This is a genomic window from Marinobacter sp. (assembly GCF_041984545.1).
Classification (GTDB): domain Bacteria; phylum Pseudomonadota; class Gammaproteobacteria; order Pseudomonadales; family Oleiphilaceae; genus Marinobacter.
The window spans coordinates 1-49,824 of sequence record NZ_JBHIXV010000031.1; the positions used below are offsets into that span (position 1 = coordinate 1).

Here is a 49,824-nt window from a genome sequence, read left to right on the forward strand (position 1 = left end):
CAGGATACGCCACCCCTTCAACCTGCTTCCATACACCAGAAATCACCATAACTCCGCTGACGCCGAACAACGCAATCCGGTGGATTTCAGTGGCGTTGAAGCGCATTTCTCCCTGCCCAGAGGTACTCTGAGCGACGGTCAGGCCCTGCTGGAGGGTGAAGACATTGCCCTGGAATTCACCATTGGCATGCTGTGGCAGGCGACCCCCGACACATCCTTTGGATTCTCGGCCCGTACGGGTACCGAGTTCAATCTGGAAGGAACCGGCACCATCACCAACTTTCCGACTCTGTCAGCCAGCGGCCTGACACAGACGACGGTCACAGAGCGGATCGAAGTTCCCATCACGATTCCTCAAAGCCTGAGTTTTGGCCTTGCCCATCAGTTGAGCGACGCGCTAAAGCTGCTTGCAGGAGCCACCTGGGCGAAGTGGAGCGATGCCTCGGCGTTGACCGTTGTATCCCGCGAAAATACACCCTTGGCTTTTCCTGCCGAGCAGCCCCCTGAAGAGCAGATACAGAGTTGGAAAGACACCTGGCAGTGGCGTGTTGGCGCAATCTGGCAAGTGGCACCGAGTTGGTCACTGAAGGCCGGCTATCTGTTTGATGAATCTCCTGTCACCATCAAGACGCGTTCGCCGCTGACACCCTTCGATGATTATCATCAGGTTTCTCTGGGTGCACAGGTGCGGGATGTCGCGGGAGACTGGACGGTGGATATGTTTGTCGCGCGGGTTTTCTATGAAGGCGATATTTCCATCGACTATCGGCCGACAGATCCTGTGCAGGGCCAGACTGCATTCAGAAGCGAGTATGACGTGGTGCCTTGGACAGCAGGTTTGCAGTTCAGCCGGCAGTTTTAGAACAGGAGGAGATCAAAGCGGGAAAGTGGTCGGCGTGGCAGGATTCGAACCTGCGACCCCTTCGTCCCGAACGAAGTGCGCTACCAAGCTGCGCCACACGCCGAACAACGGGCGGTATTATACGGATTCGCTTTGCTTTTACCAGCCCTCGGCGGATAAAAGGGCATCCGTAAATTCGCTGAGATTGTTGTAGATCGCCACCCGGGCCCCGGGGATGGGCCGCGCGTCAAGATGGCGCTCGGTGTCCAGGCCGTTGCCGGTTCGTACCAGGATTGGCTGGCACTTGCCCGAGTATGCGGCTTCCAGGTCCTTGCGGCTGTCGCCCACCATAATGGCGCCTTCGAGGGAGTCCAGGTGGAAATGCCGGCGGATCTGGTCAAGCAGGCCGGTGAGGGGTTTGCGGCATTGGCAATGGTCGTCCGGGTGGTGGGGGCAGTAGGCAATGAAATCGATGCAGCCGCCTTCGGCTTCCACCAGTCGTTCCAGCTTTTCGTGCATGTCGTCCAGGGCATCGGTGTCGTAGTAACCCCGGGCAATGCCGGACTGGTTGGTTGCAATGGCGATGCGGTGACCGGCGTTGCAGAGCCGGGCCACCGCTTCCACGCTGCCTGGGATGGGCTGCCACTCATCCGCCGAGCAGATGTAGTTGCCATCGTACTGGTTGATGACCCCATCCCGGTCGAGGATGATCAGCATGGCCGTTCCCGCGCTCCCGGAGTCGATATCAGCCGGCTGTTGGCAGCAGGCTGATATCGGCCACCCGCAGGAACAGGTTGCGCAGCCGGTTCAGCAGCGCCAGGCGGTTGTTGCGGATGGCTTCATCGTCGGCCATGACCATCACTTCGTCAAAGAAGTTGTCCACCGGCTCCCGCAGGCCGGCCAGGGAGCTCAGGGCACTGGCGTAATCACCGGCCTCGAACAGTGGTACAACCTTGTCTGCCTGGGCTTCAACCTGCTCGGCCAGGGCTTTTTCTGCGCTGTCCTGCAGCAGGCCCGCGTCAACGGTTTCGCCAACACTGTCCCCACCCTGCTTGGTAAGGATGTTCGACACCCGCTTGTTGGCACCGGCCAGGGCCTGGGCCTCGGGCAGCTGGCGGAAGGCTTCCACCGCCTTCACCCGGCGGTCGAAATCCAGCGGACGCGTGGGTCGGCGGGCGTGCACGGCCAGGTAGACTTCGGCGCCAATGCCCTGCTCTTCGTAATGGGCCCGGAAGCGTTCCAGCATGTAATCCACCACGGTGCTGGCGGTGTTCTGCTCGGTCAGCACGGTGAAGTTTTCCTCCGCCCACTGGCAGCAAGTCTGCAGGTCCAGCGGCAGTGCCCGTTCAATAATGATGCGCAGCACCCCGAGGGCGGCGCGACGCAGGGCGAACGGGTCCCGGGTGCCGGACGGCGGCTGGTTGATGCCGAACAGGCCCACCAGGGAATCCAGGCGATCGGCGATGGCAATGGCGCAGCCGGTCAGGGTGGTCGGCAGATCGTCGCCGGCAAAGCGCGGCATGTACTGCTCGTTCAGCGCCTTGGCCACATCCTCCGGTTCGCCGTCGTTGGCGGCGTAATACTGACCCATGATGCCCTGCAGATCGGTAAATTCCAGCACCATCTCGGTGACCAGGTCGGTCTTGGCCAGCATGGCCGCGCGCTCGGCCAGGGCCGGATCGCTGCCGATGGCGTCGGCTATTTTCTTCGCCAGGGCCGCAACCCGCACCGATTTGTCGTGGATGCTGCCCAGCTTTTCCTGGAACACGATCGGCTTGAGGGCGTCGATGCGATCCTCGAGCCGTGTCTTGCGGTCAGTTTCATAGAAGAACGCCGCGTCCGACAGCCGGGGCCGGATTACTTTCTCGTTGCCGGCGATGACCTGGGCCGGATCCTTGCTTTCGATGTTCGCCACCGTGATGAACAGCGGCAGCATTTCGCCATCGGCAGCCACCACGTGGAAGTATTTCTGGTGCTCCTTCATGGAGGAGATCAGCGCCTCTGCCGGTACCTCCAGGAAGCGGTCTTCAAAACGGCCCATCAGCGGCACCGGCCATTCGTTCAGGGCGGTGACTTCGTCCAGCAGGTCTTCGTCAATCACGGCCTTGCCGCCGGATTCCTTTTCGGCCAGGGCGGCGACGCCGGCGCGGATCTGCTCACGGCGCTCGGCGAAGTCGGCAATCACATAGCCTTCCTGCTTGAGCACCACTTCGTAGTCGCTGGGGGTGGGCACAATCAGCTTTTTCGGGCAGTGGAAGCGATGGCCACGGGTCTTGTTGCCCGGAGACAGGCCCATGATCGGCGTTTCAATGACCTTGTTGCCGAACAGCAGGACCACCCAGTGTACCGGGCGGACAAATTCGGTGCGGTGGGCACCCCAGCGCATGCGTTTGGGGATCGGCAGGGCAGCTAGGGATTGCTCCACCAGTTCCGGCATCAACTCCACGGTGGGCTTGCCCTGCTCCACGGTGCGGTAAACCACCCAGGCGCCCTTGTCGGTCTCCAGGGTGTCGAGCTGGTCCGGGGTCACGCCCAGGGACGTGGCGAAGCCGGTGAGGGCGCGGGTCGGGTTACCGGCGTCATCAAAAGCGGCCTTCACGGCCGGGCCACGTTTTTCCACCGGCTTGTCCGGCTGGGCATCGGCCAGGTCGCGCACGCGCACGGCCAGGCGTCGGGGCGCGGCAAAGGCTTCCACCTTGCCAAAGGCAATACCGGCTTCTTCCAGACCGCGGGCAATGCCCTGGGTGAAGGCATCAGACAGCGGCTTGAGGGCCTTGGGAGGCAGCTCTTCGGTGCCCAGTTCGACCAGAAAATCCTGTGTTGCCATGATTATGCGTTCCCCTGTTCCTGCTGTGCCTTCTTCGCTTTCTTGCCTTTCTTGCCGTTGGCCTTGTCGTCGGCGGCCTCAGCGGCTGCCAGCACTTCCTTGCGCAGCGCCTCGGGCGCCAGCGGGAAGCCGAGCGAGCGACGGCTGTCGAAATAGGCCTGGGCGACGGAACGGGCCAGGGTGCGAACCCGCAGGATAAAGCGCTGGCGCTCGGTCACGGAGATGGCGTGTCGGGCGTCCAGAAGGTTGAAGGTGTGGGAGGCCTTGAGAACCTGCTCGTAGGCCGGCAACGCCAGGCCGGCGTCGATCAGCCGGGCGCTTTCACGCTCGTGAACATCGAAGCTGTGGAACAGGAATTCAGTGTCGGCGTGTTCGAAGTTGTAGGTGGACATCTCCACCTCCTGCTGGTGGAACACGTCGCCGTAAGTCACCACGCCGTCCGGGCCCTTTGTCCACACCAGGTCGTACACGCTGTCGACGCCTTGCAGGTACATGGCGATGCGCTCAAGCCCGTAGGTCAGCTCACCGGTGACCGGGTAGCATTCCAGGCCGCCCACCTGCTGGAAGTAGGTGAACTGGGTCACTTCCATGCCGTTCAGCCAGATTTCCCAGCCCAGGCCCCAGGCGCCGAGTGTCGGCGATTCCCAGTTGTCTTCCACGAAGCGGATGTCGTGCACCAGCGGATCCAGGCCCAGGGCCCGGAGGGAATCCAGGTACAGCTCCTGGATGTTGTCGGGCGAGGGCTTGAGCACCACCTGGAACTGGTAGTAGTGCTGCAGGCGGTTCGGGTTCTCGCCGTAGCGGCCGTCGGTGGGACGACGGCTGGGCTGAACGTAGGCGGCGTTCCAGGTTTCCGGGCCAATGGCGCGCAGGAAGGTGGCCGGGTGGAAGGTACCGGCGCCCACTTCCATGTCCAGGGGTTGGAGAACCACGCAGCCGTGCTGCGCCCAGAAATTCTGCAGTGCCAGAATCAGACCCTGAAAGGTCTTGATGTCCGGCGCGGAGGTGTTGGTTGCCTTGTCTGTCACGACGCTTGCCTGCTGGTCAGTCTGTGTGTCGTGCCCCGTTACCGGGACACTCCGGAATTTTTGAAACGCGCATTATACGCTTGCTGGCGCTGCATTTCTAAGTACCCGCCAGGCTGTTGATTTGTCATGGTTAGAATCAGAAGAACGCCAGTCCCACCTGGAACAGTTTTTCCACGTCGCGGATCCGGGTCTTGTCTACCAGGAACAGGATGACGTGGTCGTCGGGCTGGATCCGCAGGTGGTCGTGGGCAATCAGTACTTCGTTACGCCGGACGATGGCGCCGATGGTGGTGCCCTCCGGCAGGTTGATCTCATCCAGCCGTTTTCCGACCACCTTCGAGGAGCGGTGGTCGCCATGGGCGATGGCCTCAATGGCCTCGGCAGCGCCCCGGCGCAGCGAGTGAACGTTTACCACGTCGCCGCGGCGTACGTGGGTCAGCAGGCTGCCGATGGTGGTCTGCTGGGGGGAGATGGCCACGTCGATGTCGCCACCCTGGATCAGGTCCACGTAGTCGGGGTTGTTGATCAGGGTCAGTACCTTGCGGGCGCCCAGGCGTTTGGCCAGCAGCGAGGCCATGATGTTGGCTTCGTCGTCGTTGGTTACCGCACAGAAGACATCTGTGTTCTCGATGTTCTCTTCCAGCAGGATGTCCTTGTTGGCGGCATTGCCTTCCAGGACCACGGTCTTGCGCAGATGTTCGGAGAGCATCACGCAGCGCTCGTGGTCGCGTTCCAGCAGCTTGACCTGATACCGGTTTTCCAGGGTGTTGGCCAGGCGCTGGCCGATGTTGCCACCGCCACAGATAAAGATGCGCTTGTAGGGCTTGATCAGCGGCTGCAGCTCACTCATCACCGATTTGATGTGGTCGGCCGCGGCAATGAAGAACACCTCGTCTCCGTCTTCGATCACCGTGTTGCCTTCCGGCATGATCGCCCGGCCCTTGCGGAAAATCGCCGCCACCCGGGTATCGATCTTGGGCATGTGGGTGCGCAGGTAGGAGAGCTCGTGACCCACCAGCGGGCCACCCTTGGCGGCCCGGATGGCCACCAGCCGGGTAAGGCCGCGGGAAAACTCGAGCACCTGGAGCGCGCCGGGGTTCTCGATCAGCCGGGTGATGTGCTTGGTGACCAGATGCTCCGGGCTGATCAGTACATCGATGGGAAAGCCCCGCAGGCTGTCCAGGTCCTTGGTCTTGTCCCGCTGATAGAACAGCTCGGATTTGGCCAGGTAGGCGTTGGCCCGCACCCGGCAGATGGTGGTGGGGGTCTTGTACAGCAGCTTGGCCACCTGGCAGGCCACCATGTTGGTCTCGTCACTGTTGGTGACGGCGATCACCATGTCGGCATCTTCGGCACCCGCCTGGCGCAAGGCCGTGGGGTAGGACGCCTTGCCCTGCACGGTCCTGATATCCAGCCGGTCCTGCAGTTCCCGCAGCCGGGCCCCATCGCTGTCGATGAGGGTGATGTCGTTGGCTTCGTTGGCGAGGTTTTCGGCCAGTGTGCCGCCCACCTGGCCGGCGCCGAGAATCAGGATTTTCATGGTTCGGGTTTCTCCAGTACGGCGTAGAAAAAGCCGTCATGGCTATCCGGATCGGGCAGCAGTTGCCGCCCGGCCCCCATATCGCGCCCCCACAGCGCCTGCGGCTCAACGAGGATGGCGTCTGTCTGCCCCTTGCGGAACCGCTGGATTATACGGTGGTTTTCCTGCGGAAACACCGAGCAGGTCGCATACACCAGCCGGCCCCCGGGTTTCAGGATAGCCCAGAGGGCGTCCAGCAGCCCAAGCTGCACTGCCGCCAGCGGGGTTACATCCGATTCCCGGCGCAGCATCTTGATGTCCGGGTGGCGGCGAATCACGCCACTGGCGCTGCAGGGTACATCCAGCAGGATGCGATCGAACGGGTCGCCGTCCCACCAGGTGTCAGTGGCGGCGGCATCGGCCTGCTTCAGGGTGGCGTTCAGATCCAGGCGCTCCAGGTTTTCCTGCACCCGGGGCAGCCGGTCTGCCGATTCGTCAATGGCCACCACTTCCGCCAGGCCGGCGCAGGCTTCAAGAATGGCGCAGGTCTTGCCGCCAGGGGCCGCGCAGGCATCCAGCACGCGCTGGCCCGGAGCAAGGTCCATCAGGGTGGTGCACAGCTGCGCGGCTTCGTCCTGAACACTGACAGCCCCATCTGCGAACCAGGGCAGCCGGTCCACCGGAACCGGCCGGGCCAGCTGGATGCCGTAAGGTGCAAAGCGGGTGGGGCTCGCGTCGATACCGGCCTCCGCCAGCAGTGCCAGATATTCTTCCCGGGCAAAGCGCAGGGCGTTGACTCGCAGCGTCATGGGGGCCTGGTTGTTGTTGGCCTCGAGAATCTGCCGCCAGTCTTCCGGCCAGTTGTGGCGCAGCTTTTCCACCATCCAGTGGGGGTGGCTGAAGCGTGCGGCATCGTCCCCGGGCTCCGGTGCGCCTTCCCTTTCGGCAGCCCGCAGCACACCATTGACCAGCCCGGTGAGATGAGGTTTGGCGAGGGCCCGGCAGGCTTCCACGGTTTCATTGAGCACGGCGTAGGTGGCCTGCTGGCTGAAACGCAGCTGGAACAGGGCCACCAGCATCAGATGGTGGACGATGCGGTCCGGTTTGCGCAGGGGTTTGTTCAGGCGTCCCAACAGTTCCGCGTCGAGGCGATGGAACCAGCGGCAGGTACCGAAGCACAGCGCCTGCAATTCGGCCCGATCGTTCACGGCGAGGCAGTTCAGGGCAGGTGGCAGACACTGGGACAGGGACTGACCGTTCTCAACGGCGAGTATCACGCCGGCGGCAATGGCACGCATGGGCTGCGGTTGGTCGCCCATGTCAGCGCAGCTCCTGGCCGGGCATCAGCAGCTCTTTGCCACCGTTGATCAGGTCGTTCACGCTCTGGGCCCGGGATCCGGGCAGTTGCAGTCGGGTAATGCGCAGGGTTCCCTTTCCGCAGGCGATGTCGATGCCATTGCGATCCCGAAGCAGAACGGTGCCCGGCGACTTGCCGCTCAGGGTGCCGAGCACCTCCGCCTCATGAACGCGAATACGCTGGTCGCCCAGGTCGGTGTAGGTGCCTGGCCAGGGGTTGAAGGCACGGATCAGCCGTTCGATATCGGTGGCGTCGGCCTGCCAGTCGATGTGGCCCTCGGTCTTGCTCAGCTTGCTGGCATAACAGGCCTGGCTGTCGTTCTGGGCTTCGCCGGCCAGTTCGCCCTTGGCGAGCAGTTCCAGGGCCTTGACGATGGCCTTGCCACCCAGCTCCGCCAGGCGGTCATGGAGGCTGCCGCCGGTGTCGTCGGCGTTAATGGGGGTGATGGACTTCAGCAGCATGGCACCGGTGTCCAGGCCTTCGTCCATCTGCATGATGGTAATGCCGGTTTCGGCATCGCCGGCGGCAATGGCCCGCTGGATGGGGGCAGCACCGCGCCAGCGGGGCAGCAGGGAGGCATGGATGTTCAGGCAGCCGTGTGCCGGTATGTCCAGGACCGCTTTGGGCAAAATAAGCCCGTAGGCAGCTACAACCATAACCTCGGGTTCCAGACCGGCAAGCTCCTGCTGGGCTTCGGGGGTTTTCAGGGTTTCCGGCTGGAACACCGGGATATCGTGCTCCAGGGCTACCTGCTTCACCGGGCTCGGTTGGAGTTTGCGCCCCCGGCCAGCGGGCCTATCCGGCTGGGAGTATACGCCAACGAGGGTGTGGCCGGCCGCTATCAGGGCCCTGAGTGCTTCGGCCGCGAAATCCGGGGTGCCCGCAAAAACAAGTCGCACGGTGTTGTGATCTCTGTTTCGTTGTATACGAAAAGACCGGGTCGTGACCCGGTCCGGCGCAATCTCTGGTTCTGGCAAACGCCCGCTGGCGAATCAGGCGCTTTTCTTGTGCAGCTTTTCCAGCTTCTTGCGGATACGGTTGCGCTTGAGCGAACTCAGGTAGTCGACGAACAGCTTGCCGTTCAGGTGATCCATCTCGTGCTGGATGCACACCGCCAGCAGCCCGCGAGCCTCGAGCTCGAACGGCTTTCCGTCCCGGTCGAGGGCCTTGATCAGGCAGTGCTCGATTCGCTCCACGTCCTCGTAGAAGCCGGGCACCGACAGGCAGCCCTCCTGCATGGCCTCCTTCTCGCCATCCAGAACGGTCACTTCCGGGTTGATGAACACCCGGGGCTCGCTCTTGTCCTCGGACAGATCCATCACGATGATCTGTTTGTGCACGTTCACCTGGGTGGCTGCCAGGCCGATACCGGGCGCATCGTACATGGTCTCGAACATGTCGTCGATCAGCTTGCGATCGGCGTCTGTCACTTCTTCCACCGGTTTGGCGATGGTGCGCAAACGGGGATCCGGGTATTCGAGAATCTCTAGTATCATAGGGCTGTATCTAAACCTGGTGCTCTGAATGTGATCCGACGTTCCGATGGCCGCGCGCGAGCCGCTCGTTTAACTTTTGTAACCGTGTGAAAACGGTCTCCGAATTGCGACGGCGTACTGCGACATTTTCTACCCTGCCTCTACTATTATCGGGGCAGGTCCGCCGCTTTCAACGCGCGGCGGGCTCTGTAATCGGCATAGCAATATTATCCAACAATTCGCCGATTGAGTACAAACTGATCAGTCAATAGTTAAAATCTTTCGTCGACGCCGTAGAATTTACTGGAAGAACAAAAGATAACATCACAATTTGCGAGACTTCTTCTATAGTAACTGGAATAGCATCGTAATAAGCTGCAGAAAACTGACTGCATCCGAAAAGAATGCAAAGAATCAAGGCACGCGATCAAGGACTTACACAATGAGGAAACTGCTGTACGCTCTGGCAGCAACAACGCTGCTTATCACCTCCTGGGCCCATGCTGCACCGGAGCTGCGGTCTGACCATCCCGATCGTTACACCGTTGTGAAGGGTGACACCCTCTGGGACATCTCTGGCCGGTTTCTGAACAACCCCTGGTACTGGCCGGAGATCTGGCACGTGAATCCCCAGGTGGCCAACCCGCACCTGATTTACCCGGGCGATCAGCTGGCCCTGGTTTACATCGACGGCAAGCCCCGTATCACCAAGGTGGCGACCAGTGATGTGGTGAAGCTGTCGCCGAAGGTTCGCTCCGAGCCGATCGATACCCCGATTCCCGCCATTCCGCTCGACGCCATTGGCAGTTTCCTGACCGACACCCGCATTGTCAGCCCGGAAGAACTCCAGGGTGCGCCTTACGTGCTTGAGGGCGAGGACGGCCGCATCATTACCGGCGCCGGTGACCGGCTGTATGCCCGGGGCAAGAAGCCGGCCGACAAGGTGGGCGTGTTCCGTCGCAGCAAGGAATTCCGAGATCCGGAGACCGGCGAGTTTCTCGGCCTGGAAGCAAAGAGCATTGGCGCAGGCTCTGTGGCGGCTGAAAATGGCGATGTCCTCACCGTGGACCTGACCACCACCAACCAGGAAGTGCGGATTGGCGATCGTCTGCTGACCAACGTCAACCGCCCCATCGCCACCAGTTTCGTACCCAGCGCGCCCGATGAGAAGGTCGAGGGCCAGATGATCGCGGTGGATGGCGGTGTTACCCAGATTGGCCAGTATGACGTGGTGGCCATCAACCGCGGTACCCGTGACGGCCTGCAATCAGGCAATGTCATGGCGGTGCTGCAGAGCGGCAACCTGGTTCGCGATCCGGTCACCGGTGAAACCATCGAGCTGCCCTCTGAGCGTGCCGGCCTGCTGATGGTGTTCCAGGCCTACGAAAAAATGAGCTATGGCCTGGTGCTGCAAGCCACCCAGGCCCTGGAGGTTGGTGACAAGGTTACCAACCCCTGAGCCTCCGCCAACCGCTGTATTGAATAGGCCGGACCAGGATGGTCCGGCTTTTCTGTTTCAAGGACGACATCGTGTTTACTTCCCCCGAAGCCCCCTGGATTTTTGTGACCTGCCTGCCCCACTTTGGCCGCGTTCGACGTCGGGCGTTGGTGGCCGAGATTGCTGATCCGGTCCGGTTACTGGCCATGAACATGGCTACCCTGAAGGCTCTTGGTCTGGACGACGACAACCTGGCGGCCATCCGCGCCTGGCAGGATCGGGACGAGCGCCATCCCGCAGTAGCAGAAACCCGCATCATTCTGGAACGATGCCAGCATCACGGCATTGCCACCGTAACCTGGCAGCACGGGGACTACCCCGATCCGTTGCGACACATCCACGACGCGCCCATGGTGCTGTACGCCCGGGGCGATACCCGGCTGCTGAGGCGGGAGCAGATCGGCATTGTCGGTAGTCGCAAGGCTACGCCGGCCGGGCTGGATCATGCCCGGCGTTTTGCCGCTGAGCTGGCGGAGCGGCAATTGCTGGTGACCAGCGGTCTGGCCCTGGGCATCGACGGGGCTGCCCACGCCGGTGCCCTGGACGCCGGACACCCTACCATTGCGGTGATTGGTTGCGGTCTTGACCGGATTTATCCCCACCAGCACCGGCGTTTGGGCGAGCGGGTAATCGCAGGCGGTTTGATTATCTCGGAGTATCCGCCCGGCACACCCGCCAGGGCGGCCCACTTCCCCCAGAGAAACCGGATTATTAGTGGCCTGAGTCGGGGCATCCTGGTGGTGGAGGCGGGCCTGCGCAGCGGCTCCCTGATCACCGCGCGGATGGCCCTGGAGCAGGGCCGGGAAGTCTTTGCCATACCCGGTTCCGTGCACAGCCCGGTCGCTCGCGGTTGCCACCACCTGATCAAGCAGGGCGCGCGCCTGGTGGAAACGGTCGATGATATTCTGGAAGAGTTGGGGGGCTGGTGGTCGTCGGCGCCCGGGGGCACTGAGGCTGGCGAGACCGCTCCGAAACAGTCGCAGGCGGGGCTTGAGCGCCGGGAAATCGCGGTCCTGGAGGCTTTAGGGTATGATCCGCAGTCTACCGATGCACTCAGTTCAGCCACCGGTCTCCCCGCCGATCAGCTCATGCAGGCACTGCTGCTCCTGGAACTGGAGGGGCTGGCCAGTTCCGCCCCGGGGGGCTATCAGAAGATCGTCTGAATCGGGTGCAACCATGGACCCCGGCCAAGGTAATGTGAATTCCGTGAGCCACTGCCAAAGCAAGCCGCTGTCTGACTGGCAACTGCACTGCGCCCGCCGCACCGTCCTGGGTGGCGGCGTGATTGCCTATCCTACCGAAGCGGTCTGGGGGCTGGGGTGTGATCCCTGGGATGAGGACGCGGTGGCGCGCCTGCTTGAGCTCAAGCAGCGCCCGGTGGCCAAAGGCGTGATTCTGGTGGCGTCCTCCGTGGAGCAGATCCGCTTTCTGCTCGACCCTCTCCCTGAGAACCTCCGCCGGGCAGCCGAGCGGCACTGGCCGGGCCCTGTTACCTGCCTGCTGCCGGATGTGAACGGGCAAATTCCCGAGTGGGTTCGTGGCCGGCACGGTTCCATCGCGGTCCGGGTCAGCGATCATCCTGTGGTGCGGGCGTTGTGCGAGGCCGCTGGCATGCCGCTGGTCTCGACATCCTGCAACCCGGCGGGCCGCCAGCCCGCCCGATACATCTGGCAGGTGCGCCGCTATTTTGCCGACCGCCTGGACTGGATCGTGCCCGGCGCCCTCGGTGGCAATCGCAAACCCAGCCGTATTATTGATATTGTCAGCGGTCAGCAACTTCGCTAGGAGCAGTTTATGGCACAGCAACCGGATAGCGAGGCGGTCAAGCAGTACCTGCTGGGCCTCCAGGAGTCGATCTGCCGTCGCCTCGAGGCGTTGGACGGCGGGGCATCGTTCATACGCGATGCCTGGGACCGGCCCGAAGGGGGTGGTGGCGTCAGCCGCGTGATCACCGAGGGGCGCGTGTTCGAGAAAGGCGGCGTCAATTTCTCCCACGTGATGGGCGAAACCATGCCGGCGTCCGCCACGGCGCATCGCCCGCATCTGGCGGGCGCGCCCTGGCAGGCCATGGGTGTGTCGCTGGTGATTCACCCGCACAACCCCTACGTGCCCACCTCCCACGCCAACGTCCGGTTTTTCATTGCCACACCGGCCGACAGCGAGCCGGTTTACTGGTTTGGCGGTGGCTACGACCTGACGCCCTATTACGGCTTTGAGGACGACTGCGTGCACTGGCATCGCACCGCCCGCGATGCCTGCGAGCCGTTCGGCGAGGGTACTTACCACCGATTCAAGCACTGGTGCGACGATTACTTCTACCTGAAGCACCGGGACGAACCCCGGGGCGTCGGCGGCCTGTTTTTTGATGACCACAACACCGGTGATTTCGAGCAGGACTTTGGCCTGATGAAGGCAGTGGGCGATAGCTACATTGAGGCCTACGAACCCATTGTCCGCCGCCGCATGGACCAGCCCTGGGGCGAGCGAGAGCGCAACTTCCAGCTCTATCGACGGGGTCGCTATGTCGAGTTCAACCTGGTGTACGACCGGGGTACCCTGTTCGGGCTGCAGTCCGGCGGTCGCACCGAATCCATCCTGATGTCACTGCCGCCTCTGGTGCGCTGGGATTACAGCCGGACGCCGGAGGCGGACTCGGAAGAGGCCCGGCTGACGGATTATTTTCTCACCGGTCGGGACTGGCTGGAGACAAGCCATGAAGAATGATCTGTACGCGGTTGTTGGCAACCCCATCAGCCACAGCAAATCCCCCCGGATTCACAGCCTGTTTGCCCGGGAAACCGGCGAACCTGTTGAATACACAGCCATCCAGGCGCCGCTGGAGGATTTCGCCGGTACCGTTACGCAGTTTTTCGAGCGCGGCGGCAAAGGCCTCAACGTCACCGTGCCGTTCAAGGAGGAGGCCTGGAAACTGGCCAAGCGGCGGACCGAGCGGGCCGAGAAGGCGGGCGCCGCCAATACCCTGTTCCTCGACGAGCAGGGCCTGCTGACCGCGGATAACACGGACGGCTGTGGCATTGTTCGCGATCTGGTTGATAACCACGGCGTTGCCCTGGCCGGTGCCCGTATCCTGGTGCTGGGCGCCGGAGGTGCGGTGCGGGGCGTGCTGGGGCCGATTCTGGCGCAAGGGCCGGCGTCGGTGACCATCGCCAACCGCACCCTCGCCCGGGCCCAAGACCTGGTGTCGCTGTTTGCACCGGTGGCAGGTGCGGCCCGTCTGGACGCGTGCGGGTTTGAGCAGCCGACGGAGCCCTTCGATCTGATCATCAACGGCACCAGTGCCAGCCTGCAGGGCGACCTGCCGCCGTTGTCGCCCGAAGTGATCGGCGAGCACACAGTGGTTTACGACATGATGTATTCCCTGCAGACCACCACGTTCAACCAGTGGGCGCTGGAACAGGGTGCACAGATCGTTCACGACGGGCTTGGTATGCTGGTGGAGCAGGCGGCGGAATCGTTCCGGATCTGGCGGGGCGTGAGCCCGGCTACCCTGCCCGTGGTCGAGCAGCTGCGCAATGACTGAGCCTCACGGCCGGGAATGGGCTATGCTCAGGGTCAACCTTCCGTAGGGATTGTCCATGGATATTCTTACCCTTGTGGGGCTGGTGGCAGGCGTTCTGATTGTCCTTCTGGCCATGCTTGCCAACGCGTCCTTCCTTACCTTCCTGAACCTGCCGGGGCTGGCCATTGTGCTGGGCGGCACCTTTGCGGTGACCCTGGTTAAATTCCGCATGGCGTCGGTGATGAGTGCGTTCCGCCTGGCCATGTCGGCGGCCTTCACCGACCGGATGCCCCGGCCCACCGAGCTCATCCGGGAGGTCGGCGTACTTGCCCAGGTAGTCCGGAAAGAGGGCATCCTGGGCCTGGAGAATCACCAGACCAACAACGAATTTCTGCAGAAGGCGATCAACCTGTGCGTGGACGGCCATCCCCCGGAGCTGGTGGAGGAAGCACTGGCGCAGGAAACCCAGCAGACCGCGGAGCGTTACGAAGTCGCGGAGCGGGTGTTCCGGGGCATCGGAGAGTCGGCGCCGGCCATCGGCATGCTGGGAACCCTGGTGGGGCTGGTGCAGATGCTCAACACCCTCGATGACCCCTCCTCGATTGGTCCGGCCATGGCCATCGCCCTGCTGACCACCCTGTACGGCGCTTTCATCGCCCAGCTCATTGCCCTGCCCCTGGCCGACAAGCTGCAGCTGAAGGCGGAGGACGAAGCCCGCAACCAGATGCTGATCATCACTTCGATCAAGAACATCATGCGCGGCGAAAACCCGAGGGTCATGACCGAGCTGCTGTCGTCGTTCGTGGTGCCCGAGCAGCGCACCGGGCTGGCGCCAGAGCGGGAGGCCTGAGCTCTTGGAACTGGTGCAGAAGCGCAACAGGAAACGTCTGCAAAGCCAGACGCCGGCCTGGATTGTCACCTTTGCCGACCTGGCCACCCTGCTGCTGACCTTCTTCATCCTGCTGCTGTCCTTTGCTGAAATGGACGTGGAAAAATACCGGGCCATGGCCAATTCCATGGCGGTGGCCTTCGGTTCCAGCAACGTGCTGGCGGAGGACATCGGTGGCTCGCCCCTGACCATGATCGAGTCCGAAACCGTATCGCTGCCCGAGCCGGTCGAATCCCAGGCCAGGGAACCGGAATTCATCGACGAACGCGCCGACGGTAGTGCCCCCACGCAGGTGCCTGGCGGGGTGATTGACCTGGCCAGCAGGATGATCCGTGAACTGGAGTCGGAGGTGGCGTCCAAGGCCCTGAGTGTCAACTATGATCAAAGCCAGGTGGTCATCCGTTTCTCCGAGGAAGCCACGTTCCGCTCGGGGGAGGCGGCCATCAAGCCGGAGATGATTCCGATCATAGAACGGGTGGTGGAGGTGTTGTCCGCCTGTGAAGGAGACATCCTGGTGTCCGGGTACACAGACGACCGACCAATCTCCAGCGAACGCTACCGCTCCAACTGGGACCTCTCGGCTGCCCGGGCCGTGTCGGTGGTCCACGAGCTGGTCATGAACCGGCAGGTCTCGGCCGAACGGGTGGTGGCGGCTGGCCGGGCGGAGACCAATCCGCTTGCGCCCAACGACTCGCCGGAAAACCGCGCGTTGAACCGCCGGGTGGAAATTGCCATTCGCAATCCCGAGTGCAGCGATCAGCTTCCGGTGGAGGAATTGCCGGTGGAGATCAGGCCCTGAGCCTTATGCCGGGCCGGCAGTTGCTCATGCGCAATCCATATAACTGAAGTGCTTTCAGGGCCTTATACTGTGCGCCCGATTATTCACAGGCACAGCGGAGCAAAGCAGCATATGAGTGGACCAGACAAACCCAAGGTCATTGGCGAGGAATGGAGCGATGAGCGGGTCAGGAGCTTTCTGGACCTCCAGCCGTGGGATCGTGCCATCAATGCCGACTATCACGCCCTGTTGAGAGCCTATCAGGCCATGCGGGCCGAGGATTTCGAGCGCTTTATCGGTTTCTTTGTGGCCGCTGGCCGTGATCTGAACGCGGTGGGACCGGAGGGCGGTACCATTCTGGACCTGATTTCCGAGCATCGCCGGAGCGTTGATTACGCCCGCACCCTGGAACAGGCCGGTGCACAAAAAACGGCCGCCGCCGGAGACTGACTCCGGCGCGGCCCGGTGAGGGTTTCGGGCGTGAGGTCGCGGTCCCTCAGTGGACGTCGACCTCAATCGCCTTGGGCTCTTTCGGTTCGGCCTTCTGCAGTGTCAGGGTCAGCATGCCGTCCTTGAAGCTGGCCTTCACGCTGTTTTCGTCCACGTTGTCCGGCAACGTGAAGCGGCGCAGGAAGCTGCCGTAGAAGCGCTCAATGCGGTGATGCTTCTTGTCCTTGGTTTCCTCTTCGTTCTTACGCTCACCCTGAATGCTCAGCACGCCCTCGTGCACCGTCACTTTTACGTCTTCCCGGGACATGCCCGGCAATTCCGCCTCAATGGTGAAGGCTTCCGGGGTCTCCTTGATGTCGACCGCCGGCGCCCAGTCGCTGCGACTGAACAGATCCTTGCCTTCCCGCTCAGCGGGGCGGGTCAGGCCGAACATTCGGTTGTAGCGGTTCATCAGGTCTTCAAACTCATTGACCGGATTCCAGCGTGTAAGAGTGCTCATAATGCATCCCTCCTTTTCAACGAAACGAATCTGAATGGTTGAACATCAGCTTCGATCGCGGAACTGCTCCCTGTCGGTGGCGCCAGCCGACCGGATATCCGTGAACCTCTGCTATTGTGCAATTTAAGTACAGCCTGGAGGTTTTCAAGGGGCTAGCTGGTGGAATTTTGATCCCCGTCAAACCATCGGGCGAGGCGTGCAATCCAGCCTTCAGGAGTCGCCGAACTGCTTGTGCAGGAAGGCGCGGAAACGGCTCATCGGGGCGCCTGCGGTGCGCAGATCCGGCCATACGCCCAGCCGGAATCCGGGCAACTGGCCGGACAGAAACGGCGCCACCAGATCCGGGTCGGCGCTGATCACGTGAACCACTACATCGCGGCTCGCACCCTCGCCGGTGATCAGTGGCGCGGGCTGGTGGTCTCCGAGCAGGATCAACAGGGCGTTATCGCCCAGGTAACGGCCGGCAAACCCGCCGGCGGTGGCCAGGGCGTAGGCAATGGCCTGGCCATAGTGCAGTCGAACCCTGTCCGGGTCCCGCCACAGTGACACCGGGGCTTCGCCCACCCCCTGCCAGCGCTGGAAGATCTCACCGCGACCGATGGCCTCCCAGTCATCCAGCACCGGCAGGATAGGCACCCAGGGCGCGTGACTGCTGATCAGCGCCAGCTCGGCGAATACCGGCCGGTCACTGCCCTGGCGAAGCTGCTGGAACCGGTACCAGGTGTACTGGTCGGGCATGGTGACCCAGTTGAAGGCCGGGCCCAGGTAGCCGAGGTCGTCATGGTCGTAGATCTGGCTGTAGCCGAGCAGGCTACCCTCCGGCCAGGGCTGGGTGATAGCGGGCATGATGGCCAGGGTGCGATGCCCGGTGCTGCGAAAATCGTCAATCAGGGTGCTGTAGCCACTACTCAGGAGCGTTTCGTAGGCAAGCTGGTTGGCAATCCAGAGACCACTGAGTACCGAGGTGTGGCCCAGCCAGGATTGGCCCCCCTGGATCGGCGATTGCAGCCGCCCGGAGGCCACGGTCAGCCCGGCGGTTTTCAGTTCCCGCTCGAGCGTGTCGAGGGCAGGCTGGGTCAGTGGCCGGTATCGGTCATCGGCGAGCGCCGAGATGCCATAGGATTCCACGAAACCGAAGATAACGTCCCGGCCGGCGAGCTGCGCCAGAGGGCTGGCCTGGCGCAGCTCCCCGGAACCCGTACCCAGCTCGCTGGCAAACGCCTGCTGGGTGTTATGGGTCTGATGGACCAGCGAGGCCTGATGGACAACCAGCGCCCATGCAGGGCTGCCGATCCAGGGTGTGATGGAGCCGGCAACAGCCAGCCCGGCCATCAGCCACAGGGGCTTGCTCATTTGCCGGGGTGCGTGCAGGCCCACCTGGCCGAACAGGCACCGGAACAGCCAGCCGAGCGCCACCAGCGCTGCACCCAGGAACAGCAGCCCAGCCACGGCCAGTGCCGGGCCCAGGTTGGTAGTCAGCAGGTTCCAGGTGGCGTCCAGTAGCCCGATTTCCAGGTACAGGTTCAGGCCCCGGCCGAGACTCTGCCGGATCAGGGCGTCCGCCAGCACCAGTAAGATCAGCAGGGCATAGACGGTTGCCAGCACCGAACTCAATCGCTGGCGGTGTTGCGTCAGCCCGCACAGGGCAGCCCAGACCACGAGTGCCTCCACGGCAAGCACCGGGTTGTTGCCGGGCAGGGCCAGGGCCGGAACCAGCAGCAGCCCGTTGAGCAGCACCAGGCTGATCAGGAGGCGGCGTCGAGACATAGCGGTTGCTCGCGGGTTGCCCGGGCCAGGCGGTGCAGTGTTTCCCGCCAGGGTGTGCCGGGCGCCGCCGACCAGGCACGCCGGTGGAGTTCCGCCAGGGCCCCGGGATGATCGCAGATCCGGCCGCGCTCGCTGTTGTCGAGGGCAGCCGCACCCCCGAGGACGCAGCGATCAATCAGAGCCTGCAAAGCGGCTCTCTTGCGGCCGGTCATGTCGGCCTGACGCGGCGGAGTGAACCGGGGCTGGTGCGGGGTCAGTACCGCCTGTTCAAACCAGCTCAGGTCCCGCCAGCGACGGGTCAGTGGTAGCGATGAGTCGGCGGCTTCCAGCAGGCTTGAGGTGGCGGTGTCTTCCGGCACCCGGAGCCAGAGACCGGGAGCAGCCGGGCGGCTCAGCCACCTGGCCAGGCAGGGCATCAGCAGCACCGGCGCCACGACCGGCAGGGCCCAGGGTGTCAGGCCCGGTGCGTGCAACTGTATCAGTACCAGCATTCCGGCAGCTGCAACCAGGGGCAGAACAACCTGGCGCAGGCCGAATCCCAATCGGGTGTGGCCCGCTCGATTCTGGCCCTGCCAGGCCACCTTCAGGTTCATCAACGCGCCGAGTACGTGGCCGCTGTGGCAGAGCATGCGTGCCGGCGCCAGCGCCAGTGCCAGTGTGGTTTCGACCAGCGTGTTCATCCACAGACGCACGGTTCCGCCGAAACGGGCGGCCCGGCCTGCCAGCAGTTGGTCCACGACCGCCAGGATGCGGGGCCCGAACAGAAGCAGCGCTGTCATCGCAATCAGCACCAGCCCTCCGGCCGACCCCGTGCTGCCACCGGCCAGAATGCCGGGCAGCGCCGGAGACGCGGCGAGGGGCATGGAGGCGACGTAGCCGGAAAGGGCCAGGAACAACAGCCACAGAGGCGAGGCCAGAAACGAGAGAATGCCGGTCGCCAGGGCCATGCGGTGTGCGAACCTCAGACGCCCAAGGGTGGCGAGCAGCCAGAGATGCTGCAGGTTGCCACGGCACCAGCGTCGGTCCCGCCGCAGATCGTCGGACAGCGTGGGCGGCGACTCTTCATAACTGCCGCCAATGGCCGGCTCCAGCCAGACTTCATAGCCGGCCCGGCCCATCAGTGCCGCTTCCACGAAATCGTGACTGAGCACAGAGCCCCGGAAGAGCCCGGGCCCCCGGAGACGGCGAAGGCCGCAATGCCGTATGAACGGCGCCACCCGGATAATCGCGTTATGGCCCCAATAGGCGGCATCCCCCAGCTGAATGGCCGCAAGGCCGGCGGCGAAGAGCCGACCGTAGCAGCGGTTGGCGAACTGCTGCAAACGGGCGAAGCGGGTATCGGCACGGGCCAGGCGGGGCGCGGTCTGGATGATGCCTGCCTGGGGCCGGGATTCCATCAGGTGCACCAGCCGCCGGATACAATCGCCTGTGAGCAGGCTGTCGGCGTCCAGCACGATCATGTAGCGGTACAGGCGCCCCCAGCGGCGCAGGAAATCGGCGATGTTGCCGCTCTTGTGGTTCAGGTTGAGGGTACGACGCCGGTAGAACAGTCGGCCATGGGCATCCAGCTCATCGCAGAGCCGGGCGCAGGCGGCCTGTTCCTCCAGCCAGATTTCCGGGTCCTGACTGTCGGACAGCACATAGCAGTCCATAATTTCGCCGCGGGACTGCATATCCTGGTAAATGGCGCGCAGCCCGGCGAGGGTTCGCTGTACCGGCTCGTGGCAGATTGGCATCACCAGTGCCGTGGCTGGCAGTGAGCCGGCTTGCGAATGCGGTGGGGGCGTGGTTCGTGCCAGACTCCAGGGATCCCCGCCCCGGCGCAGCGCAACAAAGCCAAAGACGGCGGTCCAGAAACCCAGGCCAATCCAGGCAAACAGAACGCCAAATACCGTCATCAGCGCAGGCACAGCCCAGCCCTGGGCGGGATCTGGAAGAGTGCCTGCGAACAGCCACAGCCCTGTTGCCGTCTGGCCAGCCACCAGCGTTGCCAGTAGCAGGCGCCGGCGAAAAGCCGCCGGCCGCCAGCAAGCGCTGCGGCTCATTCGGGATAGCCCATGCTGGACCGTGCAATCGGGGGCAACCGCTGACTGCGGGGAGGGGGCGACAGGCCGAGGGTATCGGGTAGCTGTTCCAGCGGCTTTGCTGCCTGCCGTGCTGCGTTCTCGGTGAGCAGCCGTTGCAACTGTACGCGCGTTCCCGGCCCAGTCTCATGACCGGCCGCCTGCAAGTACAGCAGTGCGCGCAAATAGGGCTGGTCTGGCGTATCCACGAAGGTCTCCCGCTCTCAAGATTTCAAGCCAGATTACGAGCCAGATTCCCGACCATGTGCCTTGCAGCTGTCCGAACTGCGGTCAGCGAAAACCGGCCTGTCAGGGAAGACTCGGGCGTAAACCCTGATACGCCGTGGAGACCAGCTTCAGACCACTGGTTTACTGATCGTTAAGATATTCATCCTTCAGCCGGACGTAGTTAGCGGCGGTGTAGGTAAAAAAGCTCCGCTCCTTCTCTGTCAGCGCCCTCGCCTTCCTGCACGGCGAGCCGACATAGAGATGCCCGGACTCCAGGGTTTTTCCCGGTGGCACCAGGCAACCGGCGGCGACGATCACCTCGTCCTCTACCACGGCCCCGTCCATGATGATGCAGCCCATGCCCACCAGCACCCGGCTACCAATGGTGCAGCCATGCAGCAGCGCCTTGTGGCCGACGGTCACATCGTCGCCGAGGGTGAGCGGATAGCCGCCGGGGTTGTAGTCACTGGCATGGGTGATGTGCAACACCGAGCCGTCCTGGATGCTGCACCGGTGGCCAATGCGGATCTCGTGCATATCGCCCCGCACCACGGTCATTGGCCATATGGAAACATCATCACCGGTTTTAACATTGCCAATCACCACGGCACTTGGATCCACCCAGGCCCGTTCCCCAAAATATGGCGTAGTGCCCTTGTGCGCGCGTATATTCGTCATTACATAGTACCTGTGCGAGTGAAATTGAACGCGTGTACCCGGAGGCCCGGGGCGCCTGTGGGAGAGATCCTTCCAAAACTGTCTGTCGCCAGGGAAGGCGACAGTCAAGCGTCACATGGACGTGCCGCCAGGAGCGTGTTTTGGAAGGATCTCTCCCACAGGTGCCAGCCCCGAACGTTTATAAATCGAAACTACCTAAGATCTTACAAGCTGAGAAGGGGACCTATGAATAACCCGTTACTGACTGACGACCTGTTGCCGAAGTTTGACCATGTCCGCACCGAGCACATGGAAACGGCCATCGACCAGATTCTCAGTGAAAACCGGATGAAGATCAGCCAACTGGCCGAACAGGACGACCCCACCTGGGAAACCCTGGCCCAGCCGGTACAGGCGCTGGACGACAAACTCAGCCGCGCCTGGTCCGTGATCTCGCATCTCAATGGCGTGATGAACAACGACGACTTGCGCCAGGTCTATAAGCGTTGCCTGGAAAAGCTGACCGAGTACAGCACTGAAGTCAGCCAGAACGAAACCCTGTGCAACGCCTGGAAGAAACTGGCCGACCGGCCGGATTTCAAGGATCTTACAGAAGCCCAGCGCAAGGCCGTGGAAAACACCCTGAGGGATTTCCACCTGGGCGGCGTGGACCTGCCCGCGGACAAGAAAAAACAGTACGCCGAATTGTCCCGGGAGCTCTCCGAGCTGTCCAACAAGTTCAGTGACAACGTACTGGATGCCACCCAGCACTGGTACAAACACATTACCGATGTCGACCAGCTGGCCGGGGTGCCCGAGACCGCCATCGAGAGCGCCAAACAGGCGGCCCGGCAGAAAGAGCTGGACGGCTACGTGATCACCCTGGACTTCCCGAGCTTCTACCCGGTGATGACCTATTGCGACAACCGGGACCTGCGCCGTGAAGTCTACGAAGCCTTCGTAACCCGCGCCTCCGACCAGGGCCCGGATGCTGGCCAGTGGGACAATACCCCGGTAATGGCCGAAATCCTCAAGCGCCGCCACGCCCAGGCCAAACTCCTGGGCTTCGACAACTACGCCGAGCGCTCCCTGGCCACCAAGATGGCCCGCAGCAGCGACGAAGTGCTCGACTTCCTGAACCAGCTGGCGGCCAAATCCAAACCTCAGGCCGAGAAAGAGTTCGCCGAACTCAAGGCGTTTGCCAAGGACGAGTACGGGGTCGACGATCTGCAGGCCTGGGACGTGGGCTACTACAGCGAGAAGCTTCGCCAGGCCCGGTACGACATCTCCCCGGAAACCCTGCGCCCCTGGTTCCCGGTGAACAAGGTGGTGCCCGGCCTGTTCCGGGTGGCGGAGAAGCTGTTCGACGTACAGATCGAGGCGAAACCGGAAGTGGAAACCTGGCACGAGGATGCCACGGCGTATTGCATCAGCCGAAACGGCGAGCCCCTGGCCTGGTTCTACCTGGACCTGTTTGCCCGCCAGGGCAAGCGCGGCGGTGCCTGGATGGCCGACTGCCGGGTGCGCTGGCGCAACCTGCGCGGCCAGGTGCAGTTGCCGGTGGCCTTCCTCACCTGCAACTTCACCCCACCGGTGAACGGCAAGCCGTCGCTGCTGACCCACGACGAGGTCACCACCCTGTTCCACGAATTCGGCCACGGCCTGCACCACATGCTTACCCAGGTGGACGTGCTGGACGTGTCCGGCATCAACGGCGTGGCCTGGGACGCGGTGGAGCTGCCCAGCCAGTTCCTGGAAAACTGGTGCTGGAACCCGGAATCCCTGTCGCTGATTGCCTCCCATCACGAAACCGGGGAGCCGCTGCCGGAGGATCTGCTGCAGAAACTGCTGGCAGCGAAGAACTTCCAGTCCGGCATGGCCATGGTGCGCCAGCTGGAGTTTTCCCTGTTCGACTTCCGCCTGCACGCGGAATTCACCGACGAGGCCCCCACCAACCCGCTGGACATGCACCGCAAGGTGCGCAGCGAGATTGCGGTGGTGGAAGCCCCTGAGTTCAACCGCTTCCCGAACGCCTTCTCGCACATCTTTGCCGGCGGCTATGCGGCTGGCTACTACAGCTACAAGTGGGCGGAAGTACTGGCAGCGGATGCCTTCTCATTGTTCGAGGAAAAAGGCATCTTCGACCCGGAAACCGGCAAGGCGTTCCTCCACAACATCCTGGAGAAAGGCGGTTCACAGGAACCCATGGAACTGTTCAAGGCCTTCCGCGGTCGGGAACCCCAGGTGGATGCGCTGCTCAAACAGACCGGCATCACGGACGAGGCGGCCTGAAACCGGGTGGTGTCGGATTACGCGTTGCTAATCCGACCTACATGACGTTTCGAGCCAAGCATGGCAGCAACATGTAGGTCGGGTTAGGCCCACGGCCGTAACCCGACAACCACTGCCTAGATCTACGGGAGTTTTTATGGCGAGTCCAAAACGTTTTATCGCCGGTGCCGTCTGTCCCCGCTGTGCGGAGATGGACAAGATCATGATGTTCACCACTGACGACGATGAGCAGGTGCGCGAGTGCGTGGCCTGCGGCTTCACCGATGCCATGTCGGACGCCGAGCAGCCGGCCAATCCGGAGCTCGAGACGCGGGTGAACAAGCGCAAGAACGAGGATGATCACACGGTCAAGCAGGTGGTGTTTTTCAAGTCTGCTGCCGATGATCAGGAGTAGGCTGTTCGGTTTCTAGCCTGCAGGCTTTGGGGGCGGAGAGGCCATGGGCATGCTTTTCTTCTGGGAAAAACAACTCGCTTCGCTCAGACATCTTTTTCCCGGCAGAAAAGCACACCCATACCCTCTCGACCGGACTGTCCAGTGATTTCCAGAAAGACCCTCCAAGGAAAAACGGCTTGAGACTAGAGCCGTTTTTCATTCTTTATCCCTGGAAATATCGTTTTGTTCTGACGTGAGGGGGTTGGGGGTCTTTTCCCCGCCAGAAATGGATGTCTGAGCGCAGCGAGTTCCATTTCCAAGGGGAAAAGACCCCCAGCCCCCTCGCTGCCGGCCAACCAGCAGGCTACGAGGAACAGCAAACTCCGAACTAGAGAACCATGGCCGCAACCCACCCAAAGGCGAGCAGCGGCAGGTTGTAGTGCAGGAACGTCGGCACCACCGTATCCCAGATGTGGTTGTGCTGGCCGTCGGCGTTCAGGCCGGCGGTGGGGCCCAGGGTGGAGTCGGAGGCCGGGGAGCCGGCATCGCCCAGGGCGCCGGCGGTGCCCACCAGGGCTACGATGGCCAGGGGACTGAAACCCAGTTGCAGGGCCAGGGGCACATACAGGGCGGCGATGATCGGGATGGTGGAGAACGAGGAGCCGATACCCATGGTAATCAGCAGGCCGACCACCAGCATCAGCAGGGCCGCCATGGCCTTGTTCTCTCCGATGGCTGCCACCGAACTGTCCACCAGACTGGCGATCTCGCCGGTTTCCCGCATAACTTCGGCAAAGCCCGAGGCGGCGATCATGATGAAGCCGATCATGGCGAGCATCTTCATGCCTTCGGTAAACAGGTCGTCGGCCTCTTTCCAGCGCACCACGCCGGAGAGGTTGAACAGCACGAAACCGGCCAGCGCGCCCAGAATCATGGAGCCCAGCCAGAGCTGCACCACGAACGCGGTCACGATGGCGACCAGCGCCATCACCAGGGTGCGTGGGCTGTAGCGGGCGTCCACCCGCTCCGCTTTGGTGATGGTCTCCAGGTTATAGCTTCGACCGTTCCGGTAGCTGAAGAACACCGCAATCAGTAACCCGCACAGCATGCCCAGCGCCGGCAGGGCCATGGCTTTCATGACGTTCAGGCCGGCGGCATCGACGCCGTTGGCGCCGACCTTGGCCAGCAGGATTTCGTTCAGGTAGATACCGCCAAAACCCACGGGCAGGAACATGTACGGGGTAATCAGCCCGAAGGTCAGTACGCAGGCCACCAGGCGGCGATCCATGTTCAGTCTGGCCATCACGTACAGCAACGGTGGCACCACCAGGGGAATGAAAGCAATGTGGATCGGCAGGACGTTCTGGGACGAGATGGCGGTGGCCAGCAGCAGGCCGATGATCATAAAACGCACGCCTTTGCCGGCGCTGCCCTCGTCCTGGCGGCCCACCAGGGCCAGGGCCTTGTCGGCGAGGGCGTGGGCCAGGCCGGACTTGCCGATGGCCACGGCGAAGGCGCCGAGAGTCGCGTAGGACAGAGCGACGGTGGCTCCGCCGCCCAGACCGTTATTGAAGGCTTCGATGGTGGCTTCCAGGGACAGCCCGGCAATCAGACCGCCGGAAACGGCACCAATGATCAGGGCAACAACTACGTGGATGCGGCACAGGCTCAGGGCGAGCATGATCGCGACCGCGGCGACAACGGCATTCATGGCAAAACTCCGGGTAGGAATTGAGGACGATCCGGCCCCTTTTGGGGACCTTCATCATGAAAAGCGCGGTAATGTGCCGGAAACGACTGCGGTAGTCAAAGCGGTTGTGTAACGGTCAGTCCTGGTCGAGGCGGGCGAAGCGGGGCACCTGCTCACCGGCCACCTCCACGGTTTCCCGGAACATGGTGAGCGGCCGCACCCAGAGGCTGTAATCGCCGTACAGGCACCGGTACACCACCATCTGCTCCTCGGTTTCGCTGTGCCGGGCGATGCCAAGCACCTCGTAATCCTTGCCCTTGTAATGTCGGTAGCGGCCGGGGCGGATGTCATTCTTGCGTTCTGTCATTCGGGGCCTCGAGGGGTTCGGGTTATGCTGGCGCTGCAGTATGGAGGACGTGCGGCGCGCAACCGTCTACACTGGAAAAAAACCGCAGGGATGCAAACGACTGAGTCAGGGCCTGAAAGTGTAGAACAACCGGACGGGCCCGGAAACCGGAATCGGCTATGATGCGGCAGGTTTTCTGCATCTTTCTTCTGACAGTTTCGCTTGTACTGCCGTTGTCCGGGCCGGCGTGGGCCGAGCCTGTGGCCTTCCAGTGGCTGGAGGCCCCGGCCCGGGAGCTGTCATTGCAGGAGGTGCGGGCGTTGCCGCCGACGGCCTGGCAGACAACCAGCGCCAATGAGATCTTCAATCGCGGTTTCAGCGACGGCAGCTTCTGGCTGAAGGTCGAGGTGCCGCCGGAACCGGTCAACCGGGTGCTTGAGGTCGGCTACCCCCTGCTGGACGAAGTATCGGTGTACTGGGTGCTCAACGGGGAGGTGGTCGAGCGCCACCAGACCGGTGATACCCTGCCCTTCGAAAGCCGACCCATCTACCACCGCAATTTTGTGTTCCTGGTGCCCTCAAACACCGAGCCGACCACGGCGTTTCTCCGGGTGAGTACTCTGGGCGCGGTCCAGATTCCGGTGGAGATCACGCCGTCGGCGCAGTTCCTGGCCAACGAACAACTCTCTTACGGCTGGCAAACGGTGTTCCTCGGCATCATCCTGGCGATGGCGCTGTACAACCTGTTCCTGTTCGTGATCGTGCGGCATTCCACCTACCTCTGGTACGTGCTGTTCGTGGTTGCCACCGGGTTGGTGCAGCTCAATTTCCATGGCCTGCTGTTCCAGTGGCTCTGGCCCAACCTGCCTTCCCTGAACCAGTCTTTCACGGTGCCGGCGATCAGCGCGGCGCTGTTCTTTGCCATCAATTTCACCCTTCGGTTCCTGAACGTGCGCCTGTACAGCACGCCGAGCTACCGTTTCATTCAGGTGGCCTGGTTTATCGCCATTGTCTGCTTCGTCTACGGCCTGTTCGGCCCCTATCAATCGGGCATCGTGCTGGTCAGCGTGTTCGCCGCCGTGATGACACTGGCCGCCTGGCTGATCGGGGTGGTGGTCTGGCGGAACGGTCAGGTGCTTGGCGGCTTCTATGTGCTCGCCTGGACGCCTCTGCTCATCGGCCATCTGATTCTGGCGGTCAGCAAGCTCGGAGTGATGCCCCGCAGTTTTCTCACCGAATTCGTGCCCCAGGTAGGTGTGGCACTGGAGGTGATTCTGCTGTCCTTTGCCATGGCCTACCGGATCAACCTGGAACGTCGACGGCGCCAGGAAGCCCAGGAGCAGGCCCTGGTGATCCAGCAGCAGGCCAACCAGACCCTGGAGATGCGGGTGCAGGAGCGTACCGAGGAACTGGAACGGGCCAACGACCAGCTCAGGGCCATTAGTCTGACCGATGGTCTGACCCACGTGGCCAACCGTCGCCGGTTTGACCAGAAGCTGGACGACGAGTGGAAGCGGGCCCTGCGACAGGGCCACCCGTTGAGTCTGCTCCTGATCGACATCGACCATTTCAAGCGGGTCAACGATGACTACGGCCATCTGGTGGGCGATGACTGCCTGACAGAGGTGGCCAGCCTGTGCGCCGAAGAAGTGCAGCGGTCCGGGGATCTGCTGGCCCGATACGGCGGCGAGGAATTCAGCATCCTGCTGCCGGCTACACCCGAGGATGGCGCCGTTCGCGTGGCGGAGCGGGTGCGGCTGGCGGTGGCCCGGTCTCCGGTTTATTCCGGAGAGCACATGGCGCCGGTCCACCTGACCATCAGCGTCGGGGTAGCGACGCTCATTCCCACCGCGGATCTCGAGCCCCAAGAGCTGATTCGTCAGGCGGATGAGGCCCTGTATGCTGCCAAGGCGGCGGGCCGCAACCGCGTGATGGTGGCGCGGGGCTTTCGGGCGGCGGTGGCGCCTAGTTCTTGAGCTTGTAGCGGCCCGGGCCGAGGAAAATGACCGCCACCGCCGTGAACAGGAAGAAGCCCTGAAGCTCCAGTGCCCAGCCCCCGTTGCCGCCGAGGCTCAGCAGTTGGTGGGCGTGTACCAGGGCAATGGCAAACAGCATGTTGAAGACGATGATCAGGGCACCAATGCGGGTCTGGTAGCCGAGAATGACCATCAGCGGCGCCAGCACTTCGCCGACGTAAACGCCATAGGCCAGCACCGTTGGCAGGCCATGGCTGGCCAGTTCACCCTCGATAAAGCCGATGCCGTTGAGCAGTTTGGCAATGCCGTGAAACAGCATGAGGCCACCCAGGGTCAGGCGGATGATCAGTTTTCCAACGTCAGCGTTTTCGAGCAAGGTCCGGTCTCCGTGTCAGGTGTTAAAGGTTGCGGATGTCAGGATACAGGGGAACCAGGCGCTTGATCATCCGGTTCTGGGCGCCCGTGGGCACGTTGTTTTCCTCCATGGCCAAGATCAGGTTCTCCGCCAGGGCATTGAACTGGGTATCGGTGATGGCCATGTCCGCGTGCAGTTCCCGCATTTCGCGGCCGGTGTAGGTGCAGGGGCCGCCGCTAAGCTCACATAGCTGGTCGGTCAGGTTGCGGTGGAACTGGGCCACATTCATGCCTTTAAACTGATGGTTGATACGGTCGTCTTCCACAATCCGGTACAGCAGATCCTCGACAATCCGGGCAATACCCTGGCGTTCCCCCAGCTGCTGGTAGAGGGTGGGTTCGGGTGTGCCCTGCAGGGCCTGACAGCCGGCGAGCACCAGAGCTGCCGCCAGTACGGTGAATCGGCTCATGATCAGAAACTCCCCTGCAGAGACAGGTAAAACCCTTGCTGGTCCTCAAGGGTGGCCACGTCACCCAGGTTCACCAGCGCCGCGGTCACGGCCAGGCGCCGGTCTGGCACCCAGGCCACAAACACATCCCACCAGTCGTCTTCGGCCGCAAAACCCAGGTTGTCGGGTTTTTGCCGGTATTCCCCGCCCACCAGCCACTGGCGGTTGAGAAACAGCCCCACGCTGCCTTCCAGCATCCACTCGTAGCTGTTGTTGCGATCACCACCAAACCCCAGCAGACCGCCCTGATTGGCGCGAGTGCCACGGGTGGTCAGGTTGACCAGCAGGTTGCGGTTCAGCACCGCGGCGAAGAACAGCTTGCTGCCGCCGAAGTAGACATCGGTGCCGCTGTCGTCCCGGGCGCCGATGGCCGAGGGTACCGTGAAGTCACGCTGGCGCTTGTGCTGGATGCCCGCAGACCACTGCCCCCACGGGCTATAAAGAACATCTCCGAACAGCCTCACCTTGGCCCCGAAAATATCCTGGTTCAGTTCGTCCTGTTCCAGCCCGAAGCCGTTCTTGAGGGTGAACACCAGGCTGTCCAGATCCAGGGTCTGGCGGGCCACCGTTACCTCAATCCGGTTGTTCCAGTTCAGGCCGGCCCCGGTGACCGACAGGCTGTAATCATCCACCTCGGCCCGGCTGAGGGTAAGCGTGCCGCCCCACTCCCGGTCGCTGGCGTAACTGCCCAGCAGGGCCCAGGGCACCAGGCCGCCACCGGCGGCGCCCTCGATGGTTGTGACACCGCCGGTGGCCCAGATCCGGCTGCCTATGTCGGCAAAGGCCGAAGGAGCCACCCAAAGCGCCAGCGTTAGCACGACGAGGGGTCGGATCATCATCAGGTGTACTCCCGTTTTGTTTCGCTCAATTCTGGTTCACGTTCGGCCAGCTTTCTGACGGTCTCCGGCAGATCGGCTGCTGCTACGGGCCGACTCAGGTAAAAGCCCTGTCCGAGGTTACAGCCCCAACGCTGCAGGAGCTGCCACGTATTATGGTTTTCAATGCCTTCCGCCACCACTTTCAGCCCCAGACCATGGGCCATCTCGATGGTGGAACGGACAATCAGCTGGTCCTGGGGTTCGGAATCCAGCTTCAGCACGAACGACTTGTCGATTTTCAGCTCCTGCACGGGCAGTGTGCGTAACTGTGACAGCGAGGAATAACCGGTACCAAAATCGTCCACCGACAGGGTCACTCCCAGATCCCGGAGCCGCCTGAGTGTTGCCAGTGCTTCTTCCGGGTCTTCCATCAGCGCGCTTTCGGTCACTTCCAGGGTGATCCGATCCAGATCGTGATGCCAGTTGCTGAAGTTATCGGCAATGTGCTGGATCAGCGAGCGCCAGGTCAGGTCCATGGCAGACAGGTTGATGGCAATGCCGGTGTCAATCCCGTCCCGGTGCCACTGGCGGGCGTCGCTGGCCACCCGTTGCAGAATGTGTGCGGTGAGCTCGTGGATCTGGCCGGACTGTTCGGCAAGAAAGATGAACTCTTCCGGCGAGACAAACCCGAGTTCGGGGTGGATCCAGCGCACCAGGGCTTCCACCTGCACCAGCTGGCCGGTGCGGCTGTCCAGCTTGGGCTGGTAGTTCATGTGCAAACCGTTGGTCAGGATGGCGGCATGCAGGTCGGTAATCAGTTTCAGCTCCCGGAGGTGACTCTCGTCGCGACCGGGCTGGTAACGGGTGAAAGGTTCCGGATGCGCCTCCGCCTGCTCGAAGGTGAGGTTGAGCCGGCGGCGCAGGGCATTGGTGTCGGCGGCATCCTCGGGCAACTCCATGGTCACCACCGTGACTCGCAGCGAAAACGGTGTCTGGTCGATCTGGAGCGGCGATTCGATCAGGTCGTGCAGTTCGCTGACCCGCTCATCCCGCTCTTCCGGTGCCATGGGCGGGATCAGGGCAAGAAACTCGCCACCGCCGGTGCGGGCAACGATGTGGGCGTCGGGCAGGGCATCCTGCAGACGCTGTGAGGTCTCCGCCAGCACCTTATCGCCAAATTCAAGGCCCAGGGTGTCGTTGATGTCGGACAGATCGTTCAGGCGAATGCCGACCAGGGTGCAGGCCCCGGCCCGCTCGAATAGGTCCCGCGCCACGTCCATCAGCGCATTGCGGTTGCCCAGACCGGTCACGTCATCGTGGCTTGCGGCATAGCGGATCTGGGCTTCCCTCTCCCGGAGACTTTTCAGCATGTCCCGTAGGGCATTGCGCAGCTGGGTCAGCTCACCGCCGGCCCGGATGGCCGGTGGTTCGGGCGATTCGCCGTTGCCAATGGCGCGGGCGTAGCTGGCCAGCTGCAGTACCGGCTGGCCGAGGGTCCGGGCGATGATCAGCGCCAGCAGAATGGCGAAGACCAGAATGGCGGACACCAGCAAGGCGATTTCGATGGCGCGCTGGTAGTAGCTCTGCAGGGTGGCTTCGCGGCTGATCAGCAGGATGGTCTGTACCGGTGCGGGGTTGCTTTCTGTATTGCCCTCACCATTGCCGCCCCCGAGGTTGATGATGCGGGTAAAATAGCCTGAGCTTTCAATCAGGCTACCGGATCCGGCGGCTCGTGCCAGTTCCCGGGTCAGGGTCTGGTCAATGCTGGTGGTGGCGGCAAACCGCTGGTACTGGCTATTCTGCTGCGAGTGGGCGCGGAAGATCACGGAGGTATCGCTCAGGCGGGCGATCACCTCCGCCAGCGCCTGGTCCATGGCAAAGCCGATGACCAGCCAGGCCCGCAGGCCTGGGGCCTCAACAGGAATCACCAGGACCTCATAGCCCTGCCCGTCGATGGCCCGGATCGAGCGGGCAAATCCGTCCTGGCGGGCCTTTGCCAGTTGGCCTGGTGGAGTTTCGGGCAGGGGGTGGATTCCGGTGGTTGCCAGGGGTACGCCCTCGGTGTCCAGAATCAGGGCAAAGCCGGCGCCGACACGGGCGCTGTGGTTTTCAAGGGCGCTGGCGATGGTGGCCGGATCCCGGCTGGCCACGGCGGAACGGAAACCGAAGTCACGAACCAGCACGCTCAGCCGGGACAGCTCAAGCTCCGTGCGCCGGTCGATCACTTCCCGGGTCAGGCGTTCGCCGATGGCCAACTGGTTCAGTGCCCGGTTTTTCTCATCCTCGAACAGGTACACCATGAGCATGGCGATCACCACCAGGCTCACCAGCGCCACCAGCGTGATCATGGCGGCAATCAGTCGCCCACGGAAGCCAAGCCGGGACACAATCCTCATCAAAGCTCCCGGAAACGTTGCTGGAGCAGATCCAGGGAGCTTTCCGCCGGAGCTTCCGGTATCAGCGACAGGGAAATCGATGCCGGCGCGTCGGTGGTTACCTCGCGGGTGATTGGCCGGGTATTGTCCGGCAGCCTGGGGTGCCAGATCTCAAGCCGGATCCGTCCGGGACTCTCGGAATTCGGCGAGGGTTCCAGGGACAGAGTCACCTGGCCGGCGTCGTTGGTCGTGCCGACCGCGGGGGTGTCGGACACCACGACAAAGCCCTGCATCTGATCGTGAATGTTGCAGCCGAGTTCCACCACTCCGGGCTGGTCGAACACGATGGGAGCCTCTGGCCTGCCTGCGTAAAGCTCGATATTGAAGGTCTTGGCCGGAGAGAACGAATAAACGTGGTGCTGGGTGTTGTCCCGGTTCGGAAAATCCACGCTCGAGCCCACCGGGACCACCAGGACCCGAGGGTGGAATGCCCGGTTCTTCTGGTAGATTTCCGCGTTATCCGGCGTCGGTTTGCTGCGGGTATCGGCGGATACCACCGCGCCGGCTATGGGCTCCCCGGTACCCTCGAGGGTGACCGTTACCGGCAACTCAAGGGCGACGGCGAAAACGGGACACGCCGTCAGAAACAGGATTGCTGGCAATCCAGCGGTTGATACTTTCTTCATGCTATTGGGCACTTCAGGACATTCGAGGGCCGAGGGAAAAGCGGATGTGGTTCCGTTCCAGCAGGTTTTCCCAGTAATGCCGCATCCAGTCCCAGGCGGCGTTGTTGACCTGTTCCACGAAGGGATCGAGGTTCAGCTCGTAATAATCCGGTGTGCCGGCGATCTGCAGCACGGTGACGGTGATGGAATCGTCCAGTTCATTGGCGAAGGGTTCGCCGATCAACTGATGCGCCAGCAGATTGGCCCGAGTCGCTTCCAGGTCGACCAGCTCGCTGGCGCGGGTAAAGCGATTGTTCTCGTGCATCTCTTCCATCAACCGGTGGCAGAGATAGGCCCTGATCAGCAGGCCATCGAGGCCGTCGTATCTTACCAGTAATGCCGAAGGCTGCGTGAAGTAGCGAATGGCCGCCTTGACGAAGGGGGCGAACAGCTCGGCCTTGCCGGCTTCGCGGGCGCAGGCTTCCACACATTCGATCAGGCGCGGTGCCATCTCGATATATTCGACCACGAACTGGAACAGACAGGTGGCGGGCTGGTAGCCCTCAATGGTCACCGACGAGGGCAGCGCGGCAGCCTTTTCATGGAGCTGCCGGAGGAAAGCGCCTGAACGGGCTTCCTTGCGCCGTGCCTGGTCAATGATTTCGAGGACTACCTGTGGTGTCATTTCAGGAGATGCCAATGTCTGAACGAATTGAGGTCGCAAGGCGCCTCCCGTTGCAAGAAACGTTAAACAACGAGTTACCCGGCAGGAGAAGGGGGCTGGCTACCACGTCGCGCCTGCCTTTTCTGACAAGTGTAGCCGAGATTTTCCGGACTGCTTTTCTGACGCAGTGAAAATGCGCAGCTGTAATGTAAGCGACCCCGATCCGTGTCAATCGGTCTGGAACCAGCGCCCGTTTCGGGTGTGTGACCAGCACAGCCAACCCATGCTGGCGGCCCGGGCAAGCATCAGGGCAATCAGCGCGAACCAGAGGCCGTGGTTGCCCCAGGCGGTGGTGAGCCACCAGGTCGGCGCAAACACCCCCAGTGCCGAGAACAACATGGTGTTCTGCATATCCCGGGTGCGGGTGGCGCCGATAAACACGCCGTCCAGAAGGAAGCCCCAGACGGCTGCAAAGGGCAGCAGCCAGAGCCAGGGCAGGAAACGCCAGGCGGTGTTCCGGACTTCCTCGATACCGGTGAGCAACGCGATCAGCCAGTGGCCGCCGGCCACGAACACAACGGTGAGCAGCAGTGCGCCCCAGAGCGACCAGCGCAGGGCGCTTCGGAACACCACCCGGAACCGGCGCCGGCTGCCCCGGCCAATGGCTTCGCCAATCAGTGCCTCGGCGGCGTTGGCAAAACCATCCAGGGCATTGGAGATCAGCAGCAGGAAGGTGATCAGGACGGCATTGGCGGCCAGAATCACGTTGCCCTGGCGGGCGCCCTGGGCGGTAAAGAAGGCCAGCACCAGCAACAGGATAATGGTGCGCACCATAATGTATCGATTCACCCGAAGTATCTTCAGATAGTCGGCCAGGCTGCCGAACAGGGCCCGGGTCAGCCGCTGGCCCTCCGGCATGCGTTGCAGCACGATCAGGAAACCGAGACTGGCGGCGCCGTACTCGGCGATCACCGTGGCAATGGCCACGCCCCGGCTGTTCCAGCCCAGCACCGTGACGAACAGGACATCCAGCACAATGTTGAGCCCGTTGGCGGCGATCAGCATGAGCATGGGGCCGCGGGCGTACTGGGTGCCGATCAGCCAGCCCACCAGTGTGTACTGGCAGAGCACCGCCGGGGCGCTCCAGATGCGGATAGCCGCGTACTCGGCCGCCAGTTCCGTGACGGTTTCGCTCGGGTTCATCAGGGCAAGCCCAATCTCGATCAGCGGCCGGTGGAACAGTATAAGCAGGAGGCCGATCCCCGAGGCCAGCAGGACCGAGCGTAGCAGCAGTGCCACCTGGCCAAACCGGTCCCGTTTGCCCCAGGCCTGGGCAGCCAGGCCCGTGGTACCCATCCGCATGAAACCGAAGGTCCAGTAAAGAATGCTGAACAGGTTGGCGCCCACCGCCACGGCGCCCAGGTACTCCGGGCTCTCCAGGTGGCCGAGCACGGCGGTATCCACCAGTCCCAGCAGGGGGACGGTGAGGTTGGTGAGCATCAGGGGCCAGGCCAGGGCCCAGAGGCGCCGGTCGGTGGCCGGCAGGTTAAAAGTCATATTCGATACAATTATTAAAAATTACTGGTTAGATTTTTTGGATTTAGCCGATTTTTTAGTCTTTTCTTGATCTGTGTCTATACTCAATTTCGATGTATCCGTAAGCAGGCTTCCACCCTGAACGTCCGGTGTATGCGAGCGCCGGTGGTGTCGGGGGGATTACGCAAAATCCGACAAGAATAACACTCTGTGGAGACACAGTATGCGCGTGCACGCTCAGCGGGCGGGTGCCCTCTTAGGCGGTCTGATGTTCCCCGCCTGGTCCATGGCGGACTGGACACTGAACATGACCCCGGGGGTGACCGGCACCAGTAACGAGATATTCAGCCTTCACATGACCATTCTGTGGATCTGCGTCGTGATCGGCGTCGTGGTCTTCGGGGTCATGTTCTGGTCCATTTTTGCGCACCGGAAATCCCAGGGCGCGAAACCGGCCAACTTCCATGAGAACACACTGGTGGAAGTGCTCTGGACCATCATACCCTTCGCCATCCTGGTTGTTATGGCCATTCCCGCCACCGCCACCCTGGTTGACATGTACGATACGACCGAATCGGACGTGGACATCAAGGTCACCGGTTATCAGTGGAAATGGCAGTACGAGTATATCAACGAGGACTTCGGTTACTTCTCCAACCTGGCCACGCCCCGTGCCCAGATCGAGAACCGTCAGGCCAAGGGGGATAACTATCTGCTTGAGGTGGACAATCCCCTGGTTATCCCCGTGGGCAAGAAGGTGCGCTTCCTGCTGACCGCAAACGACGTGATCCATTCCTGGTGGGTGCCGGACTTCGGCGTGAAGAAAGACGCCATTCCGGGCTTCATCAATGAAACCTGGACGCGGGTCGACAAACCCGGCATCTATCGTGGCCAGTGTACCGAGCTCTGCGGCAAGGACCACGGGTTCATGCCGGTTGTGGTGGAAGCAGTGCCTGAAGAGGAATACAACGCCTGGGTGGCGGAAAAGAAGGAAGCCGCCGAGCGTGAGCGCCAGCTGACCCAGAAAGACTGGACCATGGCCGAGTTGATGGAGCGTGGCGAGAAAGCCTACCAGACGGCCTGTGCCGCCTGTCACCAGGCTGACGGTAGCGGTGCCCCGCCCGCATTCCCGGCGCTCAAGGGCAGCCCGATCGCCACCGAGGATATGGCCGCGCACATCGACATTGTTGTCAACGGCAAGGCGGGCACGGCCATGCAGGCCTTCGGTAACCAGCTCAGCGAAGTGGACCTGGCCGCGGTGATTACCTACGAGCGGAACGCCTGGGGTAACAACACCGGTGAAATGGTCACGCCGAAAGAAATCTTTGATTACAAGAACCAACAGTAATCGTCGCCAGATAACAGATATCACCAGCCACAAGAAATGGCGGTAACGGGGGTTTTCATGAGTGCGGTTGCAGATACCCACGCCCAGGATCATCATCACGGCCCGGCCAAAGGCTTCAGTCGCTGGCTGCTGACCACCAACCACAAAGATATCGGGACAATGTACCTGATATTCAGTTTCGCCATGTTCCTGCTCGGGGGAACCATGGCCATGGTTATCCGGGCTGAACTGTTCCAGCCCGGGCTGCAGATTGTGCAGCCGGAATTCTTCAACCAGATGACCACCATGCACGGTTTGATCATGGTGTTTGGCGCGGTCATGCCGGCCTTTGTCGGGCTGGCCAACTGGATGCTGCCACTGATGATCGGTGCGCCGGACATGGCCCTGCCCCGGATGAATAACTGGAGTTTCTGGCTGCTGCCCTGCGCTTTCCTGATTCTGGTATCCACCCTGTTCATGGAGGGCGGCGCGCCCAACTTCGGCTGGACTTTCTATGCGCCGCTGTCGACCACCTACGGGCCGCCGAGCACGACGTTCTTTATCTTCGCGGTGCACATCATGGGGATCTCGTCGATCATGGGCGCCATCAACGTGATCGCCACCATCCTGAACCTGCGGGCGCCGGGCATGACCCTGATGAAAATGCCGCTGTTCGTCTGGACCTGGCTGATCACCGCGTTCCTGCTCATCGCGGTGATGCCGGTACTGGCGGGCGTGGTCACCATGATGCTGATGGACATTAACTTCGGTACCAGTTTCTTTGACGCCTCCGGCGGCGGTGATCCGGTGCTGTTCCAGCACGTGTTCTGGTTCTTCGGGCATCCCGAGGTGTACATCATGATCCTGCCCGCGTTCGGGGCGGTGTCGCACATCATTCCGGCGTTCTCCCGCAAGCCCCTGTTCGGCTATGCCTCCATGGTGTATGCGGTGGGCGCTATCGCCCTGCTGTCGTTCGTGGTCTGGGCACACCATATGTTCACGGTCGGCATTCCCATTGTGGGCCAGCTGTTCTTCATGTACGCCACCATGCTGATTGCCGTGCCCACCGGGGTGAAGGTATTCAACTGGGTGGCCACCATGTTCCGGGGCTCCCTCAGCTTTGAGGCGCCCATGCTGTTCGCGGTGGCCTTTGTCATCCTGTTCACCATCGGCGGTTTCTCGGGTCTGATGCTGGCCATCGCCCCGGCGGACTTCCAGTACCACGACACCTACTTCGTGGTGGCGCATTTCCACTACGTGCTGGTGCCGGGCGCCATCTTCGGGATCTTTGCCTCCGCTTACTTCTGGCTGCCCAAGTGGACCGGGCACATGTACGACGAGACCCTGGCCAAGACCCACTTCTGGCTGTCGTTCATCGGCATGAACCTGGCGTTCTTCCCGATGCACTTCCTGGGACTGGCCGGCATGCCGCGACGGATTCCGGACTACGCGCTGCAGTTTGCCGACTTCAACATGGTGTCGAGCATTGGAGCCTTCATGTTCGGCGCCACCCAGCTGCTGTTCCTGCTGATCGTGGTCAAGTGCATCCGGGGTGGCAAGAAAGCACCCGCCAAGCCGTGGGACGGCGCGGAAGGTCTGGAATGGACGGTGCCGTCACCGGCTCCATACCACACCTTTGCCACGCCTCCGGAAGTGAAGTAAGCAGAGGGCCGCGCCATGGCAGACCGGCAAGTGCAGTCAGGCCGCAGCAACACCCGGGTGGTGGGCTGGTGTCTGGCCGGAGTCGTTGGCATGTTTGCCTTCGGATTTGCCATGGTGCCCCTGTATGACGTGTTCTGCGAAATCACAGGCATTAACGGCAAGACCGCCGGGCGTTACGAGGTGACGGAGGTGGCGGAGGCCGACCAGAGCCGCACGGTGACGGTGCAGTTTCTCGCCTCCAACGGCCCTGGCATGAGCTGGACTTTCCGGCCGGTGGTTCGTTCTGTGGAGGTGCACCCGGGCGAACCCACCACGGTTAACTTCTATGCCGAGAATCCGACCACCGAAGCCATGGTCGGTCAGGCGGTTCCGAGCCTGTCCCCTTCCGAGGGCACGCTGTACTTTCACAAGACCGAGTGTTTCTGCTTCAACCAGCAGCCCCTGGGCGCCGGAGAGAGCACCGAAATGCCGCTGATCTTCATTGTCGACAAGGACCTGCCGGCTCACATTACCAAGCTCACGCTGTCGTATACGCTGTACGATCAAGGCAAGCAGCCGGCCGTAACAACGAATTCCCGGAAAGCCACAACAACAACCGATAACGGATAAGCCATTGGAGACTGTCATGGCGGAAAACCAGACCTATTACGTTCCGGAACAGAGTAAATGGCCCATCATTGCCACCGTTGGCCTGGGCGTCACCCTCTACGGGGTGGCCGCGATCATGGTCAACGGCAAGCAGGGGGAAAGTACCACCGGCGCCTGGATCATGTTCTTCATTGGCGCACTGATCATGGCGTACATGCTGTTTGGCTGGTTCGGGAACGTCATTGAGGAAAGCCGCAAGGGCTTGTACAGCCCGCAGATGGACCGCTCCTTCCGCTGGGGCATGAGCTGGTTCATCTTCTCCGAGGTCATGTTCTTCGCGGCCTTCTTTGGTGCGCTGTTCTACGTGCGGGTGTTTGCGGTGCCCTGGCTGGGCGGCGAGGGTGATCGGGGAACCTCCAACATGCTATGGGAGGGCTTCCAGTCCTCGTGGCCACTGGTCAACAACCCCAATCCCGAGCTCTATCCCGGTCCCAAGGAAGTTATCGGGCCCTGGGGGCTGCCGCTGATCAACACCATCCTGCTGGTGACCTCGTCGTTCACCGTGACGGTCGCCCACCATGCCCTCAAGGCCGGCAACCGGGCCAAAACCAAGCTGTGGCTGACACTGACCATCGCGCTGGCTCTGGTGTTTGTCTTTGTGCAGGGCTACGAGTACATGCACGCTTATCAGGATCTCGATCTGACGCTGCAGTCCGGGATCTACGGCAGTACCTTCTTCATGCTGACCGGGTTTCACGGTGCCCACGTGATTCTGGGCTCGCTGATGTTGTTCATCATGCTGATGCGGCTGAACAAGGGTCACTTTACCGCCGATAACCACTTCGGATTCGAGGCGGCGGCCTGGTACTGGCACTTCGTGGACGTGGTCTGGCTTGGCCTGTTCGTGTTCGTCTACATTCTTTGAGCGAGGGTGATCAGGGTGTCGGATTGAGCGTCAGGGCACCCTGCCATAACGAAATCAGAATCACTGCCAGGAGAACTATGCTGAGGGTGACCCTTAATGCCAGGGAATTCAGAACCCGATTGGTTTTACCGCCATCCCTGATCAGAAAGAACAGACCACTGAAAAGGCTCACCAGAACGGCCAGCAGCAAAATTACGATTACGGCCTTAAGCATGGGACTTCCTGTTGTTGGTTTTGCGAATGTACGATCCGGTAACGCCTGCGGACTCGCTGAGGTCACTATAGCAGAGCATGGGTGATTCGCAGCGCACTGCCCGCCGGTGGCATCTCGATTGGCGGTTGCTTGTCTTCAGTGGCGTGTTTCTGCCAGTGCTCCTGAGTCTTGGTGTCTGGCAATTGAATCGGGCGGAAGAGAAGCAGACCCTGCTGGACCGTTGGCAGCAGGAGGCCGAAACGTTGCCCTGGCCGCAGATGGCTGAGCAGGGTTTGACCCCTGGCCGCCCGGTGACACTGACGGGGCGCTATGGTCACCGAACCTGGTTGCTGGATAACCGTACCCGGGATGGCGTGCCGGGCTACGAGGTACTCACCGGGTTTTATCCGCTGGAGGGCCCGCCGGTGGTCGTAAACCGGGGCTGGGTCCCGGCGCCCCGTACCCGGGACCGGCTGCCTGAGGTGGACGCGCCGGACGGCGTCTACAGTCTGCAGGGGCGGGTTGGTGAGTACCCGGTGCCGCCGGTGCTGGCTGAGCCCGCCGAGCCGGTCGAGCGCTGGCCAAGACGGGTCCAGAGCCTCCCGGAGGCAACCGCTCGAGCGGAAATTCCGGGTCTGCCGGGCGGCATTCTCCGCCTGTCGGGGCAGCGTCAGCCGGGCGCCTTCCGGGCAGACTGGGAGCCGGACATGATGGGGCCGCAAACCCATTACGGCTATGCCACCCAATGGTTTGCGCTGGCCGTGGCCCTGACTATATTGACAGTAGTGGCGAGTTACCGAAGAAGCGAGTTACCGAAAGACAGGAGCCAATAATGACAATGACAATGGCTGACCGGATGTCCAACGAGGAACACAGCGAAGGCCCTACCCCGGAACAGGTGCGGCGCGGTCGCCGGACAGCCTTTTTGCTGTTCGCTCTGGGTTTTGGCCCGATGATCGTGGCCACCCTCATGTTCTATACCGGCTGGTTGAACCCTGCGGGGCACACCAACAACGGCGTGCTGATCCAGCCGCCGGTGCCGGTTGCCCAACTGAATCTTCAAACCACCAACGGCAAGCCCCTGGCGGAACGTTTCGGCCCTGAGCATCCGGATGCCCAGTGGCTGATGCTGGTGTCCGCGGGTGCCTGCGGCAGCAGCTGTGAAGAACTGCTCTACCTTGCCCGCCAGGTCAACATCGCCCTTGGCAAGAACGCCAATCGCGTCAGCCGCGCGGCGACGCTGGCCAGTATTCCCTCGGATCTCCAGGCCCGCTGGCCCGAAGAATACAGCTCCATGGAGCGCCTGGTGCCCGCCTCGGGTCGGACACCCGCCTGGCCGGAGGGCATCAACCCGGCACAGACGCCCCGGATTCTGCTGGTGGACCCCTTCGGCAACGTGATGATGCACTACGGGCCGGAGCACACGGGCAAGGAGATGCTTGAGGATCTCAAGCACCTGCTCAAACTGTCTCAGATCGGGTAGTGGCCAGCGCGGAGTGTCAGTCTTGAATCAATCCCTGTTTGCTTCCTCTGGCCCAACGGATCCTTCCCCGGCGCACTCTGACGCGGCCAGGGTCATGACCAGATGGGCGACGCTGGCGGTGTTGCTGGCGGTTGTCGTCATCATGCTCGGTGCCTGGACCCGGCTGGTCCATGCCGGTCTGGGTTGTCCGGACTGGCCTGGCTGCTACGGGTTTCTGACCGTACCCCAGAGCGAAACCCACATCGCCATTGCCAACGCCCGTTTCCCGGATACTCCGGTGGACGTTGAAAAGGGCTGGCCGGAAATGATCCATCGATACGCCGCTGGCACCCTGGGCCTGGTGGTGTTCGGTCTGGCGGCCTACGCCATTCGGCATCGGCGCGAAGGTGTACCGGTAAAACTGCCGCTGTTCATTGCCGGTTTCATTGTCCTGCAAGGGGCGTTCGGCATGTGGACGGTCACTCTGAAACTCTGGCCCCAGGTCGTAGCCATGCACCTGCTTGGTGGCTTTACGACCCTCAGCCTGCTGACCCTGCTCACCCTGCGATTGCGCCGCAGGGCCCGGGCCGGCACCGGTGCCGAACCGCCCGCCACCACGTCACTCACGGGCTTTCGACCATGGCTCTATGGTGGTCTGCTGCTGGTCATTCTGCAGATTGCGCTCGGCGCCTGGACAGCGGCCAACTATGCCGCCGTCGCCTGCACTGACCTGCCCACCTGCCAGGGCCAATGGTGGCCGGAGGGCATGGATTTCCGGCATGGTTTTGATGTCACCCAGCACGTGGGCCCGAACTATCTGGGTGGCCAGCTGACGGCGGATGGCCGGGTGGCGATTCACGTAACCCACCGGATAGGCGCCATGGTGGTGCTGGTGTACTGGGCCACGTTACTGGCGCTGATGTGGCGCCGGCGCGGTGATTCCGGTCTCGGGCCCGCCATCGGCCTGGCGGCGGTGGTCCTCGTCGCCCAGATCGTGCTTGGCCTGGCCAACGTGATCTTCCATATTCCCCTGTCCATCGCGGTTGCCCACAACGCGATGGGAGCGGGGCTGCTTCTGGCCATCATTCATCTTGTCTGGCGCCACCAGCTGCTGCCCCACACCAGGAACGCCACTGCACCCAATACTACAACTATGAACCAGGAGGTCCCGGCATGAGCGAGCAAGTGGAAGTACTGCCGACCCAGGCAATTGCGAGCGATTCCCGAACATCCATTTCCTGGCGTGATTATCTGGAGCTGACCAAGCCCCGGGTGGTTGCGCTGATGATTCTTACCTCGGTGATCGGCATGTTGCTGGCGGCCCCCGGCGTGCCGGGCTGGGGCGTTCTGGTGTGGGGCAATCTGGGCATTGCCCTGTTGGCCGGTGCGGCGGCCGTGGTGAATCACGTGGTGGACCAGAAGATCGATACGGTTATGGCCCGCACCCGTAAGCGCCCGGTTGCCACGGGCAAGATTGCGCCGGTGGATGCCATTGTCTTCGCAACCCTGCTGGCATGCGTGGGCATGGCGGTCCTCATGTGGCAGGTGAACCATCTGACCGCCTGGCTTACCCTGGCGTCTCTGGTGGGCTACGCCGGCGTCTACACCCTGTTCCTGAAACGGGCCACGCCCCAGAACATCACCATCGGCGGTCTTGCGGGGGCCATGCCGCCGCTGCTCGGCTGGACAGCGGTGACCGGCCAGGTGGAAGGCCACGCGTTGCTGCTGGTGCTGATTATCTTCGCCTGGACGCCCCCCCATTTCTGGGCCCTGGCCATCCATCGCAAGGAAGAGTACGCCAAGGCCGGTATTCCCATGCTGCCGGTCACCCATGGCAACAAGTTCACAGAGCTGCATATCCTGCTCTATACCCTGATGCTGCTGGCCGTCAGCCTGCTGCCGTTTGTCACCGGCATGTCAGGTGGCATTTACCTGGTGGGCGCCCTGGCCCTGGGACTGCGTTTCCTGCAGTACGCGGTGCGTCTGCTGAAGGGCGACGACCGGCGGGTGGCCCTGAATACCTTCAAGTATTCCATCACTTACCTCATGGCCCTGTTTGTGGTATTGCTTGTGGATCATTTTGTATTTTTCTGAACCTACGACTCTGGCTGAGCGGCCGGGGAGGGCAATCCGAAACCGTGCGGAGCCATGGATGGCGGAGCCGAGCGTACATGGATGTATTCACAGCGTGTTTCGGATTGCCCTCCCCGGCCGCTTCCCCAGGGATGAATCGGACTTTACATGAAAACCTCCAGCTCTATTCGCCTTACGCTGTTCTGCCTTTTATTGGTTGTTGTTCTGATCTTCGGGCTGGTGGTCGGCCGGCAGGTTTTTCTGGTGGGCAACCAGGAGCCGATTCCGGCGCCGGACCTGCGGGATTTCAATACCTATGTGTATGACGACCCCAGGCCACTCACCGAATTCACCCTGACCAACGAAGCCGGCGAGACCGTCACAAGGGAGAGTCTGAAGGGCCGCTGGACCTTTGCCTTCGTGGGTTATACCAACTGCCCGGATATCTGCCCGGCGGCCATGGCCAATCTGCGCCAGACTGACCAGCTGCTGTCCAGCGAATTGCCCCAGCCGGAGTACCTTCTGGTCAGTGCCGACCCGGAGCACGATACCCCTGAAAAGCTTGACGCCTACACGGGGTTCTTTGGCGAGAATTTCCATGGACTGACCGGCGACCTGGATACCCTCCGGGCCCTCGCCAAGAGCCTGAGTGCCGTCTTCGTTCATCGGGAAGTGAACGGGGAACTGATGGTGGACCACAGTGGCCATTTTGCGCTGCTGAACCCGGATGGCGAGCTTGCCGCGGTGATGCAGCCGCCTCATAATCCGCACAACCTGGCCGAGGCCTTCAAGCGGATCTACCAGTGGGCGAAGGCCAATCGTGACCGGGTGAGCTCCTGACGCAGTCGTAACCCGGAATCCGATGCTTCCCATTGATGCCATTCTCCCGGAACTGAAAGCCGTTCTGGAACAGACCCGGACCGCCCTTCTGCAGGCGCCACCTGGCGCCGGCAAAACCACCCGTGTGCCCCTCGCCCTGCTCGACGCGCCCTGGCGTGGACGCGGAAAAATCCTGATGCTCGAACCGCGCCGGCTGGCCGCACGCTCTGCGGCCCGGTACATGGCCGCACAGCTTGGCGAGAAGCCCGGCCAAACCGTGGGTTACCGCACCCGCCTGGATACCCGAGTGTCCGCTGCCACCCGCATCGAGGTGGTGACCGAGGGCATTCTGACCCGGCTGATACAGACCGATCCGATGCTGGAGGACTACGCCGCGGTTATCTTCGACGAGTTCCATGAACGCTCTCTCCAGGCCGATCTGGGTCTGGCCCTGGTGCGGGAATCCCAGCAGGCGCTGCGGGAGGATCTGCGGTTGCTGGTGATGTCCGCGACGCTGGACGCCGGGCCCATCGCCCGGGTGCTCGGGGATGTCCCGGTGATTACCAGCGAGGGTCGGGCGTTCCCCGTAGAGGTCTGTTATCGGCCGCTGCCGCGCAACGCCTGGCTGGTGGATCAGGTGGTATCGGTGATTCAGGAGGCGCTGCGTGACCAGGACGGTTCCCTGCTGGTGTTCCTGCCCGGCGCCGGTGAAATCCGCCGGGTCGAACAGCAGCTGCGAGGCGCGCTGGGCGACCGGGTGCTGGTCGCGCCGCTCTACGGCAACCTGAGAACAGAACAACAGGACCAGGCCATAACCCCGGCACCGGAGGGCCAGCGCAAGGTGGTGCTGGCCACCGCCATTGCTGAAACCAGTCTCACTATCGAGGGGATCCGGGTGGTGATTGACGCAGGCCAGCAGCGGCGGGCGGTGTTCGATCCCAACAGCGGCATGACCCGACTGGTGACCGGTCGGCTGTCGAAAGCCTCGGCCGAACAGCGCAAGGGTCGGGCCGGTCGGGTGGAGCCGGGCGTTTGTTACCGCCTGTGGAGCGAATCGGAACACTACGGGCTGGCGGACTACACGCCCCCGGAAATCCTGGAGGCGGATCTGGCGCCACTGGTGCTGGAGCTGGCCCAGTGGGGCGCCCGAGATCCCGCCGATCTGTCCTGGATTGACCCGCCACCACCGGCCCACTGGCGCCAGGCGGTGGCGTTGCTGCAGTGGCTCGACATGCTGGATGTAGACGGTGCGATTACCGCTCACGGCAAGGCCGCCAGGAACCTTGGCAGCCACCCCCGCCTGGCGCACATGGTACTGACCGGACGCGCGCTCGGGCTGGGCGGCCCGGCGGCTGCCTTGGCCGCGCTTCTGGAAGATCGTGATCTGCTGGGCCCGGGTGCCGGGGCAGATATGCACGAGCGGATCCGGGTGTTTTACGGGGAGCGACGGGACGGCATGGTGGATGCGGCGCGCATCAAGGCGGTTCGCAAGGCGGCGGACAGGCTTGGCGAGTCGCCAACGGAGGGCGACCCGGTGCCCCCGGAAACGGAGGTTGGCCGGCTGCTGGCGCTGGCCTACCCCGACCGGGTTGCCCGGCGTCGCCCCGGCAACGCGCCGAGATACCAGCTCAGTAATGGCAGGGGCGCTGCCCTGCGGGCCGATGACCCACTGGCCCGGCACGACTGGCTGGTAGCGCCCGAGCTGGATGGCCGGGCCCGGGAGGCCACCATCTATCTGGCGGCGCCGGTGGAGATGCCGGTGCTGGAGCAGGATCTTGCCGGCCACATCCGCGAAACCGAGGAGGCGATCTGGGACGACGACAAAGGCACGGTGATTGCCCGGCGAGTGCGGAAACTCGGCGAACTTGTCCTGGCCGAAAAGCGGCTGAGCAATGTCGCCCCCGAGCTGGTGCAACGTGGATTGATGGCGGCCGTGCGGAAAAAGGGCCTGGCCAGCCTGCCCTGGAACGAGGAGAGCCGCCAGTGGCGGGCCCGTGTCCGGTTGCTTGCGGCTACCTTCCCGGAGGAAGGCTGGCCCGATACCAGCGACGATACGCTGCTGGCAACTCTGGAACAGTGGCTGGGGCCTTTTCTCCCTGGGATGAACCGCTGGTCCGATCTGGCTGGCCTGGACCTGATGGCCGCCCTGACCAGCCTGCTCGAATACCCCGATCAGCAACGGCTGCCGTCCCTGGCGCCCACCCACCTTACCATTCCCACCGGCCAGCGGGTGCGCCTGGACTACACCGCTGAAAACGGTCCGGTATTGCCGGCCAAACTCCAGGCCCTCTTTGGCTGGACAGAGACCCCCACCGTGGCCGCCGGCCGGGTTCCGGTAGTGCTGCACCTGCTGTCGCCGGCCCAGCGCCCGCTGGCGGTCACCGCCGATCTGGCCAGTTTCTGGCGCAACGTCTATCCCGAGGTACGCAAGGACATGCGCGGCCGATACCCGAAGCACCCCTGGCCCGAGGATCCGTTCACGGCCGAGGCCCAGCAGGGCACGAAGAAACGCCCTGCTCGCTGATTCGGCGGCTCACAAGGCCCCGTGGTGTCAATTCGAAATAGACGTTGCGGGGCGTTATCCAGCGCCCCGAAGGCGCCCGGAGTTCATCCCCTGACATCTCCTCGAGAATCACATTTGCCGGATTGGCGTCGCTGTTCCGGAAACTGTCGGCCAGCACCCAGAAGGGCGTGCCCGAGGCGCGGGCCGCCAGGGCCAGCAGGTGGGTGCCACTTTTATTGATGAACCAGCCGTCGGTAAACCAGGTGTCGCATCCGGTGACCACCACATCCGCCTGCCCAACAAACAGGGCCATCTGGGCGTCGGTAATCAGGGTGACCGGTACTGACAACCCGTCCAGGGTTCTGGCCAGGGTATGGCCCTCGAAACCGGGACTGCTCTGGGTACAGATCACACTGAAACGCTTCTTGTCTTTGGCCAGGCTTCGGAACAGGGCCAGAACCGCGGAACTGGCGCTGTGAGTCATGATCACCGGCGTGTCCGGCAGCTCCTGTCGGGCGTGGCGGGCCATGGCCGAGGTGGCATCTCTCAGCTGGGCCCGGATCTCGAGTATGGCCTCACGTGCGGCGTGCGGCTCTGCCGATCCTCGCTGTTCGATCCTGGCCAGGGCGTTGCCAATCACGATCATGCTGGGGCGGGCTTGTCGCAGCTCGGACAGGAGTGTCCGAAGGGTTCCGGCATCCGGCTGTTCATGGTCCAGGTAAGCCAATACCTGATCGAGCGTTTTTCGCGCCAGTTCGGTGGCGCCTGATTGAAGGTCTTCCCGCAGTTCCGCGACGATGGACTGTGCCCGCGCATTGAGTTGCTGCATGTCGCCAGTACTCTCCCGGGTTTGGGGTTGGGTTTGGTGCCTGATTCAAGGGTAGCCCGGATTCAGGCATGACACCCGGGGTTTGTGCTTATGCCCGCAGGGTACAAATAGCGCTTGCCAGTATCCCGGTCCTGTATAAAATACGCGCAATTTCACTCCCGAGTGCGCGCTACCGATGCACCTTGTTTCCTTTGATATTTTCCGGACCCTGGGCTTTCCCAACACCACGGTGCTCAAGCCGGACCAGTTTCTGTGCCACAAGGAACTCCTGCGGGAGGCCGACTGGGTGCTTTTCCCGGAGTACTGGCAGCTCAACGCCCTGGTGCACGGTCTGAAATGCCGGGTGTTCCCCAGCGTTGCCAGTTATCGCATTGGCCATGACAAGGTCGAGATGACCCGGGCATTCCAGGCGGTGGCGCCGGAGCACACCCCCTGGACGCTGATCGAAGCCAACGGCCCGGTGGAGCGGGAGATGATCTGGGACATCCTGCCGCATCCGTTTGTGGCCAAACTGCCACGGGCCAGCATGGGCGAAGGCGTGTGGCTGATTGAAACCCGCGAGGACTGGCGCCGATACTGCGAGCGTACCGACGTACTCTACGCCCAGGAATACCTGCCGCTGGATCGCGACGCCCGAATTGTCGTGGTGGGTGACCGCGTGGTGACTGCCTACTGGCGCATGCAGGCCGATCAGGGCTTTTACAACAATGTGGCCCGTGGCGGTCGCATCGACACCAGTCCGGTGCCGGCTATCATGACCGACCTGGCATTGCGCCTTGCCCGGGAGCTGGAAGTCGACCACGCCGGTTTCGATATTGCCCTGGTGGAGGGCTACCCCTACGTACTGGAATTCAACCGTCTGTTTGGTAACCAGGGGCTGGGCCATGGCTCGGACCTCCAGGACGCCATCCTCGGTTATCTTCGTGCGAAAACCGCGCCGGAAGACCCGGACGGGCCGGTGGAGCCAACCCCGCTCTGGCCGGTGGCGGTCTGACCAATTATCGTCTAGTTTTTCCATAGCTGCCGGCCAATCTTCGGGCGGGACCTTATGGGTAGATATGCTCATAGGCGGTCCCCGATAAATGCCCGATGATCGCGCCAACTCACGGGTGCCGCAGCGCTGCTGGGGCACCTCTTTTTTTGTCCGTATACCCTGTGGAGGGCCACACCACCCATGACCGAAGCCGCCAACGCCAACATTGCCGACTACTACGATGCCGAGACGTTCAAGCGCATCAAGGACTTTGCCGACGGCAAGGAAACCCCGTTCGTTGTCATCGATACCGGCACCATTGACCGTCAGTACGAGGAACTGGTGGAGGGTTTTCCCTACGCCAAGGTTTACTACGCGGTAAAAGCCAACCCGGCGCCGCAGATCCTGACCATGTTGCGTGACAAAGGCGCCTGCTTCGATATTGCCTCGGTATACGAACTGGACAAGGTGATGTCTCTGGGTGTGACCGGCGATCGGATCAGCTACGGCAACACCATCAAGAAGGCGCGGGACATTCGCACTTTCTACGAGAAGGGTGTGCGGCTGTTCGCCACCGATTCGGAAGCCGACCTGCGCAACATCGCCAAGGCGGCTCCGGGTTCAAAGGTGTACGTGCGCATCCTCACGGAAGGCACCCTGACCGCCGACTGGCCGCTGTCCCGGAAGTTCGGCTGCCAGACCGACATGGCCATGGACCTGCTGATCCTGGCCCGTGATCTGGGCCTGGAGCCCTACGGCGTGTCCTTCCACGTGGGCTCCCAGCAGCGCGAAATCGGTGCCTGGGATGCAGCTCTGAACAAGGTGAAGGTCATTTTCGAGCGCCTGAAGGAAGAAGACGGTATCGAGCTGAAGATGATCAACATGGGTGGTGGCTTCCCGGCCAACTACATTACCCGCACCAACGAGCTCAAGGTATACGCCGAGGAGATTGCCCGCTTCCTGCACGAGGATTTTGGCGCCGATCTGCCGGAGATCATCATTGAGCCGGGTCGGTCGCTGATTTCCAATGCCGGCGTTCTGGTGAGCGAGGTGGTGCTGATTTCCCGGAAATCCCGCACCGCGCTGCACCGCTGGGTGTTCACCGATGTGGGCAAGTTTTCCGGTCTGATCGAGACGCTGGATGAAGCCATCAAGTTTCCGATCTGGACCGAGAAGGTGGGCGAAGGCGAGGACTGCGTGATTGCCGGGCCGACCTGTGACAGTGCCGATATCATGTACGAGCACCACAAGTACCCGCTGCCTTTGAATCTGGCCATCGGGGACCGGATGTACTGGCTGTCTACGGGGGCTTATACCACGACTTATAGCGCCATCGAGTTTAATGGGTTTCCTCCGTTGAAGGATTACTACATCTGACTTTGGTCTAGCTCGGAGTCTGGCCGCGGGGCGGGGAGTCTTTTCCTCTGGGAAAAACAACTCGCTTCGCTCAGACAACATTTTCCCGGCGGAAAAGAC

The 49,824-nt window shown here is 62.4% G+C and carries 46 protein-coding genes and 1 tRNA gene; 24 read left to right on the plus strand and 23 right to left on the minus strand.

Annotation, left to right across the window (positions count from 1 at the left end):
• Positions 1-862 (plus strand): OmpP1/FadL family transporter (locus ACFC20_RS13770; protein ID WP_375193520.1); only part of this gene is annotated, 862 nt, incomplete at its 5' end.
• A gap of 26 nt (positions 863-888) precedes the next feature.
• On the opposite strand, the gene ACFC20_RS13775 is transcribed toward ACFC20_RS13770, so the two are convergent.
• The 8 genes from ACFC20_RS13775 to def all read right to left on the minus strand — a co-directional run bounded on the left by ACFC20_RS13775 (position 889) and on the right by def (position 9,068).
• Positions 889-965 (minus strand) — tRNA-Pro (locus ACFC20_RS13775).
• 35 nt (positions 966-1,000) lie between these two features.
• Positions 1,001-1,558, minus strand: a complete 558-nt coding sequence (gene gmhB / locus ACFC20_RS13780) for a D-glycero-beta-D-manno-heptose 1,7-bisphosphate 7-phosphatase (RefSeq protein WP_375172553.1) — start codon at positions 1,556-1,558, stop codon at positions 1,001-1,003.
• Between the two features lie 28 nt (positions 1,559-1,586).
• Complete coding sequence (glyS, locus tag ACFC20_RS13785) at positions 1,587-3,668, minus strand: glycine--tRNA ligase subunit beta (RefSeq protein WP_375172554.1); 2,082 nt, start codon at positions 3,666-3,668, stop codon at positions 1,587-1,589.
• Positions 3,669-3,670: 2 nt separating this feature from the next.
• The gene (gene glyQ / locus ACFC20_RS13790) at positions 3,671-4,696 is read right to left on the minus strand and encodes a glycine--tRNA ligase subunit alpha (protein ID WP_375193521.1); all 1,026 of its coding nucleotides are present in this window, start codon (positions 4,694-4,696) and stop codon (positions 3,671-3,673) included.
• A 136-nt stretch (positions 4,697-4,832) separates the two neighbouring features.
• Complete coding sequence (trkA, locus tag ACFC20_RS13795; RefSeq protein WP_091989316.1) at positions 4,833-6,236, minus strand: Trk system potassium transporter TrkA; 1,404 nt, start codon at positions 6,234-6,236, stop codon at positions 4,833-4,835.
• Positions 6,233-7,534, minus strand: coding sequence for a 16S rRNA (cytosine(967)-C(5))-methyltransferase RsmB (rsmB, locus tag ACFC20_RS13800; RefSeq protein ID WP_375193522.1), 1,302 nt, complete (start codon positions 7,532-7,534; stop codon positions 6,233-6,235). The genes trkA and rsmB overlap by 4 nt, the downstream gene beginning before the upstream one ends.
• A 1-nt stretch (position 7,535) precedes the next feature.
• Positions 7,536-8,471 (minus strand): methionyl-tRNA formyltransferase, encoded by a 936-nt coding sequence (gene fmt, locus ACFC20_RS13805; protein ID WP_375193523.1) that lies wholly within the window; start codon positions 8,469-8,471, stop codon positions 7,536-7,538.
• 93 nt (positions 8,472-8,564) lie between these two features.
• On the minus strand, positions 8,565-9,068 hold the full coding sequence (gene def / locus ACFC20_RS13810) for a peptide deformylase (protein ID WP_375193524.1): 504 nt from the start codon (positions 9,066-9,068) through the stop codon (positions 8,565-8,567).
• A 421-nt stretch (positions 9,069-9,489) separates the two neighbouring features.
• Between def and ACFC20_RS13815 the strand changes: the two genes are divergently transcribed.
• From ACFC20_RS13815 to ACFC20_RS13850, 8 genes are all read left to right on the plus strand, one after another.
• On the plus strand, positions 9,490-10,506 hold the full coding sequence (locus ACFC20_RS13815) for a LysM peptidoglycan-binding domain-containing protein (RefSeq protein WP_375193525.1): 1,017 nt from the start codon (positions 9,490-9,492) through the stop codon (positions 10,504-10,506).
• Between the two features lie 71 nt (positions 10,507-10,577).
• Positions 10,578-11,708: a DNA-processing protein DprA gene (dprA, locus tag ACFC20_RS13820; protein WP_375193526.1), complete on the plus strand. Its 1,131-nt coding sequence runs from the start codon at positions 10,578-10,580 to the stop codon at positions 11,706-11,708.
• A gap of 13 nt (positions 11,709-11,721) precedes the next feature.
• Positions 11,722-12,330 carry an L-threonylcarbamoyladenylate synthase gene (locus ACFC20_RS13825; RefSeq protein WP_375193527.1) on the plus strand — a complete coding sequence of 203 codons (609 nt, stop codon included), beginning with the start codon at positions 11,722-11,724 and terminating at the stop codon, positions 12,328-12,330.
• Positions 12,331-12,339: 9 nt separating this feature from the next.
• Complete coding sequence (gene hemF, locus ACFC20_RS13830; RefSeq protein ID WP_375193528.1) at positions 12,340-13,269, plus strand: oxygen-dependent coproporphyrinogen oxidase; 930 nt, start codon at positions 12,340-12,342, stop codon at positions 13,267-13,269.
• Complete coding sequence (aroE, locus tag ACFC20_RS13835) at positions 13,259-14,086, plus strand: shikimate dehydrogenase (RefSeq protein WP_375193529.1); 828 nt, start codon at positions 13,259-13,261, stop codon at positions 14,084-14,086. The genes hemF and aroE overlap by 11 nt, the downstream gene beginning before the upstream one ends.
• Before the next feature lie 55 nt (positions 14,087-14,141).
• A complete protein-coding gene (locus ACFC20_RS13840) occupies positions 14,142-14,915 on the plus strand; it encodes a motility protein A (RefSeq protein ID WP_091989343.1) in 774 nt (257 codons plus the stop codon).
• A 4-nt stretch (positions 14,916-14,919) separates the two neighbouring features.
• Positions 14,920-15,753 carry a flagellar motor protein MotB gene (locus ACFC20_RS13845; RefSeq protein WP_375193530.1) on the plus strand — a complete coding sequence of 278 codons (834 nt, stop codon included), beginning with the start codon at positions 14,920-14,922 and terminating at the stop codon, positions 15,751-15,753.
• Between the two features lie 111 nt (positions 15,754-15,864).
• The gene (locus ACFC20_RS13850; RefSeq protein ID WP_375193531.1) at positions 15,865-16,182 is read left to right on the plus strand and encodes a PA4642 family protein; all 318 of its coding nucleotides are present in this window, start codon (positions 15,865-15,867) and stop codon (positions 16,180-16,182) included.
• Positions 16,183-16,228: 46 nt separating this feature from the next.
• Here the strand turns inward: ACFC20_RS13850 and ACFC20_RS13855 are convergent, their stop codons facing one another.
• The 4 genes from ACFC20_RS13855 to ACFC20_RS13870 form a co-directional block, all read right to left on the minus strand.
• Positions 16,229-16,681, minus strand: a complete 453-nt coding sequence (locus ACFC20_RS13855) for an Hsp20/alpha crystallin family protein (RefSeq protein WP_091989352.1) — start codon at positions 16,679-16,681, stop codon at positions 16,229-16,231.
• Between the two features lie 210 nt (positions 16,682-16,891).
• Positions 16,892-18,448, minus strand: a complete 1,557-nt coding sequence (locus ACFC20_RS13860) for a sulfatase (protein WP_375193532.1) — start codon at positions 18,446-18,448, stop codon at positions 16,892-16,894.
• Positions 18,427-20,493 carry a glucans biosynthesis glucosyltransferase MdoH gene (gene mdoH / locus ACFC20_RS13865; RefSeq protein ID WP_375193533.1) on the minus strand — a complete coding sequence of 689 codons (2,067 nt, stop codon included), beginning with the start codon at positions 20,491-20,493 and terminating at the stop codon, positions 18,427-18,429. Before mdoH ends, ACFC20_RS13860 begins: the two co-directional genes overlap by 22 nt.
• Before the next feature lie 387 nt (positions 20,494-20,880).
• Positions 20,881-21,417, minus strand: a complete 537-nt coding sequence (locus ACFC20_RS13870) for a gamma carbonic anhydrase family protein (RefSeq protein ID WP_375193534.1) — start codon at positions 21,415-21,417, stop codon at positions 20,881-20,883.
• 225 nt (positions 21,418-21,642) lie between these two features.
• Between ACFC20_RS13870 and prlC the strand changes: the two genes are divergently transcribed.
• Positions 21,643-23,688 carry an oligopeptidase A gene (prlC, locus tag ACFC20_RS13875; protein ID WP_375193535.1) on the plus strand — a complete coding sequence of 682 codons (2,046 nt, stop codon included), beginning with the start codon at positions 21,643-21,645 and terminating at the stop codon, positions 23,686-23,688.
• Between the two features lie 136 nt (positions 23,689-23,824).
• The gene (locus tag ACFC20_RS13880) at positions 23,825-24,082 is read left to right on the plus strand and encodes a YheV family putative zinc ribbon protein (protein ID WP_375193536.1); all 258 of its coding nucleotides are present in this window, start codon (positions 23,825-23,827) and stop codon (positions 24,080-24,082) included.
• 367 nt (positions 24,083-24,449) lie between these two features.
• Here ACFC20_RS13880 and ACFC20_RS13885 read toward each other — a convergent pair whose 3' ends face one another.
• Together ACFC20_RS13885 and ACFC20_RS13890 are read right to left on the minus strand one after the other, a co-directional pair.
• On the minus strand, positions 24,450-25,772 hold the full coding sequence (locus ACFC20_RS13885) for a Na+/H+ antiporter family protein (protein WP_375193537.1): 1,323 nt from the start codon (positions 25,770-25,772) through the stop codon (positions 24,450-24,452).
• 115 nt (positions 25,773-25,887) lie between these two features.
• Entirely contained in the window at positions 25,888-26,118 is a 231-nt protein-coding gene (locus ACFC20_RS13890; protein ID WP_375193538.1) for a DUF1653 domain-containing protein, read from the minus strand.
• A gap of 158 nt (positions 26,119-26,276) precedes the next feature.
• On the opposite strand from ACFC20_RS13890, the gene ACFC20_RS13895 reads away from it, so the two are divergent.
• Positions 26,277-28,073: a diguanylate cyclase gene (locus tag ACFC20_RS13895; RefSeq protein ID WP_375193539.1), complete on the plus strand. Its 1,797-nt coding sequence runs from the start codon at positions 26,277-26,279 to the stop codon at positions 28,071-28,073.
• Here the strand turns inward: ACFC20_RS13895 and ACFC20_RS13900 are convergent.
• From ACFC20_RS13900 to ACFC20_RS13930, 7 genes are all read right to left on the minus strand, one after another.
• Complete coding sequence (locus ACFC20_RS13900; RefSeq protein ID WP_091989380.1) at positions 28,063-28,449, minus strand: DoxX family protein; 387 nt, start codon at positions 28,447-28,449, stop codon at positions 28,063-28,065. The two genes, ACFC20_RS13895 and ACFC20_RS13900, sit on opposite strands and share 11 nt — an antisense overlap.
• A 22-nt stretch (positions 28,450-28,471) precedes the next feature.
• Positions 28,472-28,897, minus strand: a complete 426-nt coding sequence (locus tag ACFC20_RS13905) for a group 1 truncated hemoglobin (RefSeq protein WP_375193540.1) — start codon at positions 28,895-28,897, stop codon at positions 28,472-28,474.
• A gap of 2 nt (positions 28,898-28,899) precedes the next feature.
• The gene (locus ACFC20_RS13910) at positions 28,900-29,772 is read right to left on the minus strand and encodes a DUF3034 family protein (protein WP_375193555.1); all 873 of its coding nucleotides are present in this window, start codon (positions 29,770-29,772) and stop codon (positions 28,900-28,902) included.
• A 2-nt stretch (positions 29,773-29,774) separates the two neighbouring features.
• The gene (locus tag ACFC20_RS13915) at positions 29,775-32,150 is read right to left on the minus strand and encodes a putative bifunctional diguanylate cyclase/phosphodiesterase (protein ID WP_375193541.1); all 2,376 of its coding nucleotides are present in this window, start codon (positions 32,148-32,150) and stop codon (positions 29,775-29,777) included.
• The gene (locus tag ACFC20_RS13920; protein WP_375193542.1) at positions 32,150-32,815 is read right to left on the minus strand and encodes a methylamine utilization protein; all 666 of its coding nucleotides are present in this window, start codon (positions 32,813-32,815) and stop codon (positions 32,150-32,152) included. The genes ACFC20_RS13915 and ACFC20_RS13920 overlap by 1 nt, the downstream gene beginning before the upstream one ends.
• A 13-nt stretch (positions 32,816-32,828) precedes the next feature.
• Positions 32,829-33,479, minus strand: coding sequence for a hypothetical protein (locus ACFC20_RS13925; protein WP_375193543.1), 651 nt, complete (start codon positions 33,477-33,479; stop codon positions 32,829-32,831).
• A gap of 207 nt (positions 33,480-33,686) precedes the next feature.
• On the minus strand, positions 33,687-35,015 hold the full coding sequence (locus tag ACFC20_RS13930; protein ID WP_375193544.1) for an MATE family efflux transporter: 1,329 nt from the start codon (positions 35,013-35,015) through the stop codon (positions 33,687-33,689).
• A 202-nt stretch (positions 35,016-35,217) separates the two neighbouring features.
• Between ACFC20_RS13930 and coxB the strand changes: the two genes are divergently transcribed.
• From coxB to ACFC20_RS13950, 4 genes are read left to right on the plus strand one after another with little or no spacing between them, the layout of a single operon-like run.
• Positions 35,218-36,342 (plus strand): cytochrome c oxidase subunit II, encoded by a 1,125-nt coding sequence (coxB, locus tag ACFC20_RS13935; RefSeq protein ID WP_375193545.1) that lies wholly within the window; start codon positions 35,218-35,220, stop codon positions 36,340-36,342.
• Positions 36,343-36,399: 57 nt separating this feature from the next.
• The gene (gene ctaD / locus ACFC20_RS13940) at positions 36,400-37,983 is read left to right on the plus strand and encodes a cytochrome c oxidase subunit I (RefSeq protein WP_091991005.1); all 1,584 of its coding nucleotides are present in this window, start codon (positions 36,400-36,402) and stop codon (positions 37,981-37,983) included.
• Between the two features lie 15 nt (positions 37,984-37,998).
• Positions 37,999-38,592, plus strand: coding sequence for a cytochrome c oxidase assembly protein (locus ACFC20_RS13945; protein ID WP_091989401.1), 594 nt, complete (start codon positions 37,999-38,001; stop codon positions 38,590-38,592).
• Positions 38,593-38,608: 16 nt separating this feature from the next.
• A complete protein-coding gene (locus ACFC20_RS13950; protein ID WP_091989404.1) occupies positions 38,609-39,496 on the plus strand; it encodes a cytochrome c oxidase subunit 3 in 888 nt (295 codons plus the stop codon).
• A 10-nt stretch (positions 39,497-39,506) separates the two neighbouring features.
• On the opposite strand, the gene ACFC20_RS13955 is transcribed toward ACFC20_RS13950, so the two are convergent.
• Positions 39,507-39,710: a twin transmembrane helix small protein gene (locus ACFC20_RS13955; RefSeq protein WP_375193546.1), complete on the minus strand. Its 204-nt coding sequence runs from the start codon at positions 39,708-39,710 to the stop codon at positions 39,507-39,509.
• Between the two features lie 77 nt (positions 39,711-39,787).
• On the opposite strand from ACFC20_RS13955, the gene ACFC20_RS13960 reads away from it, so the two are divergent.
• The 6 genes from ACFC20_RS13960 (at position 39,788) to hrpB (ending at position 46,567) form a co-directional block, all read left to right on the plus strand.
• A complete protein-coding gene (locus ACFC20_RS13960; RefSeq protein ID WP_375193547.1) occupies positions 39,788-40,522 on the plus strand; it encodes an SURF1 family protein in 735 nt (244 codons plus the stop codon).
• Positions 40,522-41,172: a hypothetical protein gene (locus tag ACFC20_RS13965; protein WP_375193548.1), complete on the plus strand. Its 651-nt coding sequence runs from the start codon at positions 40,522-40,524 to the stop codon at positions 41,170-41,172. Before ACFC20_RS13960 ends, ACFC20_RS13965 begins: the two co-directional genes overlap by 1 nt.
• A gap of 94 nt (positions 41,173-41,266) precedes the next feature.
• A complete protein-coding gene (locus tag ACFC20_RS13970) occupies positions 41,267-42,328 on the plus strand; it encodes a heme A synthase (RefSeq protein ID WP_375193549.1) in 1,062 nt (353 codons plus the stop codon).
• Complete coding sequence (cyoE, locus tag ACFC20_RS13975) at positions 42,325-43,245, plus strand: heme o synthase (RefSeq protein ID WP_375193550.1); 921 nt, start codon at positions 42,325-42,327, stop codon at positions 43,243-43,245. Before ACFC20_RS13970 ends, cyoE begins: the two co-directional genes overlap by 4 nt.
• A 147-nt stretch (positions 43,246-43,392) precedes the next feature.
• The gene (locus tag ACFC20_RS13980) at positions 43,393-44,064 is read left to right on the plus strand and encodes an SCO family protein (RefSeq protein WP_375193551.1); all 672 of its coding nucleotides are present in this window, start codon (positions 43,393-43,395) and stop codon (positions 44,062-44,064) included.
• 22 nt (positions 44,065-44,086) lie between these two features.
• Positions 44,087-46,567 (plus strand): ATP-dependent helicase HrpB, encoded by a 2,481-nt coding sequence (hrpB, locus tag ACFC20_RS13985; protein ID WP_375193552.1) that lies wholly within the window; start codon positions 44,087-44,089, stop codon positions 46,565-46,567.
• Here the strand turns inward: hrpB and ACFC20_RS13990 are convergent.
• Positions 46,521-47,375, minus strand: a complete 855-nt coding sequence (locus ACFC20_RS13990) for a translation initiation factor eIF-2B (protein WP_375193553.1) — start codon at positions 47,373-47,375, stop codon at positions 46,521-46,523. The two genes, hrpB and ACFC20_RS13990, sit on opposite strands and share 47 nt — an antisense overlap.
• Before the next feature lie 175 nt (positions 47,376-47,550).
• Between ACFC20_RS13990 and ACFC20_RS13995 the strand changes: the two genes are divergently transcribed.
• Positions 47,551-48,369 carry a RimK family alpha-L-glutamate ligase gene (locus ACFC20_RS13995; protein ID WP_375193554.1) on the plus strand — a complete coding sequence of 273 codons (819 nt, stop codon included), beginning with the start codon at positions 47,551-47,553 and terminating at the stop codon, positions 48,367-48,369.
• Between the two features lie 180 nt (positions 48,370-48,549).
• Positions 48,550-49,725: a type III PLP-dependent enzyme gene (locus ACFC20_RS14000; protein ID WP_091989428.1), complete on the plus strand. Its 1,176-nt coding sequence runs from the start codon at positions 48,550-48,552 to the stop codon at positions 49,723-49,725.
• The last annotated feature ends 99 nt before the right edge of the window (positions 49,726-49,824 follow it).

Bases quoted from the DNA above. Each gene is read 5' to 3' on its own strand.
- ACFC20_RS13840 (WP_091989343.1), top strand. From the start codon at position 14,142: ATGGATATTCTTACCCTTGTGGGGCTGGTGGCAGGCGTTCTGATTGTC.
- glyS (WP_375172554.1), bottom strand. From the start codon at position 3,668: ATGGCAACACAGGATTTTCTGGTCGAACTGGGCACCGAAGAGCTGCCT.
- gmhB (WP_375172553.1), bottom strand. From the start codon at position 1,558: ATGCTGATCATCCTCGACCGGGATGGGGTCATCAACCAGTACGATGGC.
- ACFC20_RS13990 (WP_375193553.1), bottom strand. From the start codon at position 47,375: ATGCAGCAACTCAATGCGCGGGCACAGTCCATCGTCGCGGAACTGCGG.
- ACFC20_RS13855 (WP_091989352.1), bottom strand. From the start codon at position 16,681: ATGAGCACTCTTACACGCTGGAATCCGGTCAATGAGTTTGAAGACCTG.
- ACFC20_RS13920 (WP_375193542.1), bottom strand. From the start codon at position 32,815: ATGAAGAAAGTATCAACCGCTGGATTGCCAGCAATCCTGTTTCTGACG.
- ACFC20_RS13860 (WP_375193532.1), bottom strand. From the start codon at position 18,448: ATGTCTCGACGCCGCCTCCTGATCAGCCTGGTGCTGCTCAACGGGCTG.
- rsmB (WP_375193522.1), bottom strand. From the start codon at position 7,534: ATGGGCGACCAACCGCAGCCCATGCGTGCCATTGCCGCCGGCGTGATA.
- ACFC20_RS13890 (WP_375193538.1), bottom strand. From the start codon at position 26,118: ATGACAGAACGCAAGAATGACATCCGCCCCGGCCGCTACCGACATTAC.
- ACFC20_RS13995 (WP_375193554.1), top strand. From the start codon at position 47,551: ATGCACCTTGTTTCCTTTGATATTTTCCGGACCCTGGGCTTTCCCAAC.
- hrpB (WP_375193552.1), top strand. From the start codon at position 44,087: ATGCTTCCCATTGATGCCATTCTCCCGGAACTGAAAGCCGTTCTGGAA.
- ACFC20_RS13850 (WP_375193531.1), top strand. From the start codon at position 15,865: ATGAGTGGACCAGACAAACCCAAGGTCATTGGCGAGGAATGGAGCGAT.
- ACFC20_RS13925 (WP_375193543.1), bottom strand. From the start codon at position 33,479: ATGACACCACAGGTAGTCCTCGAAATCATTGACCAGGCACGGCGCAAG.
- ACFC20_RS13870 (WP_375193534.1), bottom strand. From the start codon at position 21,417: ATGACGAATATACGCGCGCACAAGGGCACTACGCCATATTTTGGGGAA.
- ACFC20_RS13895 (WP_375193539.1), top strand. From the start codon at position 26,277: ATGATGCGGCAGGTTTTCTGCATCTTTCTTCTGACAGTTTCGCTTGTA.
- ACFC20_RS14000 (WP_091989428.1), top strand. From the start codon at position 48,550: ATGACCGAAGCCGCCAACGCCAACATTGCCGACTACTACGATGCCGAG.
- prlC (WP_375193535.1), top strand. From the start codon at position 21,643: ATGAATAACCCGTTACTGACTGACGACCTGTTGCCGAAGTTTGACCAT.
- ACFC20_RS13910 (WP_375193555.1), bottom strand. From the start codon at position 29,772: ATGATCCGACCCCTCGTCGTGCTAACGCTGGCGCTTTGGGTGGCTCCT.
- coxB (WP_375193545.1), top strand. From the start codon at position 35,218: ATGCGCGTGCACGCTCAGCGGGCGGGTGCCCTCTTAGGCGGTCTGATG.
- ACFC20_RS13950 (WP_091989404.1), top strand. From the start codon at position 38,609: ATGGCGGAAAACCAGACCTATTACGTTCCGGAACAGAGTAAATGGCCC.
- ACFC20_RS13955 (WP_375193546.1), bottom strand. From the start codon at position 39,710: ATGCTTAAGGCCGTAATCGTAATTTTGCTGCTGGCCGTTCTGGTGAGC.
- hemF (WP_375193528.1), top strand. From the start codon at position 12,340: ATGGCACAGCAACCGGATAGCGAGGCGGTCAAGCAGTACCTGCTGGGC.
- aroE (WP_375193529.1), top strand. From the start codon at position 13,259: ATGAAGAATGATCTGTACGCGGTTGTTGGCAACCCCATCAGCCACAGC.
- ACFC20_RS13960 (WP_375193547.1), top strand. From the start codon at position 39,788: ATGGGTGATTCGCAGCGCACTGCCCGCCGGTGGCATCTCGATTGGCGG.
- ACFC20_RS13815 (WP_375193525.1), top strand. From the start codon at position 9,490: ATGAGGAAACTGCTGTACGCTCTGGCAGCAACAACGCTGCTTATCACC.
- ACFC20_RS13945 (WP_091989401.1), top strand. From the start codon at position 37,999: ATGGCAGACCGGCAAGTGCAGTCAGGCCGCAGCAACACCCGGGTGGTG.
- ctaD (WP_091991005.1), top strand. From the start codon at position 36,400: ATGAGTGCGGTTGCAGATACCCACGCCCAGGATCATCATCACGGCCCG.
- ACFC20_RS13880 (WP_375193536.1), top strand. From the start codon at position 23,825: ATGGCGAGTCCAAAACGTTTTATCGCCGGTGCCGTCTGTCCCCGCTGT.
- ACFC20_RS13930 (WP_375193544.1), bottom strand. From the start codon at position 35,015: ATGACTTTTAACCTGCCGGCCACCGACCGGCGCCTCTGGGCCCTGGCC.
- ACFC20_RS13885 (WP_375193537.1), bottom strand. From the start codon at position 25,772: ATGAATGCCGTTGTCGCCGCGGTCGCGATCATGCTCGCCCTGAGCCTG.
- cyoE (WP_375193550.1), top strand. From the start codon at position 42,325: ATGAGCGAGCAAGTGGAAGTACTGCCGACCCAGGCAATTGCGAGCGAT.
- ACFC20_RS13970 (WP_375193549.1), top strand. From the start codon at position 41,267: ATGACCAGATGGGCGACGCTGGCGGTGTTGCTGGCGGTTGTCGTCATC.
- ACFC20_RS13980 (WP_375193551.1), top strand. From the start codon at position 43,393: ATGAAAACCTCCAGCTCTATTCGCCTTACGCTGTTCTGCCTTTTATTG.
- mdoH (WP_375193533.1), bottom strand. From the start codon at position 20,493: ATGAGCCGCAGCGCTTGCTGGCGGCCGGCGGCTTTTCGCCGGCGCCTG.
- ACFC20_RS13825 (WP_375193527.1), top strand. From the start codon at position 11,722: ATGGACCCCGGCCAAGGTAATGTGAATTCCGTGAGCCACTGCCAAAGC.
- ACFC20_RS13965 (WP_375193548.1), top strand. From the start codon at position 40,522: ATGACAATGACAATGGCTGACCGGATGTCCAACGAGGAACACAGCGAA.
- def (WP_375193524.1), bottom strand. From the start codon at position 9,068: ATGATACTAGAGATTCTCGAATACCCGGATCCCCGTTTGCGCACCATC.
- ACFC20_RS13915 (WP_375193541.1), bottom strand. From the start codon at position 32,150: ATGAGGATTGTGTCCCGGCTTGGCTTCCGTGGGCGACTGATTGCCGCC.
- trkA (WP_091989316.1), bottom strand. From the start codon at position 6,236: ATGAAAATCCTGATTCTCGGCGCCGGCCAGGTGGGCGGCACACTGGCC.
- ACFC20_RS13905 (WP_375193540.1), bottom strand. From the start codon at position 28,897: ATGAGCCGATTCACCGTACTGGCGGCAGCTCTGGTGCTCGCCGGCTGT.